This window comes from Vreelandella nanhaiensis (genome assembly GCF_003990185.1).
GTDB classification, from domain to species: Bacteria; Pseudomonadota; Gammaproteobacteria; order Pseudomonadales; family Halomonadaceae; genus Vreelandella; species Vreelandella nanhaiensis.
This window is the reverse complement of sequence record NZ_RZHF01000001.1, coordinates 1-52,934: the sequence shown is the minus strand read 5'-3', so window position 1 is coordinate 52,934 and position 52,934 is coordinate 1. Positions and strand designations below refer to the sequence as shown.

General features: G+C 53.2%; 52 protein-coding genes and 4 pseudogenes. 42 read left to right on the top strand and 14 right to left on the bottom strand.

The genetic code is table 11. From position 1 onward, the window contains the following. The 3 genes from ELY38_RS00280 to ELY38_RS19245 all read left to right on the top strand — a co-directional run. On the top strand, window positions 1-962 hold a 962-nt coding region (locus ELY38_RS00280; protein ID WP_222845094.1), incomplete at its 5' end, for a hypothetical protein. Window positions 963-1,058: 96 nt separating this feature from the next. After that, complete coding sequence (locus tag ELY38_RS00275; RefSeq protein WP_035557849.1) at window positions 1,059-1,478, top strand: hypothetical protein; 420 nt, start codon at window positions 1,059-1,061, stop codon at window positions 1,476-1,478. Window positions 1,479-1,517: 39 nt separating this feature from the next. Next, window positions 1,518-2,141, top strand: coding sequence for an RES family NAD+ phosphorylase (locus ELY38_RS19245; RefSeq protein ID WP_232774555.1), 624 nt, complete (start codon window positions 1,518-1,520; stop codon window positions 2,139-2,141). Window positions 2,142-2,586: 445 nt separating this feature from the next. Here ELY38_RS19245 and ELY38_RS00260 read toward each other — a convergent pair. Then, window positions 2,587-3,156, bottom strand: a pseudogene (locus tag ELY38_RS00260) (recombinase family protein); the annotation flags it as partial. A gap of 640 nt (window positions 3,157-3,796) precedes the next feature. Between ELY38_RS00260 and ELY38_RS00255 the strand changes: the two are divergent. From ELY38_RS00255 to ELY38_RS00245, 3 genes are read left to right on the top strand one after another with little or no spacing between them, the layout of a single operon-like run. Then, on the top strand, window positions 3,797-5,272 hold the full coding sequence (locus tag ELY38_RS00255; RefSeq protein ID WP_127059533.1) for a sensor domain-containing diguanylate cyclase: 1,476 nt from the start codon (window positions 3,797-3,799) through the stop codon (window positions 5,270-5,272). A gap of 33 nt (window positions 5,273-5,305) precedes the next feature. Then, on the top strand, window positions 5,306-5,629 hold the full coding sequence (locus ELY38_RS00250) for an EAL domain-containing protein (protein WP_101145389.1): 324 nt from the start codon (window positions 5,306-5,308) through the stop codon (window positions 5,627-5,629). Window positions 5,630-5,638: 9 nt separating this feature from the next. After that, window positions 5,639-6,166, top strand: a complete 528-nt coding sequence (locus ELY38_RS00245; RefSeq protein WP_127059532.1) for an EAL domain-containing protein — start codon at window positions 5,639-5,641, stop codon at window positions 6,164-6,166. A gap of 628 nt (window positions 6,167-6,794) precedes the next feature. Here the strand turns inward: ELY38_RS00245 and ELY38_RS00240 are convergent. The 6 genes and pseudogenes from ELY38_RS00240 to ELY38_RS00220 all read right to left on the bottom strand — a co-directional run. After that, a pseudogene (locus ELY38_RS00240) lies at window positions 6,795-7,160 on the bottom strand (YeeE/YedE family protein); the annotation flags it as partial. Between the two features lie 110 nt (window positions 7,161-7,270). Continuing rightward, entirely contained in the window at window positions 7,271-7,444 is a 174-nt protein-coding gene (locus tag ELY38_RS00235) for a hypothetical protein (RefSeq protein ID WP_176304696.1), read from the bottom strand. 69 nt (window positions 7,445-7,513) lie between these two features. Further along, on the bottom strand, window positions 7,514-7,942 hold the full coding sequence (locus ELY38_RS00230; RefSeq protein WP_035557861.1) for a protein tyrosine phosphatase family protein: 429 nt from the start codon (window positions 7,940-7,942) through the stop codon (window positions 7,514-7,516). A gap of 20 nt (window positions 7,943-7,962) precedes the next feature. Then, complete coding sequence (locus ELY38_RS00225) at window positions 7,963-8,874, bottom strand: MBL fold metallo-hydrolase (protein WP_035558003.1); 912 nt, start codon at window positions 8,872-8,874, stop codon at window positions 7,963-7,965. Between the two features lie 287 nt (window positions 8,875-9,161). Next, entirely contained in the window at window positions 9,162-9,308 is a 147-nt protein-coding gene (locus ELY38_RS18985) for a hypothetical protein (protein WP_157826461.1), read from the bottom strand. A 716-nt stretch (window positions 9,309-10,024) separates the two neighbouring features. Further along, a complete protein-coding gene (locus tag ELY38_RS00220) occupies window positions 10,025-10,297 on the bottom strand; it encodes a hypothetical protein (RefSeq protein WP_035557864.1) in 273 nt (90 codons plus the stop codon). A 765-nt stretch (window positions 10,298-11,062) separates the two neighbouring features. Here ELY38_RS00220 and ELY38_RS00215 point away from each other — a divergent pair. The 3 genes from ELY38_RS00215 (at window position 11,063) to ELY38_RS00210 (ending at window position 12,707) form a co-directional block, all read left to right on the top strand. Beyond that, window positions 11,063-11,629: a class I SAM-dependent methyltransferase gene (locus ELY38_RS00215; protein ID WP_222845093.1), complete on the top strand. Its 567-nt coding sequence runs from the start codon at window positions 11,063-11,065 to the stop codon at window positions 11,627-11,629. A gap of 457 nt (window positions 11,630-12,086) precedes the next feature. Then, window positions 12,087-12,239, top strand: coding sequence for a hypothetical protein (locus ELY38_RS18980; RefSeq protein WP_157826462.1), 153 nt, complete (start codon window positions 12,087-12,089; stop codon window positions 12,237-12,239). 192 nt (window positions 12,240-12,431) lie between these two features. Beyond that, window positions 12,432-12,707, top strand: coding sequence for a hypothetical protein (locus ELY38_RS00210; protein WP_035557873.1), 276 nt, complete (start codon window positions 12,432-12,434; stop codon window positions 12,705-12,707). A gap of 243 nt (window positions 12,708-12,950) precedes the next feature. Here the strand turns inward: ELY38_RS00210 and ELY38_RS00205 are convergent, their stop codons facing one another. Continuing rightward, complete coding sequence (locus ELY38_RS00205; protein ID WP_083024693.1) at window positions 12,951-13,793, bottom strand: hypothetical protein; 843 nt, start codon at window positions 13,791-13,793, stop codon at window positions 12,951-12,953. A gap of 141 nt (window positions 13,794-13,934) precedes the next feature. Between ELY38_RS00205 and ELY38_RS00200 the strand changes: the two genes are divergently transcribed. From ELY38_RS00200 to ELY38_RS00180, 5 genes are all read left to right on the top strand, one after another. Next, window positions 13,935-14,291, top strand: coding sequence for a hypothetical protein (locus tag ELY38_RS00200; RefSeq protein ID WP_035557876.1), 357 nt, complete (start codon window positions 13,935-13,937; stop codon window positions 14,289-14,291). Beyond that, window positions 14,284-14,694 carry a DUF6573 family protein gene (locus ELY38_RS00195; RefSeq protein WP_035557880.1) on the top strand — a complete coding sequence of 137 codons (411 nt, stop codon included), beginning with the start codon at window positions 14,284-14,286 and terminating at the stop codon, window positions 14,692-14,694. The genes ELY38_RS00200 and ELY38_RS00195 overlap by 8 nt, the downstream gene beginning before the upstream one ends. A 236-nt stretch (window positions 14,695-14,930) precedes the next feature. Continuing rightward, window positions 14,931-15,521: a DUF6927 domain-containing protein gene (locus tag ELY38_RS00190; protein ID WP_052703853.1), complete on the top strand. Its 591-nt coding sequence runs from the start codon at window positions 14,931-14,933 to the stop codon at window positions 15,519-15,521. 195 nt (window positions 15,522-15,716) lie between these two features. Beyond that, entirely contained in the window at window positions 15,717-16,295 is a 579-nt protein-coding gene (locus ELY38_RS00185) for a hypothetical protein (RefSeq protein WP_035557883.1), read from the top strand. A gap of 125 nt (window positions 16,296-16,420) precedes the next feature. Further along, window positions 16,421-17,203, top strand: coding sequence for a hypothetical protein (locus tag ELY38_RS00180; RefSeq protein ID WP_035557885.1), 783 nt, complete (start codon window positions 16,421-16,423; stop codon window positions 17,201-17,203). A gap of 605 nt (window positions 17,204-17,808) precedes the next feature. Here ELY38_RS00180 and ELY38_RS00175 read toward each other — a convergent pair. After that, window positions 17,809-18,207, bottom strand: a complete 399-nt coding sequence (locus ELY38_RS00175) for a MerR family transcriptional regulator (RefSeq protein ID WP_035557890.1) — start codon at window positions 18,205-18,207, stop codon at window positions 17,809-17,811. Window positions 18,208-18,285: 78 nt separating this feature from the next. On the opposite strand from ELY38_RS00175, the gene ELY38_RS00170 reads away from it, so the two are divergent. From ELY38_RS00170 to ELY38_RS19240, 24 genes and pseudogenes are all read left to right on the top strand, one after another. Next, window positions 18,286-18,705 (top strand): mercuric transporter MerT family protein, encoded by a 420-nt coding sequence (locus tag ELY38_RS00170; RefSeq protein WP_035557893.1) that lies wholly within the window; start codon window positions 18,286-18,288, stop codon window positions 18,703-18,705. Between the two features lie 33 nt (window positions 18,706-18,738). Then, the gene (gene merP, locus ELY38_RS00165; protein ID WP_127059531.1) at window positions 18,739-19,044 is read left to right on the top strand and encodes a mercury resistance system periplasmic binding protein MerP; all 306 of its coding nucleotides are present in this window, start codon (window positions 18,739-18,741) and stop codon (window positions 19,042-19,044) included. A gap of 63 nt (window positions 19,045-19,107) precedes the next feature. Continuing rightward, a complete protein-coding gene (gene merA, locus ELY38_RS00160; RefSeq protein ID WP_035557898.1) occupies window positions 19,108-20,742 on the top strand; it encodes a mercury(II) reductase in 1,635 nt (544 codons plus the stop codon). Between the two features lie 219 nt (window positions 20,743-20,961). After that, entirely contained in the window at window positions 20,962-21,405 is a 444-nt protein-coding gene (locus ELY38_RS00155) for a glycoside hydrolase family 15 protein (protein ID WP_052703852.1), read from the top strand. A 431-nt stretch (window positions 21,406-21,836) separates the two neighbouring features. Next, on the top strand, window positions 21,837-22,163 hold the full coding sequence (locus ELY38_RS00150; protein WP_127059530.1) for a hypothetical protein: 327 nt from the start codon (window positions 21,837-21,839) through the stop codon (window positions 22,161-22,163). Next, entirely contained in the window at window positions 22,164-22,421 is a 258-nt protein-coding gene (locus ELY38_RS00145; RefSeq protein WP_127059529.1) for a hypothetical protein, read from the top strand. A gap of 138 nt (window positions 22,422-22,559) precedes the next feature. Next, a complete protein-coding gene (locus ELY38_RS00140; protein ID WP_035557901.1) occupies window positions 22,560-23,906 on the top strand; it encodes a dihydrolipoyl dehydrogenase family protein in 1,347 nt (448 codons plus the stop codon). 190 nt (window positions 23,907-24,096) lie between these two features. Further along, a pseudogene (locus tag ELY38_RS00135) lies at window positions 24,097-25,272 on the top strand (ISL3 family transposase). Between the two features lie 172 nt (window positions 25,273-25,444). Continuing rightward, entirely contained in the window at window positions 25,445-25,906 is a 462-nt protein-coding gene (locus tag ELY38_RS00130; protein WP_035557913.1) for a hypothetical protein, read from the top strand. A gap of 153 nt (window positions 25,907-26,059) precedes the next feature. Next, window positions 26,060-26,401: a single-stranded DNA-binding protein gene (locus tag ELY38_RS00125; protein WP_035557917.1), complete on the top strand. Its 342-nt coding sequence runs from the start codon at window positions 26,060-26,062 to the stop codon at window positions 26,399-26,401. Between the two features lie 64 nt (window positions 26,402-26,465). After that, window positions 26,466-27,029 carry a hypothetical protein gene (locus ELY38_RS00120; protein WP_035557920.1) on the top strand — a complete coding sequence of 188 codons (564 nt, stop codon included), beginning with the start codon at window positions 26,466-26,468 and terminating at the stop codon, window positions 27,027-27,029. 94 nt (window positions 27,030-27,123) lie between these two features. Next, window positions 27,124-27,939 carry a DsbC family protein gene (locus ELY38_RS00115; protein ID WP_035557923.1) on the top strand — a complete coding sequence of 272 codons (816 nt, stop codon included), beginning with the start codon at window positions 27,124-27,126 and terminating at the stop codon, window positions 27,937-27,939. A 450-nt stretch (window positions 27,940-28,389) separates the two neighbouring features. Beyond that, entirely contained in the window at window positions 28,390-28,848 is a 459-nt protein-coding gene (locus ELY38_RS00110) for a hypothetical protein (RefSeq protein WP_052703851.1), read from the top strand. Continuing rightward, entirely contained in the window at window positions 28,845-29,195 is a 351-nt protein-coding gene (locus ELY38_RS00105; RefSeq protein ID WP_113270576.1) for a hypothetical protein, read from the top strand. The genes ELY38_RS00110 and ELY38_RS00105 overlap by 4 nt, the downstream gene beginning before the upstream one ends. 678 nt (window positions 29,196-29,873) lie before the next feature. Then, window positions 29,874-30,581, top strand: coding sequence for a recombination-associated protein RdgC (locus ELY38_RS00100; RefSeq protein WP_274542011.1), 708 nt, complete (start codon window positions 29,874-29,876; stop codon window positions 30,579-30,581). A 195-nt stretch (window positions 30,582-30,776) separates the two neighbouring features. Further along, on the top strand, window positions 30,777-31,553 hold the full coding sequence (locus tag ELY38_RS00095; RefSeq protein ID WP_113270641.1) for a ParA family protein: 777 nt from the start codon (window positions 30,777-30,779) through the stop codon (window positions 31,551-31,553). A gap of 1 nt (window position 31,554) precedes the next feature. Continuing rightward, window positions 31,555-32,724: a ParB/RepB/Spo0J family partition protein gene (locus tag ELY38_RS00090; RefSeq protein ID WP_113270575.1), complete on the top strand. Its 1,170-nt coding sequence runs from the start codon at window positions 31,555-31,557 to the stop codon at window positions 32,722-32,724. 5 nt (window positions 32,725-32,729) lie between these two features. Next, entirely contained in the window at window positions 32,730-33,011 is a 282-nt protein-coding gene (locus ELY38_RS00085) for a helix-turn-helix domain-containing protein (protein ID WP_008958302.1), read from the top strand. Window positions 33,012-33,509: 498 nt separating this feature from the next. After that, a complete protein-coding gene (locus ELY38_RS00080) occupies window positions 33,510-36,218 on the top strand; it encodes a DNA methyltransferase (protein WP_127059528.1) in 2,709 nt (902 codons plus the stop codon). A gap of 2 nt (window positions 36,219-36,220) precedes the next feature. Continuing rightward, window positions 36,221-38,287 (top strand): DEAD/DEAH box helicase, encoded by a 2,067-nt coding sequence (locus ELY38_RS00075; protein ID WP_176304941.1) that lies wholly within the window; start codon window positions 36,221-36,223, stop codon window positions 38,285-38,287. 12 nt (window positions 38,288-38,299) lie between these two features. Next, window positions 38,300-39,610: a GIY-YIG nuclease family protein gene (locus ELY38_RS00070; RefSeq protein ID WP_127059527.1), complete on the top strand. Its 1,311-nt coding sequence runs from the start codon at window positions 38,300-38,302 to the stop codon at window positions 39,608-39,610. 3 nt (window positions 39,611-39,613) lie between these two features. Beyond that, entirely contained in the window at window positions 39,614-40,939 is a 1,326-nt protein-coding gene (locus ELY38_RS00065) for an ISL3 family transposase (RefSeq protein ID WP_127059526.1), read from the top strand. Between the two features lie 10 nt (window positions 40,940-40,949). After that, the gene (locus ELY38_RS00060; RefSeq protein ID WP_127059525.1) at window positions 40,950-41,810 is read left to right on the top strand and encodes a hypothetical protein; all 861 of its coding nucleotides are present in this window, start codon (window positions 40,950-40,952) and stop codon (window positions 41,808-41,810) included. Between the two features lie 150 nt (window positions 41,811-41,960). Beyond that, window positions 41,961-42,981, top strand: a pseudogene (locus tag ELY38_RS19240) (YaaC family protein). Window positions 42,982-43,032: 51 nt separating this feature from the next. Here the strand turns inward: ELY38_RS19240 and ELY38_RS00050 are convergent. The 3 genes from ELY38_RS00050 to ELY38_RS00040 form a co-directional block, all read right to left on the bottom strand. Next, window positions 43,033-43,764 (bottom strand): hypothetical protein, encoded by a 732-nt coding sequence (locus tag ELY38_RS00050; protein WP_113270572.1) that lies wholly within the window; start codon window positions 43,762-43,764, stop codon window positions 43,033-43,035. 350 nt (window positions 43,765-44,114) lie between these two features. Then, window positions 44,115-45,071: a tyrosine-type recombinase/integrase gene (locus ELY38_RS00045; RefSeq protein WP_113270570.1), complete on the bottom strand. Its 957-nt coding sequence runs from the start codon at window positions 45,069-45,071 to the stop codon at window positions 44,115-44,117. After that, window positions 45,064-45,387, bottom strand: coding sequence for a hypothetical protein (locus tag ELY38_RS00040; protein WP_113270569.1), 324 nt, complete (start codon window positions 45,385-45,387; stop codon window positions 45,064-45,066). Before ELY38_RS00040 ends, ELY38_RS00045 begins: the two co-directional genes overlap by 8 nt. A 601-nt stretch (window positions 45,388-45,988) precedes the next feature. Here ELY38_RS00040 and ELY38_RS00035 point away from each other — a divergent pair. After that, window positions 45,989-46,345, top strand: a complete 357-nt coding sequence (locus ELY38_RS00035) for a histone-like nucleoid-structuring protein, MvaT/MvaU family (protein ID WP_127059523.1) — start codon at window positions 45,989-45,991, stop codon at window positions 46,343-46,345. A 33-nt stretch (window positions 46,346-46,378) separates the two neighbouring features. Then, window positions 46,379-47,410, top strand: coding sequence for a hypothetical protein (locus tag ELY38_RS00030; RefSeq protein WP_035561720.1), 1,032 nt, complete (start codon window positions 46,379-46,381; stop codon window positions 47,408-47,410). Window positions 47,411-48,599: 1,189 nt separating this feature from the next. Here ELY38_RS00030 and ELY38_RS00025 read toward each other — a convergent pair. Then, entirely contained in the window at window positions 48,600-49,154 is a 555-nt protein-coding gene (locus ELY38_RS00025) for a JAB domain-containing protein (RefSeq protein ID WP_035561717.1), read from the bottom strand. Between the two features lie 137 nt (window positions 49,155-49,291). Here ELY38_RS00025 and ELY38_RS00020 point away from each other — a divergent pair, with 137 nt between their 5' ends. Both ELY38_RS00020 and ELY38_RS00015 read left to right on the top strand, forming a co-directional pair. Further along, window positions 49,292-50,194 (top strand): ArdC family protein, encoded by a 903-nt coding sequence (locus ELY38_RS00020; protein WP_052703848.1) that lies wholly within the window; start codon window positions 49,292-49,294, stop codon window positions 50,192-50,194. A gap of 296 nt (window positions 50,195-50,490) precedes the next feature. Next, on the top strand, window positions 50,491-51,519 hold the full coding sequence (locus ELY38_RS00015) for a DNA-binding protein (RefSeq protein WP_052703847.1): 1,029 nt from the start codon (window positions 50,491-50,493) through the stop codon (window positions 51,517-51,519). A 1,047-nt stretch (window positions 51,520-52,566) separates the two neighbouring features. Here the strand turns inward: ELY38_RS00015 and ELY38_RS00005 are convergent. Further along, window positions 52,567-52,934, bottom strand: a 368-nt coding sequence (locus ELY38_RS00005) for a DUF411 domain-containing protein (RefSeq protein ID WP_127059522.1), incomplete at its 5' end; no start/stop codon positions are given.

The following is a 52,934-nucleotide window of genomic DNA, read 5'->3' as shown; positions in this document are numbered from 1 at the left end:
CACAGAAAGGCAATGGCACCCAGAACCAGCAGGCTTCCGCAATGGCTGAAACAGGCGGAGAAAAAGTTATAGATGGTGCCTGGCTGCTGGACGATTCTCATACGGCAGGTGAGAACACTACACAGGAAGGCACGGGCCAGCCAATACCTTGCGGTGGGGATGCTGCACAGAAAGGCAATGATGCCCAGAATCAGCAGGCCTCAGCCAAAGCTGAAACAGGCGACGAAAAGGCTATAGTTGGCGCTTGGCTGCTAGAGGATGTCCCCGGTGTCGGTGGGGATATTGCACATTATGAGCAGGATGGGATGAGTAATTCCATTCATACTAAGACTCCAGCAGGATTTAAAAGAGAATCAGAGGGAGCTTGGTTACTAAATGAGATTGTTGAGGCGGCCGGTGGGAACGTTGCACAGATAGCGACCAATGACCAAATTTCGCCCACAACAAGCGGGGGGGATGTTGAACTGATCGCTGAGCAAGCCGAACCCACGAATGACTTTTCAGAGATTAGTCAGCTGACGCTAGGGGCTGACGCAGATAACCATAGTGATGTTTCGGCTGAGCTGGGTGACTGGAGCCCAGAGGCCGATAACGCACCGAATGATACCCATATTCAACTTGGCCTGGGGGAGGCAATGCTGGCCACAGCTGAGCATGAGTCCCCAGTGACACAGCCGAGCCATCAGCCAGTCCCTACTGTCATGGTTGATAAAACGACGCAAGGTGCTACAGAACAGCAGAAATCGGCTGTGTCTGGGCAGAAAGATGTACGGACATCCTCACCTATCCAGCGACGCCTGAAGAAGCGAGGTGGGACCTCGGCTGGTCGCCAAAAGGCTTTAAACAACGAAGCGCCAGCGGATAAAAGCGAACAGACAGGCCAAGTGAAAGCGAGCAGAGGGTCATCCAAGCCTGCCGGTGCCAAGGCGGAAGTAAAAGGAGTGCCTAAGCTGTTCAGTTGACCAAACATCACCTTGCGGAGATGGACTTCGAAGCGCTGAAGTTATATGATGCATTTATGTAGCAACATCGCTGCATTTTTGCAGGGAAAATAGGCTATGAGCGTTGAAGCAATCATCGAGCCGTCCGATTACGTTGCTCCCGACACTTTCAATCAATTCCTCGCTGACTTGAAAGCTCGGGCACGGCAAACCAAGAGCCCAATCATCAGCCCGAGGATGTTCTGCCTTGCCCTGGGCATGGATGTACAGACGCTGGCCTCGCGGGCGCATGTCCACCGCGTTACTGTAAACCGCGCCCAGGGGGCTGAGAAGCTGCAGACTTACTTACGGGATGCGGTGCGAGTCATGGGAGCAGCGGCTGACATAAATGGTAATTTTCAGGATGCCGCGTTCTGGTTTCGTAATGAACCGATCAGCGCATTCAATTTCAGGACACCAGAGCAGTTGGTCAGCGAGGGACGAGCTGAGGATCTATTGAACTATGTTCAATCACTTCACGCAGGCGCGGCTGGATGATCCTTACCAGCCTGGCAGATCAACCAGCCTATCGTGTCCATGTCCCCCGCTGGGCCATCGCCCCCCACAAGTGGCGCAGGCGCCGCCCAGCATGGCGGTCGCCTCAATCGTATCGGGGTTCCCGCACTCTACCTTGCTCTGGAAGAGCTGACCGCGCTTGAGGAGTGCCGGCAGCTCTCGACCCTGATGCCACCCGGTCTTATTGTGAGCTACACGGTAGCGTTGGCCACAGTAGTGGACTTCAGCCATGGGTACACGGCTGACTGGGACTCTCTCTGGCAGGAAATGGGTTGTGACTGGCGTAGAATTTTGTTTAATGATCGCGTTGAACCGCCCAGCTGGTTGCTCGCTGACCTAGCCTTGGAGGCTGGTGCTAGCGGCATACTGTTCCCGTCGTTGGCCAATCCACGGGGTGTAAACCTCGTAGTCTACACCGACGCCTTCATTTCACGTCACACCGCCCCTACCTCTCTTCGAGACCTGTCATACGGGAATGAGAAGAGAAGGATGCAAAATCATGATGATGTGCTGATTGTCCGAGGCGATGCTGATCTACGTTGCTACTGGCTAGCGATGGAGGGGCAGCCCTTTGCAGATGTCGAGCCAGCGGAGTTCGGGATCGAGCGGCAGAAAGCGCAGGTAAGGTTCCTTACTTGGGACTGATCCTACTCTGCCACAGTAAGGCTATCAATTGATGGCAAACGGAGAACCTGCCCGTTAAGCATGGGTTATACGGGCTTGTAGTTCGCCCAGACTGTTGATTTCACGCTTCCCCAGGCTGTCTGCTGAGGGAGGCATTTTCAAAACCGCTTGATCCATCCGGTCAGTCATGCTTTTTGAAAGCTCGAATAATGAGAAAAGCTATGAACAGCGCTAAGTGGAATAAGTTGCTAGCTCGGTGGTGCCTTCTTAAAAATCAGTATCAATTGGGTTCAGGGGACTGCAGCCAGTCCAAGTTCTTACTGGCCTATCCTTAAATGCTCCAAGTTTAATACTATTATGCTTACACATATCGGCTGATTTTCTGCCATCTTTGATCATAAAGTCGATATAAAGCATCACTATTAGGCTAGAAGTGTCCGGAGAACACAGAGCAGTCCAGTTTTCTTTACACATGAAGCTTGCCCCTCCAGGTGTTATTTTCAGAAGACGATCGCACTGCGTGTCTGAAGTCGGTTGCACTGTGGTCTGGGGCTTCGGACTGGCTGGCCTCCAAAGCGGCGTAAAGGGCCGTCTTGCTGACCTTGATGCGTGCGGCGGCCTCGCGGATGCTCAGCCCATTGGCGAGGTGCTCCCTTGCCCGCTTCAGCTTGTCGTCGGTGACAACGGGCTTGCATTCTCCTTTGCGCCCACGGGCGGCGGCAGCGGCCAGCCCCGCCTTGGTGCGATCACGGATCAGATCACGCTCGAACTGCCCCAAGGCGCCGAACACGTGGAAGATCAGCCGCCCACCCGGCGTGGTGGTATCGATGCTTTCGGTCAGCGACCGGAATCCGACGCCACGCGCGTCCAGAGTGCTGACCACTTCGATCAGATGCGGCAGTGAGCGTCCCAGTCGATCCAGTCGCCACACAACCAGCACATCCCCGTCGCGCAGGAACCCCAGCGCGGCTGTTAGGCCGGGTCGTTCTTCCTTGGCCCCGGAGACGGTGTCATCAAAGATTCGCTCGCACTCCGCCTTGCGAAGCGCATCGGTCTACAAGGCGGTGTTCTGCTCTGCCGTCGGGACCCGCGCATAGCCAATCAGCGCCATTGACTGCCCCTTTTGTCCGCTAATCCGTCCGTTTATCTTATTGTCCCAAAATACATCAAACAAGCTGTTGTCGGACAATGTCCGGATTGGCCGCCTAATGATCGTTTCTCGGACAGGCTGCATTGTGCGCCGCCATGCTGAACCAATTCGAGGATCGTTTGACACGGCTCGTTCACAAGTCCGCTGCACACCGGGCGAACCGCCCAATGTATGGGTACAACCACCTTCTGACAACGACAGGCAATCAATGGGCTCAACACACGCGTTCGATGCGCTGATGAATATGGCGGGTTCATCGTTCCGTCACCATCGCTCGCTGCCCTGACTGCCGGCAGCCGCGGTGCCTCCAGCAGTGCTTCTCTATCCAGCGTTAAAGGGAGTGGTGGCCGATTACGGGTGAATAAAATTACTCTTGAGACGCTTTCAGTGTAACTTCCTTACAGATAAGTTATGAGCTATATCACAGTCTGTTCGCACAAGCGCGACAAGCGACGGGCGACGAAGGCTCTTTGGCGAAAGAGCACGCGGATACTCTTCTTAAGGCTTCGACATGGACAACGTGTAAGTGCACGCCGAACAAGAACGCGGGGATAGCGCCCCTCAGGACGAATTGGCCTCCATCGAGTCCAGTGAACGGCTTATGAGAGCCCTGGGGCGCGGTCTCTTAATCAGCCTGGTCACGATCTTGATCGCCGTGGCCGGGGTCTTCGGGGTGGTGATCCTGTCGTCGCAGTCGCTCGATCGCTATGCCGAAGCGAAGTCGCGGGAGCAGGTGCAGCGACTGCTCGATCTCGAGCTCGAGGAACTGGCCAACCGCAGCCGAGATTATAGCTGGTGGAACGAGGCCGTCGAGCTGGTAATCTACCAGCGAGACACCGACTGGGCCATGGAAAACGTCAGCGGTTATCTGCAGAACCAGTACGGTACCGACTGGGTAGTGAGTCTGGATCGCGAGGCGACACTGATCCACGGCGTACACAAGGGTACGGAACTGGAGGCGCTGCCCGAGGGCCTGCTGACCGCCGAGTTCAAGCAGCTCATGGCCGAGGCCATCGACACCGATTTCGCCGACCCCGAGCCCGCATCTGACATCCTGGATATCCAGGGAGCGCCTGCCCTGGTCGCCGTGTCGCCGTATGTGGCCTACGACCCGACCCCGTATGCCACCGATCAGGCGCATGGCTATCTGATCCTGGTCAACTACATCGACGAGGCCATTCTGGGCGCTTGGCGTCGTGATTTTCAGATCGAGGCCCTGCGTCTGCTGCCTGCAGCGGCAGCTCCCCCTCGGGAGACAGGCCAACTGGCGTCCCTCCCCCTGGCAACACCGAGCGGCGAGCCGCTGGGCACCCTTCAATGGCGTCCGGAGCATCCTGGCCAGAGCCTCCTCACACAGCTCCTACCCTGGGTGATTGGAGGCGTGCTACTGATCCTCGCGGGCAGCCTCTTCTTCTATCGACGGCTGCGAGCCTATGTCAGGCTGGCCCATGGTCACCTCATGGAATTGAGCACCAGTCGGGAACTGCTTTTTCGTCAGGCGAACTACGATTTTCTCACCGGATTGGCGAACCGGTCGCTGTTTATAGAGCACCTGAACCACGAGTTGGCGCGCTGCATCCGCCATAAGCTGAAGGCCGGAGTCCTCTACGTTGACCTGGACGGTTTCAAGGCCGTCAACGACACCCTGGGCCATACCGCCGGCGATGAGCTGCTGTGCTGGGTGGCCAAATCCATGGCGAAGCTCGTGCGCACCGAGGACGATGTGGCACGCTTCGGTGGTGATGAATTCTGTCTGTTGCTGACCGACGTCGCCTCTGAGGAAGATGTGTCACGGGTCGTCGACAAGATTCATGCCCTGCTGGCGGGCCCCGTTGAGGTGGGCGGCAAGCACATGCTGGTCGGGGCGAGTATCGGGATCGCGATGATTCCCGACGACACTCAGGATCTCTCCGATGTGTTCCGCTATGCCGATATCGCCATGTACCAAGCCAAGTCGAGGGGCACAAACCTGTTCTGCTTCTATGATGCAACGATGGAGTAGCGCTCGCAGTAACATGCAAGGCTGAAGGGTCTGTTGGCTCATTGCCTGACCCATGAAGAGCTGTACCTGCGCTATCAGCCTATCTATTCTCTGGTGAGCCGTGAGATCACCGGCATGGAAGCACTGCTCCGGTGGCGCCACAAGGAACTGGGGGAGGTGTTGCCGGCCGAATTCATTCCCGTGGCGGAAGAAACGGGCCGGAATATCACGGTCTCGATCAATATCTCGGCCAAGCAGCTGCGCGACCTGACGTTTCCGTTCAAACTGAAACAGCTGCTGGAAAAACACGGCGTGGAGTCTTCCAGCATCAAGCTCGAGATCACCGAGAGCCTGTTGATCTTGGAAAGTGACAACTAGCACCGTGTACTGCTCGACCTGGCGAAGCGAGGATACCGCCTGGTGCTGGATGACTTCGGCACGGGGTATTACGGCCTTGGCGACCTGGGCCGCTATCCCCTGGAAACGGTCAAGATCGACAAGTCGTTCGTGTCCGGCCCGAAAGCCTCCTCGCTGAACGCCTCGCTGGTCAAGACCATCGTCTTCATGGCCAACCACTGTGGCATGAAGACCATCGCCGAGGGGATCGACACCCCCGAGCAGGAAGCGTTCGTGCGCGATACCGGCTGCACCCACGGCCAGGGCTTCCTCTTCAGCCGTCCGACCTCGGTGGCCGACATCATTGCCCTGATGGCCCCGCCCTCGCCTTCCCCAACGGCGTCCTGGAACGAGAGCGTCTCGGTCTCGGGGCATGCCCCATCAGGCGCCAGGGAGTCATCCCTGTGTCCGGCCATGCACTATCGTGGTGCATGGTCGAGCATTGTAGTTGCCCGTTGCCCGTTGCCCCGCCCAAGGCCCACTGGCGTGTCGGGCTGGCTGGCCTTCAAAACGGCGTAGAGGGCCGTCTTGCTGACCTTGATGCGTGCGGCGGCCTCATGCCCCAATTCAAGTGTCACCAAGGCTCCGATGATGGACGTTCGGAACTGGGCCTGTGCTCAGGTCGGACAGGATGGTCACGCCTTGCTCTGCAATTGGTGATGTATCTGATGCCATGCCTCGACCCGCCCATGGTGCTTAGGAGGACTGAGCATAGTCGAGGTTGGTGAAGGCGATTGCTGAAACAATTCTTTCAGAAGACCACTGCACACCGGGCGGTCCGCTCGATGCGCTGGTGCAGCCGTCTTCTGAAAATGACACCAGGACTTCCTGGAGGGGCAATTTTGCGTAAATAAATTACGTTAAATTTTCTACGTAAAGAAAACGTACCTATTATTCGGATTTATAGAGCCATGGTCACTACTACGCGTCCGCGAATGCGGCCGGCGAGCAGATCATCGACCGCCTCGATGGCGTCGTCGAGGGCGATGGAGCTGGTGATAGCATCGAGCTGCTCGGGAACCAGCAGCTGCCCCAGACGCCGCCAGGACTCGACGCGATCCGCGTAGGCGCGCATCACGCTGTCGATCCCCGCCAGGGGCACGCCGCGCAGGATAAAGGGCGCGACGCTGGCGGACAGGTCCATGCCCTGGGCCAGACCGCTGACGCCGTGACCACTAGTACAGCCGCTGCCGACTTTTGTCCCGACGCCGACCAATAGACCTGCCAGCAGCATCAGCCCGATATCTCCCGCCGGCTGACCGATGACCTCATCCGGTGCGCCGGAGACATTACCTAGCCCACCTCCCAGTAAAATAAGGATGAGTGGGCCGCTGAACAGACCCAGTAGGAAGGCCAGGCGCCAAGCCGAATCTCCTGCGGGTTGCTCCAGCAATAGTCCGGAGAGGATTCCGCTGACGCCGGAAATACGACCCAGCGTTGCCATCAGCCATACAGCTGCCAGGCCGATCAGCACACCGCCGATCAAACCGGAAAGACTTGCCGCTATGTCCACGTTGTGTCTCCTCTATGTCAGGTATTTGAAATATGCCGGACAAGCCGTGTCGAAGCATCGTCATTGTCGGGATCGCTCAGCTCTGCAGAAGAATGAGCGTGCAAGGCATGTCAAGCATCGAACGTGTTCAGGAAGACATTACCGCTGAAATTGCGTAGGAATGCTGTCTTCAGCAGGCGGTTCATCTCTGGCCCCTTGACCTCGCAAAGGTGCAGTTGTAACCCCGCATCACTCAAACGCGGGTTGATCGACTGCAAACTATCCAGTGCCGAGGCATCGATCAAGTTGACGGCCTGGCAGCCACTGAGCGATGGGGAAATAGCGGCGCAAACTGGCCATGCCGGTCAGCGCTATTAGTTGTCATTGGCCTGGTTTTCGAGGCTCTCGCGAAGCGGCTCTAGGTCATAGCCGGCCGACTTGGCAGCACCGACGAGTTCCGAAATCGGACGATGCGAGACCTGTGAATAGGCCCAGAGATGAGCGACCCGTGTGCCGGTCCGGCAGAAACCGATCACGGGAGTCGGCGATAACTCCAGGGCATCGGCAAAGGCGGCAATGTCCTGCTGGGAATACTTGCCGGGCTTGACGGGAACTTCATGCCAGACCATACCCAGTGATTCTGCCTTAGCCTTGAGAGCATCGGGATCCGGCTGGTCATCACTTTCCCCACGCGGGCGATTGGAGATAATGGTGCGGAACCCTTGCTCGGCGAGCTGTTCAAGTTCGTCGAGGCGAGGTTGTGCTGTCACATAAAGACGATCATCGAGCGGTTTGATATCCATAGGTTACCTCCTTGGTCGCTTTAGGAGCGCGCCTCATCCCAGGCGGCCCCCGGTAGAGCATCGAGGGGAATCTTTAGGTAACGACGACCATTATCCTCTGGCTCTGGCAGGTCGCCGCCCCGGATATTGACTTGCAAGGCGTGCAGGATCAGTTTAGGCATGGGCAGCTTGGCGTCACGCTCGTTACGCAAGGCGATGAAGCTGTCCGCTGTCGGGCTGTCTCGGAGATGAATATTGGTTTCGCGCTGGACTCTCACCGTGCTTTCCCACTCTGGCTCGCGATCGCCGGGCATGTAGTCGTGACCAGTAAAGAGCCGAGTGTCGTCCGGCAGTGCCAGGATGGCCTGAATGGAATCCCACAGTTTGTGAGCATTGCCCCCGGGGAAATCGGCACGGGCCGTACCACCATCCGGCTGAAACAGCGTGTCGTGCACGAACGCCGCATCGCCGATGACGTAGGTGATCGACGCCTTGGTATGGCCGGGCGAGAACATAATCCGGCCTTCTATCTCGCCCACGTGGAAAGTATCGCCCTCTACAAAAAGGTGATCCCACTGGCGGCCGTCATCCGGAAAGTCGGGCCAGTTGTATATATCCTTCCATAGCGCTTGCACTTGTGTAACGTAAGCTCCTATAGCCGTTGGTGCTCCTGTCTTTTCCTTTAGATACTGTGCTGCCGAAAAATGGTCCGCGTGCGGATGGGTATCCAGAATCCATTCGACCTTCAGCCCTTGGCTGGCAACGTAGCCCAGCAATTCATTCGCATGGTGCGTTGCGATAGCGCCGGACTTTTCATCGAAATCTAGGACTGGGTCGATGATTGCGCAGCGCCGAGTCACAGGATCGCTAACAACGTACTGCACGCTAGAGGTCCGCATGTCGTAGAAGCCGACAACATCTGGCTTGCCTGGCGAGTGTCGAAACGTTTGCATGGCATCCTCGGTTGTTGGTAAAAACGTTACTAGGTTAGAACAAAAAAACATAATGTCTAGCATCAGCAACCAAACCGCACAAATCATTTATCGCGGCAGCCTTCAAGGAGAAACACCTACTCTGTTTCGCTGGATTGACCCATTTCAGGGCTTCGTGGACTATAATGATGCGATAGAAATCCTGATGAGGATGAAGTTTGCCGACCTGTGCTAGATCATGCAGGGCCAAGCTGACGATACTTGCAATGGCAAAAATCCCCATTGGTAAGGAGGCTTGTTATAGCTGATCATGGCCGTGTACGGCGGGCTTTGGGTGCGTGCGTAGCTACAAGGGCATGCTCGACAAATACTTTGCCATCCATGGCTTCACGGATCGCAGCCAACACGGCTGACACAATCAACCGCCAGTCTGGGTATGCGGCTCGACTAAACATGACTGATTTCCTAAGCATTCCTACGCAGGTTTCCGTCGGCCCAACGAACTGGACCGGGAGGAGATATCGAGCATGCACTGAAGCAAACGTCGCAAAGCTTAGATTGGCTGGGGTCTTCCTAGGAGAAACAGTGCTGACTTCTGCCAACTGTGACCATTAGATATCTAGCGTGATTTTTGTCCATTTACCCTTCTGCAGCGTGGAATTCGGGCTCAACGAGCTCGAGGAGTATGCGCTATAGGTGCTGTACAGGGACTGAAGTACTGACTTTGTAACAATCAGCCCACGAGGAAAGGGTAAGAAGATAGCTCGTGCAAATCGACAAAAAGCGAATCCAAGTCAGGATGAAATTCAAGGCGTGGCGTTATCGGCAGGAAAAGCTAAGCGAGGTGTGCTTAACGTAACCATTACTGTAAATGAGATAGAAAGGGAGAGAAACAATGATGGATGGAATGATGAACGGTGATGCAATGATGTGGGGGATGGGGCTGATAGGGCTTCTTGTCCTAATACTGCTTGTGCTCGGTATTGGGGCTCTCGTTAAGTATCTATTTAAAAAATAAGCGAGACCTTAAAAGCGGTGAGGATACTGAGGGCTCTCAGTGAGTACAACCATTTGCTTCCCAAGTTCACACAAGGGCAGATAGCCGGCATATACGAGTGCCATGTTATTCCAACTGAGGCGCGGGACATCCGCAGCCACTCATTGCCTGTTGCTAAAGAACAAGTACTATACGAGTGCGGCAACCCCAAGCACGAGGAGCAGGATTACAAGCAGACAGAGCAGGTCCATCCCACCACATCATCAATCCGCCGCAAGCCACCATTTCGCCCATCGTCAGTTCTTCTCCCTGTAGTGTCGGTTTCTCCTGCATTTCAATCTGCACCGGATGTCCGGCGGCTTTCCACTGCGGATAGCCCTCGGTCAGGCTTATCGCCTTAGAAAAGATTGGTATTCTGACAGCGATATACCCCGCCGTCTGGAGCATCGGTAAGCTCTTTACCGGTGCCTGGTCAGACCGGGTGGGGCGTCAGGGGCTCATCGTCTGCCAGCAGTGGTCATTGTGGTGTTTGCTGTCTCCGTAGGGTTTTCGGGATTTGCGACGGGCGCGTTCCTATTGGGATAGGTAAAGCGATGGTTTATCCTACCCTGTTCGTCGTCATCGGTGATGTCGTGCATCCAGCGTGGTGATCCTCGGTTGGCATCTATCGCCTCTGGCGTGATCTTGGCTATTTCTTAGGCGCTATTATCGCAGGGGTGGTAGCGGATACACTGGGACTGGCTGCGGCGTTGTGAGTGGTGGTGGCTTTGACGTTCGCCTCGGGCCTATTCTCGACGCTGCGCATGAAGGAGGTACTCCAGATCACCGCACGGTCTCAGCGCAGCTGGATCCCTAACCAAGCTGGGAAGTGATTTACCGACCATCTCCTTGCCCATAGGCCCGGTCACGCCCGCGCCAAAAAGGAGAAAGACATGACGAGCATCACTCCTTCTTCTTGCCCGATGGGTCTTGGGCGCAATAGTCGTAGCAGTAGACATTGCCGGAAAGTTCAACACCTAGGACGGGAAAGAGCGCGTTGTAGTGCCCCAGAGATGGAGGGCAACAAAGGGCACAAGCTGGCTTAGCGGGGGTGCTATAGGCTTACAACACAATGATATGAGTTTTATCCCTATCGAATGTGGAGGAAGTGCCATGGGTTTTTATAGCCGCCACATACTACCGCATCTGATCAACCTGACGATGGGAGCGGGGATGCTTAAGAAATATCGTCAACGTACCGTGGCCAAAGCTCGGGGGAGTGTCTTAGAACTTGGATTTGGATCTGGAGTTAACCTACCTTATTACAACCCTGAGCTTATAGAGAAGTACTATGCAGTGGAGCCGGATGGTGGCCTTTTAAAGCTTGCGCAAAAGCGTATTAACAAAGCCCCTTTCAAGGTGGAAGTGCTGCAAATGGGCGCAGAGCAGATAATACTACCTGATGACAGCATAGACACGGTCCTGAGTACTTGGACACTCTGCACGATTCCGGACATAGAAGCGGCTCTAGCCCAGGCGCGAAGGGTGCTCAAGCCCGGGGGACAATTGATTTTTGTCGAGCATGGACTCGCGCCAGAAACCCGCGTTGCCAGCTGGCAGCAACGGCTGACTCCGTATTGGAAGCGTTGCGCCGGTGGCTGCCATCTGGATCGGCAGACAGATGTGTTGCTTCTCAATGCCGGCTTTGTACTCCAGGATCTGGCTACAGGCTATCTCGGTCGTCCCAAGACCATGACGTTCATGTATGAAGGCGCGGCCAAGCCTCCCGCTGTCGGGTGAGTGAACTGGGTTCGCTGGCGGTAGATGGCGAACTCCGGGGCGCGAGATGTGAAAAAAATCAATTACATGCTACATAGCTGCTGGTGTAGCCCAGCATGCATGGCGGAGCCAGCGGCCCAGTAACGTGATCGCCAGCATGTTATGTCTCTCCACCCCTGTCTCGGTACGGTCACCCTCGGCTCTATCTCGGAGTGACATTCTGGTTTTTATCTTGAGCCCAGGTAATGAGGTCTCGGGTTCAACAGTGGTTTACGAGGCTCAACAGGCCCAGTACCCGGCAAACTATCGGCATTATGGTGCTTTTCTTAATTGGCATTGCCCTAATCGCCAGTGTGGTCTTTCGCTAGGCCACTGCTTTTGCATCTGCCGTTCTGCATGTTAAGGACGGTAGGTCTATGCTATCGCTGGATCGGCGATGTGTGCGGCCTCGGCCTGCTGTGGGGGGGTGAAACTGGTCATGGGCCCCGTAGTGCGAACGCCTTTCCCCGCCGCCTCTAATCTCTTCGCCAAGGTAACGGTGGTGGCCAAGGAGAAGGGTCTGTTGATCTACCTTCGGCGCACTCTGAACGGCCTGCTCGATGAACTGCTGACGCAGACCAGTCTCACCTGACGCTGGTCAAGAACGACGCAACGAGCCGGACATTGGCATCGGCAGGCGGAACCGCGCTAGTCGAGTCGCCCGCGTGATAGCTATCGTTCACGGAAAATTCGCTGTGCACCCTATTTACGAACCTGAGTGTCACCCTGCCCCCCTATCTCCTCTTGAGACCTGTAATCCAGCAGGAATGAGAGGAGTAGGATCATGAGCGTAAAGTTTCAACAATGGGTCGCCACGGTACGACGAAGGATGCAGGATGGCCAGCCTCTGCTGGGGCCGGACAGCCTGCAGGCACTGACAGACGATGTACGAAAACTCGGTCTTGGCGCTATGGGTGCCGGAGTTCTGGGTTTCTTCGCTCCTAGCGAGAAAATCACTCTTGGTGCATCAGTTGCCATGTTTTTCGTAGGTGCTATCATTTGGGTAACAGGTATTGCGTTTCTTGTAAGAATTGAGCGCAACAGTGCAGAAAAGGATTGAATTTATGAGCCCTTTTGGATGGTTAGTTACAGCTTTTGCAGTCTTTATGGCGGCCGTGTGTTTATTCACGTTCGTTCAAATTGAACGCAGCAAGCATCATCACCATCAGGACGGCAGCAGCAGTTAGCTGAATTCTGGCGATTGTCATTCTCGTCAGAACAAGAGACATTGATCTCACATTCAACAAGCTCTTCCTTCGCGAAGAGCTTTTTTATTTCCGGTTACCAGAGGCTGGCGGATGGTTCAGCTAACCACTTCCTTGGCGAGGGAAAAGGCCACAGCCACCAGTGCAAGGCAGCCCAACGCCAGAGGATTGGTAAGAAAACGACACACTGCATAGCGGTATGGATGGGCTTCAATGCGGTCTTTCGTGGTCTGCAGGCTTGCAGCCTTTCGCTTGAGCTTCGCTATCTGCCCTTCCTGTTCTTCCAGCTTTCGCTGCTGATCAACTAGCCAGTCACTCGCATTCACCTTTTGGATATTCAATCGCCAGGCACGCTCGGCATCGTCAGTCGTCAGGTTTTCAGCAAGCATGTATTTTGATCGAGCGGTTATCTGCGATTCGGTTTCACTAGGGATGAATTCAATACCGAACTGCTCATAGAACCGATCACGCCTAACCTTGTTATTTCCATCGTGTGCGCCTGGCTTTTCATCTTGCCACGACAGCTCGATCTTCATTACCTCTGCCAACGGCCACTGCCTGGCCCAAGTGACGATCTCTGCCATCAGGTAGGTGCCGATACGAAACCCGCGTAAACCGTTAAGAATCATTTGAATATCTGCGGGACCTCTGCATTCACCGTGAGTGAGTCTGACCCGCTCCCTATCTGTTGAGCTTGAAGGCGAATATGCAGCTGACCATTCGAGTTCATTTCCCTCAGGAGGCCGCTGGGTATCGATCCGTTTGACTCTAAGCGTGAGTCGAGCGCCCTGGCCAACAATTTGTTCTATCCGCTGGATCATCAAAATCGCGTCTGGGGTCTCGCTGTTGGGTGTCTCTCGGTGGCGAACCTGGATAACACGCAGATTCTCTCTGGGCGCTCCCTCAGTAGTGCTGTCCTGGGCTGTTGCTTTACCGACCATAGGCATCTCCTGAATTGATTGTTTCGCATGCGAAACAGGTAGGGGGCTACCAATACCATACTTTTCAACGTCAGCAAGGCCCCTATCTCTTCTTGAGACCTGCTTTGCAGGAATGTGAGAGAGAGAAGAGAGAGAATCCCAATGGAAACATTTGGCGAGCGTTTGGAAACGATCATCTACAGCCGTCGCGGCGGTAACTTCGGTGAATACTTAGGCGTTGAAGGTCTGAGCCGGAGGGTGCGAATAAGCGAGCAGGTGTTCAAAGTCCGCTCATGTGTGGATGTGGATTCTGACTGGATGTGGGAGGTTACGCACGAACCAAGCGGCTTGTCTGAGCGTTCTAATGAACGCTGGGGGCTATGCTTTGCTGCTGATCGACTGGCTCGCGTTGTTAGACGTGAGAGCGCCTGGAAGTTGCCGACTGGGCCTGAGGTTACACCCATCCCAATGGCTGCTTTTTTGGCGTCACGCCAACAGGGGGCTACAGCTCATGTTTGATGAAACTGACATGATCCATAGCTATTCCCGTGCGGATGCCATCGAAGATGGCAATTTGGTAGATGTCAGCGAACGTGCTGAGCACGCCGCCGGCAACATGATGGGTTTCAAGGTGCCTGTTGCCATGACTGCTGCAGCCTGGGAGGCTTTGGTGGCGTGGCATGACGGTAGAAGCCCTCATGAGATGCAGCAGCAAGAGGATAAGCGGTTAGGCGATGTATTGCTTGTCGCCCTTGAGGCTGCTGCGAGAGAGCGCAACGAGAGATATATCGACTTCATCGTTGATGTGATTGAGCAATCCGAAACCGGCTCTATCGTTGTGCCAAAACATGTTGTTATGACTATAGGTCCTGGGGATACCCCTAAGCCTGTGATAACGATCATGCTACCCGAGGAGGACTGACGCGATCGCGCAGTTATCACTCCTCTTTCTAAGCCCCTAGTCAGCCTTGTGCTGCCTGGGGGTTTTTCTATTTATGATGCCCATGAGCCAGGATCATGATTTTGCGGCTTCGATCCTATATGGCACTGCAATGGGAGCTAGACGCTATGTTTCGCATGCGTAACATTTTCTGTCAGTTTCACCCCTATCCCCTCCTGAGACCTGCAATACCGCAGGAATGAGAGAGGAGTAAGATTATGGGTACTTTATGCGTACCAAAGCCGTCCGACCGTAAAGCCTACCTGGACAAGGAATACACCAACCAGGATGGATCTAACGAAGTGCTGAAGTCGAGTTTCGTGGGCTCTACCTATTACGCTGCGATTAAGGTCCAGCGGAGGGGAGAGGCCACGGATCATGCGTCTATTGAGTACACGATAGCGGCGGTCGTGAAAACTAGCTGTTCGCAGGGAGAGTTTTGCTACAAGTCGATGGATGAAACCATGGGGCCAGCCTTGTCACAGTGCCCTGCATCGATTCTCAAACTGCTATCTCCGCTTGAGGAGCTGGAGCAGTTGGGGGTAGTAGTGGGAGTCGGACTGAAGTATGCCAGCGAATGGCGTGAGAGATGCCTAAAGCATGCTGAATCGAAAAAGCAGCGTGTGCGTCTGCAAAATGGCGATCGGATAAAACTACCGTACACAGTACGGTTCGTTGGAGGCCTGGAGTGCGACACATTCACCAAGGTGGACTTGCCGCGCAAACGCAATGTTTTCAGGCCAGATGGCTCGTCCAGCTTGGTAAGGCTTCAGGCCCGCCACCTGGATGATGCTGTAGTGCTCGCGTAGTATTTCAAGCCCTCTCTGCTGTTCTCAGCATGGGGCTTTTTCACGCTGGCGCCAGCCGCGCTATACCACCTGACACACAAGCCCTATCACTTCCTGAGGCTTTGGCCGTGTTCGTGTTCACCTCATGAAGCCCCTTTGCATCACCCTCCCCTCCCCCCCGATACTGAAACTCACCTTAGCCAAATGGAAGCCGTTATGACTGACTTAACGCATGAAGACCGCTTGTTTCTTCGAGAGCTACAGAAAAATATCGCTGCTAGTTTGGCCGGCTATTTTGATCAAGCGTTCGGCACTAATGTGCTGCCCGCAACCGGCGCCTCGATCACCATTGAGGGTGAGGTGAAGATGAACATGTACGATCACGCGCCAGGGCTCGCATTCTTTGAGAAGGAAACCTCACGTTCTGTGGCTGTACCTCCATACACTGAGTATTACAAACTGCGTGAGCTGGCTGAGGCTGGTTTTGCTGAGTTTTATCAGGCATCGAGTGAAGCCGAAGACGTATATGAAGGATTGTTTAGGCCTTTGATCATGCGTATCTGCAATAGTGGTGGGGTTGTTATAGACCTTTACGAACGAGGGGGCTGGCTCGTGGACACAATGCCTCCTAGCCAATGGACCGAAACGGCAGTTCAGATTGAGGAGCTGAATCGAGAGGGTAGCTTTCAGTCAGGATGGGACAATTTTTCGACAGCCCAAAGGCTGCATCGGCAGGCCTCTCGGCTACAGCAGTTGCTCACCCTTTCTCGTCACAGGACGAAATGCGCTGCCTGACACAGCCATAGCGACAGTACTATGAACCCTCTTTGTTTCGCGTGCGAAACACTTAGCTCGTCAGTTACTCCCCTACCTCATCTTGAGTCCTGCATTTACGCAGGAATGAGAGAGGAGTAAGGATCATGACGACACAGACAGACAAGACCACCTGCTGGATACCGAAGTGCCAACTTCCCGCACTGCGCGAAATGGTAGAACGGCTCGATCGCAAGGCAAAGAAACTTGGCATGGCGTCCTTCGAGATCAACGTGCTGGAAGAGGCTGTAAAGCCCTGGGCTCGTGAGAAGTTGGATCTTGAAGATCGACTGTCGCACTTTAAGCTGGAGCAGATCGTTGCCGTGAAAGTCGCAGTCAGTGGCGAACCTCCGAAGCTGGACGGGTATCGCTTGCTGGCGCGAATCGACATGGCAGCGAACCAGGCAGCACGGGGCACTCCCTTGGAGTGGGCATATAGCCGATTGCCCGAGCCATACAGATCGGGCGACGCCACGGGCGACTGCAGCCACTGCAACAAACGGCGTGAGCGGCGTTATCTCTTTCTGATGGAAGAGATGGCAATTGGCGTTGTCCTAGAGGTCGGAAAGACATGCCTCAAGGACTATCTTGGCCACCAAGGCGCTGAGTCGATGATGGCCCGTGCTCAACTATTGGTCTCTGTTATCAATATGATGGAAGAGATCGATGAGGTGGGCATATGCGGCGGTCGCCCTCCAGATGCTGTTGTCGAGCTGCGATGGCTGGTTGCCGCGGCAGTAAGGCAGATTCGGGAGCGAGGCTTCGTGTCTCGTGCTCGAGCAGAAGAAACTGGCGACCTGGCCACAGCAGAAATTGTGGGTGAGATGGCTCGTTCAGTCCCGATGGTCAGCAAGCGAATGAAGGCGTGTGTCTCTGAGGACGTGGCGTAGGCTGATGCGGTAATAGCTTGGGCACGGCAAGTGATCCCTCTGCAGACTGAGCATAACGATTTCGAGACGATGATTGTTCATCATGCTCGTTTCGACTTGGTTAAGCTTAAACGCGGAGTCGGCGTTATGACGGCGGCTGTCACTGCCTACGATCGACATGAGGAGTCAGCTGTTAACACCGAGTCAATGATGGCTCTCGGCTATGCTGGAGGTCCTGGCGATCAGTTGGAGATGGAAGTTGTGCGTAAGCGGTCCTTTTCATCAGATACGCGATGGGAGCTGATGTGGAAGCACATATTCTGCGACCCCGAAGGTCGGTACATTGTCTGGAAAACAGGTAAGGCCCTTGAGGGGAGTAAGGTTGTACTGAAGGGGCGAGTCAAGGAACACGGCGAGTACCGCGGGATTTCCCAGACTGTCGTGACACGCTGCTCAATTAGACCTACATGATTCACTAGCCCCTGAACCTTTCGGTCAGGGGCTTTTTTATGGTTCTTCGCCGATCAGCGAGAAAGAGAAGGAGGACGTCAATCACAGAGATTGCCTTAAGCCGCTCTGATGCGAAGAGGTAAAAGATGAACCACACCGCAGTAATAGGTATTCGGCTAAGAGGTCTCAGAAAGAATTTCTATGATGGGACATTTGGGAACTTCCTCTCCGCTGCATTGGGCCGACATTTCTTTTAAGGCGCGTTGCATGCGATGCAGGTCATTTATCTTGCGCTGGATATCGTCGGTATGCCTGAGTGCAAGCTCCTGTACCTGAGCGCAGGTGTAATGCCCGCCATCAACCAGTCGTAGAAGGTCCTGCACCTCTTCGAGCGTAAATCCCAGTTCGCGCGCTCGGCGGATAAACGTCAGCCGTGTGAGGTGGCGCTCTTCATAGCTACGAAAGCCGTTCTCGCTTCGGGGCGGATTCGGCATAAGCCCAATGCGCTCGTAGTACCGAACCGTCTCGATGTTGCAACCGGCTCGTCTGGCTAGCTCCCCTCGGCGTAATGGCATGGCCTACTTTCCTCTTGATCCTGTAGTAGCTACAGGGGCTACAGTAGCTATGAATACCCAAATTGCAAGAGAATCACTATGCAAGACAGTAAAGACCAGACGCTTGATCGAAGCGAGCAAACCACGACGAGCCGATCAGGGCGCAAAGGCCTACTGGCAAGCGGTAGTGTCATTGGCGCGATACTCGCCTCCGCCTGCTGCATTCTGCCGGTGGTATTTCTCTCACTGGGCATCGGCGGGGCCTGGATGAGCAATCTCACGGCGCTTGCGCCCTACCAGCCGCTCTTTCTCGCCTTCACCCTGGCAATGCTCGGTATCGGTTTTTATAAGGTTTATCGCAAGCCCAAGAGCGCCTGCCGGGCCAACGCTTGTGATGTGGATGGCTATTGCGGCACGCCGCTTGCCGAGCGAGTGATCAAGATAGCGTTGTGGGGTGCGACGGCACTCGTCGTGTTGGTGCTTGCCTGGCCGTATATCGCCCCGCTGTTCCTTGGCTAATACACCTTCAAATTTTCCTGGAGTCTTTCTTATATGAAATTTAGCACCTTGATCGGTACGCTTTTTTTGTCCGCGGCAAGTGCCGGGACGGCCTTCGCCGCTCAACAGACCGTCACCCTGGCTGTTGACAATATGACCTGTTCGACCTGTCCCTACACCGTCAAGAAAGCGCTCAATCAAGTGCTCGGTGTGGAGAACGCCACGGTTTCCTACGAGGAAAAAAGCGCCACCGTGACCTTCGAAGATGCCGAGGCGAGCGGGGCGGACTTGACCGCCGCTACGACCAATGCGGGCTATCCGTCGCGCCTGGCCTCCGAGAAAACTAAACAAGCCCAGTAACCACCTAGCCCACGTTCATCGAGGGCTGCGGGAGTTGTGCGAAAGGATTACCGAGGAATTTTTATGCAAACCACGATTACAGTTACCGGCATGACCTGCACGAGTTGCGCCGACTCGACTCAGGCGGCGCTCAATGCACTGCCCGGGGTCGAGGCTGAGGTCTCTTATGACCAGGGCCGCGCGGTAATAATGCGCCCGGGCGAGGTGGGTACCGAGCGTCTGCTTGAGACGATCCGTGCCAAGGGCTACGGCGCCGATCTGACGCAGGCCACAGAGCGAGCCAGCAGTGACCGAGGCAGCGAACAGGGTCTACATATTGCCGTGATCGGCAGTGGCGGGTCTGCCATGGCAGCGGCGTTGAAAAGTGTCGAGCGGGGTGCCCGTGTCACCCTGATCGAACAAGGTACCATAGGGGGTACCTGCGTCAACATCGGCTGCGTGCCCTCTAAGATCATGATCCGTGCCGCGCATATTGCCCATCATCGCCGCGAAAGCCCGTTCGATGACGGCATCACGGCAACGGCACCAACCATTGATCGTGGCCGTTTACTGGCCCAGCAGCAGAGCCGTGTGGAAGAGTTACGTCACGGTAAATACGAAAGCATCCTAGAAGGCAACCCGGCCATTACGGTTATCCGCGGCAGGGCCCGCTTCCGTGATGCCCAGACCCTGATTGTTGACAAGAACGATGGCAGCGAGCGCGAGGTCGCTTTCGATCGTGTCTTCATCGGGACCGGCGCGCGTCCCGCCATTCCACCGGTATCGGGGCTGGCTGGCACGCCCTATTGGACCTCGACCGACGCCCTGGCCAGCGACACCCTTCCCGAGCGTTTGGCGGTGATCGGGGCATCGGTGGTCGCGGTGGAGTTGGCCCAGGCCTTCGCGCGGCTGGGCAGCAAAGTGACGATCCTGGCGCGTAGCCGCCTGTTCTCCCGCGAGGACCCGGCCATTGGCGAGGCCCTGGAAGCCGCTTTCCAGGCCGAGGGCATTGATGTATTACGAGGCGTCCAGATCAGCCAGGTGGTGCATACCGATGATGAGTTCGTGCTCACGACGGACACGGGGGGCATCAAGGCCGACAAGCTGCTGGTCGCGACGGGCCGCACGCCTAATATCGAAACGCTGAACCTTGACGCCATCGGCGTAGAGACTGCCCGCGGAGCGATTCTGGTCGATGATTCTCTGCGTACCACCGTACCCACTATCTATGCCGCTGGGGATTGCACCGACCAGCCGCAGTTCGTCTATGTCGCCGCTGCGGGCGGCAGCCGCGCCGCCACCAATATGACGGGGGGCGAGGCGCGCCTGGACTTGAGTGCCATGCCGGCGGTGGTCTTCACCGACCCGCAGATCGCAACCGTCGGTTTGTCCGAAGCCGAGGCCGAGGCTCAAGGATTCGCTACCGACAGCCGGACCCTGACCCTGGATAACGTGCCCCGTGCGCTGGTCAACTTTGAGACCGGCGGCTTCATCAAGATCGTCGCCGAACGCGACAGCGGGCGCCTGCTCGGGGTCCAGGCCGTGGCCGGCGAAGCCGGCGAGCTCATTCAGACGGCGGTCATGGCCCTGCGTGCCGGGATGACGGTACAAGACATCGCTGATGAGCTTTTTCCTTACTTGACTATGGTCGAGGGGCTCAAGCTCTGTGCCCAGACCTTTACCAAGGACGTCAAACAACTGTCCTGCTGCGCGGGGTGACAAGCCTTGATGTGACGTTGGCGACCCTTGTTCGAGAAATGGCCGATCATGTCGCCGCCCACTGGCACGAACCCGATCAAGGGATCTAGGAAATGCGTGGGGAACCGCGTCATCACGTCTACAAATACCATGGCCTGGGTCGCACTCGACCGCACACTGCGCCTGCTGGGTCCTCAGCCCGCCTGGGAACTGGCATGAGATGGCATATTTCAGGCCATCGTGACTCAGGGGATCAAGCTCAGTGGCGGCTACCTCACGCAGGCCTTCGGTCATGACGATCTCGATGCCGCGCTTTTGTTGATCCCATTGATGGGCATTCCTATCGACAAGGCCGTACTTGAACTGACGGCTGCAGCAGTGGAAGAGCACCTATGTCATGGCGATGTCGTACACCGCTACCTGGCTTCGGATGGGCTTTCCGGCAGCGAAGATGCGTTTCTGATCTGTAGTTTCTGGCTGGTCGATATACTTCTAATGCTTGGTCGAGCCGAGGAGGCTCGCGCCCTGTTCGAGCGGTTACTGGCCAACGCCAACGCCAACGATGCGGGGCTCTATGCCGAGGAGAGCGATCCGACGACGGGCCTGTTCCTTGGCAACTTCCCGCAGGCTTTTACCCATCTTGCGCTGATCAACCGTGCCCTGCATATACAGCTCTACGAATAAGGTAGCGTGACGGCACCCATGCGGATTGCGTCCGGCGTACTGCTTCAAGCCTGTCCTCGGTCGCAACCAATGCGCCTTGGCGGCGCTGCCTCGGTCAAGGAGGCCGGGGTTCGTGACACAGTTCTGGAACTGCACCCGACCTCCTGGCCAGGCAAGTGAGGCGAGCCAGACAAAGTCTGCCCCTGCCCACAAGGCTACCGAGTCGACCTTGGGCAGGCTGGCTTCTTCAGTTACCAGACATAAACAACAACCACCTTGTCCCTGTAATAACTACAGGTCTACGTTGAAGTCAGCAAGGTCAGGATTTTCAGATTCGCCAACGAGTGAGGAGGGCCTATCCCTGCCAGCTCGCTCCCATGAATACCTGCAGGATGGCCGTTGATTTATCGGAGCAAGAGGCTCTCCAATGTCAATGAAAGGAGGCAACGACGATGTCTGAAGTGGAAATAGGCCGCCCCGAAGGCCGCACGTCCTACAGTGACTACGCCGAACGCTACTATGCTCAAGCGGGGGCGGGAAGAAACAGCCTCTCCGCAAGCGAGTACGTGGCCGTCGTCGAGGGCTTTCGGCGTGAAGTCGTTTGCATGGGGCAGTGCAACTTGTACCTCGCCGCGACGAAAGACTCGCAAATCAAGGAAGCGATCAAGACCTACCTTGAGGATGTATGCAACCCCAACATCCATGAGATGAAGAAGATTCTGGAAGTTGGCGGTTACGCCCTGCCGGCGCCGCTTGAAGAAACCATGAGCCCTGACTAGGTGCCCGATCAGGATACCTGTGTCGCCAATGACCGGATGATCGTGAATGCCCAGTGGTTCGCGGCGCGTGCGTTCATGACGCTCTGGCACAACTACGCCAGCATGAGCCAGCGCACGGATATTCGGGACGCCTTCATTCGAAACTATCACCGGGCCAACCGCTGGCATGTCACATTCCATGAAATCGCGGTAGAGAAAAAGCTAATGGCCCCCTTGCCCACCGTGGAGCCGAAAGACATGCCACTGATCCCCGAATAAGTGGCACGGTTCAGAGGGGAATAACGCATTTCCAGGGTATCGCTGTTCGGGCCACGGTAGAACGAAGCCTGGACAGCGATGACTTCAACGCGGCGACTAGCGGCTACCAAGTCGCCGCTACGCAAAGGAGTAAACAAGATGGCAGCATCCTACGATCTCGTCGCTATCGGTACCGGCACCGCCGCTAAAATAGTCGTCATGCGTGCCCAAGCCGCCAACTGGCGTGTTGCGATCATCGACTCCCGCCCCTTTGGGGGCACCTGTGCCCTGCGCGGCTGCGACCCCAAGAAGATGATGATCCAGGGGGCCAAGGCGCTGGACCATGCTCACCGCATGCAAGGCAAGGGCGTGGAGGGAGAGGTCCGTATCGACTGGGCCGAGCTGCTACGCTTCAAGCGAGAGTTTACCGATCCTGTGCCTGAAAAACACCAGGCCATGTTCAGCGACAAGGGCATCGATACCTACCATGGACAGGCGCGTTTTACCGGCCCCAACCGCCTAGAGGTTGAGGACCAGGTACTTGAAGCACAGCATATCCTGATTGCCACGGGAGCCGAGCCAGCCACCCTGGGTATTCCAGGCGAAGAACACCTCATAGACAACGAACAATTTCTGGAACTGGCTACTTTGCCGCCGCGGATTGCCCTGGTCGGCGGGGGCTATATTGCCGCAGAGTTTTCTCACCTGGCTGCCCGGGCTGGAGCTCAAGTCACCGTCCTACAGCACGGCGAGCGGATGCTCAAGCCCTTCGATCCGGACCTGGTCGATTGGCTCATGGAATCCTTCCGTGATCAGGGCATTGATGTGCGAACCCAGACCAACGTGGACGCCATCGAAAAGACGGCCTCCGGCTATCGTGTTCGCACCTCCTCGAATGGCGAGACCGGCACGGTTGATGTAGACCTAGTCGTGCACGCGGCCGGAAGAAAGCCAGCCCTCAAGGCCCTCAACCTGGAAGCGGCCGGTATCGAGACCGAGAAGGGGCGGTTATCGCTAAATGAGCATCTGCAAAGTACCTCGAACCCCGCCGTTTATGCCGCAGGCGATGCCGCCCAGGTGGGGCCGCCCCTGACCCCCGTGTCGAGTCACGATGCCAAGGTGGTGGCCGCCAACCTGATCGATGGCAAACGTAGCACACCGAATTATAAAGGGGTGCCGAGTGTCGCTTTCACCATTCCGCCTATCGCCTCCGCCGGTCTCGACGAAGCGCAGGCCCGTGAGCAAGGGCTGAAATTCCGCGTCTCGAGTCAACACACACACAACTGGTTTACCGCCCGTCAGGCCGCCGAGCCGGTCTATGGCTTCAAGATATTTATCGAAGAAGAGACAGATAAGGTACTGGGCGCTCATCTCGTCGGCCCCAACGTGGATGAAGTCATCAACGTATTCGCGCTGGCCATTCGTCATGGGCTCACCACCACGGACCTCAATACGACAATGTTTGCCTACCCAACGGGGGCCTCAGACATAGGCTCGATGCTCTAGGAGAGCCTGATAGCGGCAACTTGAGATGGCTAGACCTCATGCCTAAGCATTGAGATCTTTATTTGGCAACTGAGGATAAGAGTTCCAAACCATTTTCAGGTTTCACTGCAGGATAGCACCCGTAAACGAGAATGACGGCGGTAGAAAGGTTTAAGCCAAAAAAATGTCCCAACCAGACCACCGCCGTGCCATGGATGCTAGTTTGCTTACCTTGTTCTGGGAAGACTTCGAGTTGGTTTGCTATGAATCACTCGGCGCCAATGGCCTGCTGATCAAGCTCAAACTCACCGCCTCACACCCGCCCTGCTGCAGTCGCTGTGGCCAATCCACCTGGCTCATTCATGATGTCAGTTATCGCCGTGTGCGTGAGCGCGACCTGTTCCAGTATCGCGTATGGCTAGACATCCCTGTGCGCCGAGTACGTCGTCCGGCCTGCGGCCCCCGATGAGAGCGTATTGCCTGGCTAGCCGGACGTCAGCCACTGACCTGCGCCATGGTGAGCTGGGTCGAAACCCTGGTTCGACTTTCACCTATCAAGCATGTGGCCGAGCTGGTGGGGCTTCAATGGTATACGGTCAAGACTATGGATCATCGGCGCCTGAGTCATGAGACAGCCCAGGCAGACCTGACCCGGGTGCGGCGTCAGTTTGTCCTGCACAAGGGGAACCATTATGCCATGGTGGCTGTTTGCGCCGACACACAGCAAGTCCTGTGGGTCGGCGAGGGGCGTTCATGCGCATGCGCTGCCTTCGAATGGCTGGACAGGGATACCTGTCAGCAAAAAGAAGCGGTCGCCATGGGCATGAATACGGCAATGGACATGGAAGCCAAGCAACACTGCCCAAAAGCCAGGGTCGTTTACGACCTGTTTCACGTGGTCGCCAAGTTCGGTCGCGAGGTGATCGACCGGGTGCGGGTCTATCAGGCAAACCGGCTACGCGAGAACCATGCTGGCCGGCGTGTGATCAAGCGCAGTCGCTGGTTGCTCCTGCGCAACCGCACCAACCTGGACCCTGAGCAGGCCGTCAAGTTGGATGTATTGCTAGCCGCCAAAGAGCCGCTGACCACGGTCTACCTGCTTAAGAGCTAACTCAAAGAGCTATGGTACGCACCTAGTGAAGCCGAGGCCCGCCGACGCTGTAAAGCGTAGTTTGGAATGGCCATCGACAGTGGGCTCAAGTCGCTGGTTGCTTTCGCCAAGCACCTAGAAGGTATCGTTGCCAGTGCCCTTTATCGACTCAACACCAGCGCCCTGGAAGGAATGAACAATCACATCAAAGTCATCAAGCGAATGGCTTACGGCTACCGGGACACGGCGTATTTCTTTCTGAAGATCAAAGTCGCATATCCCGGCAAAATGCGATGAACTTTTTTATTCTGTCGCTTGCCCTTTCTTAACCCCGTAAAAAACTACCTCTACAGCCTAGGGATGTTCTGCATGCGAAACATTTTACAGGCGCTCTAGCTGTCCACTTATGGCAGTCCCCGCCCTATCTCCTTTTGAGACCTGCATCGCAGGAATGAGAGGAGAGAGCGACATGAATATTGAGCTGATTATTAATCAAGAAGATGCCATAGCTTTTGGTCGTGAGTTCGGCGGGCTGCAATTAGATGACCTCCGTGCTGATAAGGTGGCGTTTGCCATCGACTCAGCGCAAGGCTCTCTTTTCATTCTGCCTCGTGAGGCCGGTCGCCGCTGGCGCCAGCCAACGCCACGTCAAATGGCTGACTTGGGAACGGATGTGAATGTGGCCTTCGAGGTCTTCTCGCTTGGTGAGCTTGAGGGGTTCGCTTTCTCTGTCGAGGATGGACCTGTCATCCAGGTGCGTCGCCCTGATCGCAAATTGCATCGGGAAAGCACTTTACAGGCCATAGAGAGCGCCGAAGATACATTCATTGTGAGCTTCACCAAGAGAGCTTTTGGTAACTTCCTCCTTAACTTGGCGCACTGGAGTTATCTCCAGCCCAAGGCAAGAATCGTTCGTCACCTCCCGAGGTGACCACTTCAAAGCCTCCTCGACTCATCTGAGTCAGGGGGCTTTTTCATGCGTTAGGAAAATAAACCGCCCAGGTTCGCTCCTTAGTGTCAGTAGCGCCCCTATCCCCCAACGAGACCCATTACGTTGGGAATGTGAGAGAGAGGAGATTTGAACATGTGGGGACAGACTCTACAGATTGGTCACATTGGCGAACCAGAAGTTCGGACCAACGGCAATGGCAAAACTTACGTTCGGTTCGGTATCAACATGGCCAAGAAAGTGGGTGATGATCCGATGTGGCTTAACTGCATCCTTGGTGGTCGCTTCGCCGAGGTTATGAAGGATCGCTTGAAGCGCGGTCAGTTGGTCTTTGTCGAGGGCGAATTGTCCTTCCGTAAGGCTGATAACGGCACTGTGTATACCAACCTTATGGTGGACACTTGCCGCATCCTCCGTGATCCGCGTAGCGCTGGTGCTGCAGGTGATGGAGACGAAGGAGTGGAATTTCCCTTTTGATGTTCTATTCACAGCCCCTGGTTTATTCCTGGGGCTTTTTCATGCGTAGACGATAGGCAGGCACATGAGCGAGACAGACCAAAAAACCAGATCCCGATTTCAGCACCCCTTGGCTAGGGTATTGCCTTTGGCAGGTGGTGTGCTGGGTGCGATGGCGTTCGCTATAACCGTCATTCCCTTAGACCTCCCATGGGCCTCGTCAAACGCTGAATCACCAGCCGTGGTGACATTCGATACGGCCAAATACGTTAATGCTCGCCGTGCAGCAGCCAGTGAGCTGCTAGGGGACGGTGAGGCAAGAGATTCAGCCGTATCCACATTGGCTCGCGTCGACAATGGCGTTCGCCCAGCGATCGTTGATGCAGCAGATGGCGCTTTGGTCATCGTCCGTCAAGCAGCCGTCTTGGACGGCACTATTCCTGACATCACTGACACCGTACTGGCTGGTTTAGGCCTGCCAACAGATGCCCCCACGATCGAGACAAGTCTTGATCGTCATGGAGACACCACTTACAGCGCATCGAACCTTTATGAGGAGGCTCGAGAGCTGGTCAGTCGTGCTAACCAGCAAGCGCGTGAGCGTGCCGATTCGCAGCGCGAGGCGGGAATTGAAGAGCTGCTGCCATAAACAGCAGATGATTAGAACCTGATGTGGCCATGCCCTGCATGGCGAAGACTACGCCAGCACCACTGGCGCTTAACTTTGCTCAAGGAGCTTATTGATGAAACACCTTACCCTGATCGCCTCCGCTGTTGCAGTCGCCTCCGCACTTTTCGCGGGAACTACCGTCGCCAATGACGACAATGCCGGCTCCAGCTTAGAGCTTCCCAAGGCCGTGTCCGATTTGGGCATCCCTGGAGCCAAGGTCGACAAAACATTCGATACCGGCCTAGATGGCATCAATGGCTGGGTTATTAGTGTCGAGAACGACACTAATGTGATCTATACCACTGAGGATGGTACGCATGCCTTTATCGGGATGATTCTGGGCGAGGGTGGCGAAAACTTGACGCAGGCTCACATGGAGCAGCACATGGAGAATAGCCCGCTGGCCAGCATGCCGAAGCGAGCTGCCTCTCAGGACAACGGATTTACAGATGAGGATGAGGCCGCAGCGCTTGCGCAAGTTGAGGAAAATGCCTTCTACGTTGAAGAGGGGAGCGGCGACAAGGTTCTGTATGTCGTCTTTGATACTCAATGTGGTTACTGCCAGAAAATGTATCAAGAGTCCCGGGCGGTTCTGGATGAAGTCACCATCCGTTGGATTCCGGTAGGCTTCATGGGCGAGGGCTCGCTCCACCAGGCTGCACAAATAGTCGACGCCGAGAACCCTACCGAAGTGCTGGCCACATTTGAGGGAGGCGGCAGTGTGTCTGGCTCCCCGAGCGCCGAAGCTATGAACATCGTGAGTGAGAACAGCAACCTGATCCAGCAGCTGGGTATCCGGTCTACACCGAATACGCTCTACAAGGATGAGAACGGTGAAGCTCATATCATGCGTGGTGCTCTTCGTGCGGCTGAAATCCGTAGCCTGTAACCTTATTGCACCTTGAAGAAATGCGCCCTGGCTCCCTCTCCGGCAGTCCGGGCGCCCAGCTAGAGGGCACCCCATGTCTCTACAAGACCAACGCACTGTTAGTATTATGCGGCGAGCAATCGAAGGAATGTTTCCGCAGTTCGCCGTGAACCGTCTATTTCCACGTCAGCCACTCAAGGTAGGCCGTGGTACACGGGAGAAGACCCTTTACCCCTTTCGCTGGCTGCACCGTCCTCTGACGCTTGAGCAGGCGCGCTGGGTCGCAAGTAGGTCAGTTGATTATTGGTTCCGGTGGCTCATCGCGTTTGGTGCGTCTCTTTATCTCTCTGTCAAATTGGGACCGCCTTACGGAGCATTCCTCCACTTAGGTTTTACGCTACTTGCTGCATGGACATTAATAGGTGTGGCCGTGGCTGTCGGGCGGAATAGAAAGACTCCGAGGATAGATGCATGAAGCAAGGCAACAAAAGTTGGCTCGCCTCTTTGGGGCGCGTAATATCCGGCCTGCGTAAGCAGTCGATGGATGCTGACCAAGTTGATCCAAGTGACCCAGCTATCACGAAGATGACAATTAGCCTGGCACTGGATCTCCTAAACGAAGAGCAATCGCACGAGCGTTTCAAGCCTAAAGATCGTGTCTCATGGAAATGGGGCATGAAGAACAAGAGCGTGCCGCTGGCCAGGCAAACTGCTGTAGCGTTACAAGTCCGTCAAGAGCCATTCAACGATAGCACCCTGGCACCTTCATCCACGTACTACGAAGAGCCTTTAGATGTGCTTGTAGGTGTGTATACCCACGAGGGTATTTTTCGAGAGCTATGGGTCGATGGGCGGCGCCTATGCTTGCTGACAGACCATCGCATAAACAGCCCGAACGGTGGCACTCAGTGGGGACAAGGTGAAGGATGATTGATACCAAGGTCATTTCAGATGCCCCTCTGAAGTTCGATGAATTGCTGACCACCGTGGCCAAGGAACAGCTTGGCCTGGATGGGAGCTACACAGTGTATGCGGTCGAGACGGATCAGATTGATGAGATCAATCTCAAGATGATTGAAGGCCTGGATGACATCCATCTACATTGTTTCACTGTAAGGCTTCCCCCTGGCTTGGCGAGAGTTAGCCTCGCCCCGCGGGATGGAAATCACTGGCGGATGGAAGAGGCGGTTCATGGGGTCGTGGATTATGGCCATACAGCTCGGGAGACTATAAGCGCCAGCTATAGTGGCAATGGGCAACGGTTGTACATCCCTTAGTCAAGTGGCAAACACTAAATGTTTCATTCTGCTTGAATTTAATATAATTCGTCGTCTGGCATAGATATAATATGGATAGCAATGATAACCGACTGGACCAGCTGAATGAGCTTCCCCTTACCAAAGAAGATCAGCGCTTCATACTCCGCTGCCTCCGTGAGGGCGGAGTGGTCGACTACCAACCCGTCCTCGCGGCATACCAGCTGTGTTGGAACAATGCGGCTGAGTCAGCGACTATCCGCAAAGAGATAACGTTGGGAGGAGGGCAGCCAACACCTTTCTCCGAGAGGCCTTGGGTGTTGAAGCGCTTGACTATCCGAGGTAAATGACTGGCCAGTTTACTATAGCGCCTAGGGGAGGGGGGGGAGTTATACCGTTATCTATTATTTCACCATTTAAATACCATGCTCCCTTGCCTAAAATAATAAGATCGTAGGGCCTAATCGTGTTCGACAACGCACTGTCATATAGGGCACATAGCTCATTCTTTGGGGCTGACAAAATGACCAGCCTCATCGAAAAAAACTTTCCAGGGCCTGCGCGCCCACAGAGGCTCGAAGGGTAGGGTGGTCGGCTGTTTGCGGTGAAGTATTGGCATACACACTCCAGTCTCAATATCTCATTCTTCGCTTTCGGCAGTAGCAGCGTTTGCTCCCAGTAGCCGCGGTCAAATAGCTGGTGGAGGAGAGGGCGGCTGAAATGGAGAAGGCCTCAGGAAGTCACCTGCGCCGTGCGGAGAAACAATTGCTCAAAGAGCAGGTATACGAAGAGCTACTGCCCACCTCCCTGAAGCGAACCGGGCATTTTCTGATGGCTATCGACATCAGGCGTAAATGGATACTCATTGACGCTGCCAGTCGTAAGAAAGCAGAAGAAGCACTCGATCTGTTGCGCCTTACACTGGGATCGCTCAAAGTCACGCCAATGGCAACTAGCGATCGTCCAACAGCTTTGATGACCCGTTGGTTGGCTGCCTCGACTGAGCGTGCTGAAGGCTGGGCTCTTGGAGAGTTCTGCCAGCTCGAATCGCCTTCTGGCAATGATGGTGTGATTAAGGTTTCGGAGGTCGATCTCGATAGTGACGAGATACAGCAGCACCTTGATGGAGGCCGCATCTGTTCAGCCCTTTCGATTGCTCGGACAGGTCAACTGGCGATGCAGCTTCAGGATGATCTAGGCCTAAAGAAGATCAAATTCGATGATGCACTGCTTGAGCATGCTGATTCGGGTGATGATGAAGCATCAAGGTTTGATGCGGATGCCCATATTCACATCCCAGCTCTTGCGGCCGTTGTCGAGGAGCTGATAACCCTACTAGGGGGTGAATCAGTCCCTACGCTAGAGGATACCCCTGAGGATGCTGTTCAGGCATCTAAAGCAGCCTGAACCCTACTCATATCCTGTCTTTGGCTTGGCTCTGTCCAGGCCTTTTTTATGCGCTAGATAGATCGGTTTATACTATTTGCCGTATCAGTTTATGTGGATTATCATGTTTCGCATGCGTAACTTGGCAAGGATCGCCGCCGTTTGCACAAGGACATTCTCAACCTGTCTTTTTCCAGGTCGGCTACCGGGAACTCCATGACCAAAATAATCAGTTTCTCCAATCAGAAAGGCGGGGTCGGAAAATCGACCATTTGCCTTCAAACAGTCTTCTACCTCGTGGAGGCGGGCTATCGCGTACTAGCAGTTGATTTCGACCCACAGGGCAACACATCTAGCCGGTTGAGCCAGAGCGATGAGGCAACCTATACAGGCACACCATCAGTCCGGTTGTTCGATGAGAACATGCATGAAATCCAGCCGATGAAGTGCGTGCGCGGAATGGATCTGATTTGGACAACCAAGAACGATCCAGAGCTATCTGAGATTGAGTCCCTACCGCTCAACTGTGTGGTCAACCCGATCACAAACCTGAAGGCTAGCGGCATACTGGATAATTACGATTACGTGCTTGTCGACTGCCCCCCTAGTTTGGGCCGTAAGCTAGTAGCTGCACTCACTATGTCCACTCATGTCATTTGTCCGGTGCAAGTAAGTGGTTTCGCACTGGATGGCGTAGAGGGTCTGCTGAACACGATCATAAGCGTTCAGGAGGAGCTGAATCCCGAGTTGGAAAACACCGGGATGGTGATCAATAACCTCAAACGCGGTTTCGAGGAGGACATGATCACGCGAGATGAGCTTCGCAAGGCGGTGCCGGATCTGGTCTACAAATCTGAGATTGGCGTTAGAGGGCAACTCGACGTGGCCAACCTCAATGGCGTACCCGTTTGGAGCATAAAAAAGACATCGGCACGAGAGGCTGGCAAAGAGATCCGTGCAGTTATCGAAGAACTCATGGAAAAGGTGGGCTGACATGGCATTAGGACAACTAGACAACCTGCAAAGCCTCTCACGCCGCTCTAAAGGCGCCAAGGAAGTATTGGTGCTGGATACAGCTGAAGTGGTGCCGAAAAATGGCCAAGTCCGAGAGAAATTCGGCGGTATTGAGGAGCTAGCCGACTCAATTAAGTCGCATGGCCAGGAACAGCCGATCATCGTATCTCCTAAGGATGCTAACGGTAAGTATCGAATTCAGAAAGGTGAGCGCCGTTGGCGTGCATGTAAACTGGCCGGTGTGCCGGTTGAGGCGATCGTCAACAAAAAGGACCAGGAGGAGCTGGACGAAACAGCCGGCGAGCTGATTGAAAACATTCAGCGGGAAAACCTGACTCCGATGGAAATCGCCAAGGGGATTCAGAAATTCATTGACGCTAAGTGGAAGGCCGTCGATGTGGCTAAGCGTCTAGGTAAATCGCGTGGTTATATCTCGCAGCACCTATCGCTGCTCAAGCTCCCCGAATGCGTACAGAAGCTATACGAGGAAGATGTCACGGCTGACCCCGAATCGCTGAATTCGCTCAGGCAGATTTATCAAATTGCGCCAGAGAAGGCTGAACGCATTTGCGAAAAGGCCTTAGTAGACGGAATCAGCCGAAAAGCCTGCCGTGAGCTGCTGAAACAGGCAAAGGGTGGCACTCTGGCTGAAGACCCTGAAACAGTTCCCATGGAGGCTCAGGTTCCAGCGCCAGCTCTAGGGACGAATGATGACCAGCCACCACTGAGCGGATTCGACTCATCCCCCTCCGCTGGAAACTCTGGCATGGGGAACACTGTTGATGATGTCCAGCCCGCAATGCCGCCCCAGTTTAACGAGAAAGATGACTCCTCTCTTGGTAAGGGGGATGTTGCACAGGAAAAGCCACCGAGACCTAAATCGGCCACTAATACTGAGCAACCCCAGCCTAAAAAGGCTGCTGGCGCCGAACTTGATACACCAGCGCCAGTAATGGCAAAGGAGCCCACCCGGGCTCGGGTCGTGGTAGGCGTTACCGTGAAGGGCGCACAACGTAGTGGCATGCTACAGACTGATCGTATCGATCATGAGCCTGGCTATTGCTGGGTTCGACTAGATAATGATGAAAAAGACACACTGAGGGTAAGAGTCTCTGACGTTCAGCTACTTGGTGTCGAGGGTGAGGACTGACCTCTATGCCGAGCCTATCGCGTGACACACAGCGAAAATACGACATTATCCGTGCTATTGACCACATGGATCGCCCAAGCCTTCAGGACATCTCTGAAGCTACGGGCATCCCGGCTGGCACGGTTAAACGGCAGCTGACTTCGATCCGGGAAGAGTTTAAGGTAAAAATCCTCTTTATTCGTGACCCTAGCTCACCTGAAGGTGCAATGGGCTATTACGCACTTGAAGGCTGGGGAATCTTGGACCCAAACTCCTTTCGAGTGCATTTTGGAGACAGCACTTCCTAGCCAGCTGACACCCGGGGAGCAAATAGCTCCCCGAATTATGTCAAACCAGCCCCACCTTTCTGAGCCAGTCAACACGGAGTCATCAGCAGTGCCTGAACCCGACCATCCCCCACTGAATCTCATCAAGCAACCTGTTTCAATTGGTCATGAAGACGTAGTTAAAGAGCTTGCTACTTTTAAGGTCGAGCTGGATAGATACGCACGTAAGACAATTGGGCAACCGTTGCTTAATGACATAGTGGACAATGATCGAGGAACCTGCGCACTACACCCAGATTCATTAATAGCTGTGCTGATACCTTTTTTAAACGGGTATCCGGAATCCAGTGTGTAATTCCACTCCAGCCTACAGTGTGTCACCGAACCCGTAAACCGGAATTGCGTGTGTGATGCCTCTGTCGTATCATTGAGTTTCTAAACCGGAACTAAGTGTGTATTCTGTCGTCAGAATTCGCACATAGTCGAAGGCTCGACGAACGACTGGCCAGGAGTGGAAACATGGCGATTAGTCAGGCACGCATTATCGAATCCATGGAGCAGGCCTGCTCCAACCTCAATCCGGATGAGTTCATCTTCTCCTTCCTAGATGCTTACGGATTTCCGAAGAGCACCATAACCCGCCTTCGCAAAGGTGACGATAGCCGAAACGTTGCCAGCGGTGATGATATTGGGCTGAAGAAGAAGCTCTATTTCCGATCTGTTCCAGAGGGGACGGATTTGAATACTGAAGCCGACTCGCTCAAGGCAAGCGAGGTCGTGCCACGGAACGATATCCGCTTTGTCATCGTCACTGACTTTAAGAGCCTGGTTGCCTTAGATCTCAAGGCAGAAGAGCGCCTTGAAACTACGATGGATGAGCTGGATAAGCAATATGCCTTCTTCCTCCCGCTGGCCGGATACGAGAAGGCAGTAATGTACTCAGAGCATCCAGCTGACGTTAAAGCCTCTGAGAAGATGGGTCGGCTGTTTGATTTGATCCGCGAGCGCAATGACCTCTCGAAGCCTGAGGACATTCACGCTCTCAACGTTTTCCTTACCCGCCTCTTGTTCTGCTTTTACGCCGAAGACACCGGCATCTTCGCTCAGGGTCAGATGACATCTGCCATTCAGTCAACGACACAGGAAGATGGCTCTGACGTAGATCAGTTTTTCTCAGATCTCTTCACTGTCTTGAATCTGGATGATAAAGCTCCTGAGCGAGCATCTATGGCTGCTCACTTCCAGGAGTTCCCTTACGTCAATGGCGGCCTCTTTGAGGCGGATGAGCCCATTCCAGAATTTGGAAGAAAAGCTCGACGACTTTTGATTGATTGCGGGAGCATGGACTGGTCTGAGATCAATCCAGACATTTTTGGCTCAATGTTCCAGGCGGTCATTGACGAAGAACAACGGGGAAGCCTGGGGCAGCATTACACCTCTGTCTCCAACATCATGAAAGTGATCCAGCCTCTCTTCCTCGACAAACTTTATACAGAGCTTGAGAAGAGTCGGAAGAACGAACGAAAACTGAAGGAGCTACTTCTGCGCCTCCAGAATTTGCGCATTTTTGATCCGGCCTGCGGCTCAGGAAATTTCCTGATCATTGCTTACAAAGAGTTGCGAAAGCTGGAAATGGAAATCATCGACGCTCTGAACACGGTGTCGGATCAGACTGAAATGTATTACTCAGGAATTAAGCTGTCCCAGTTTCACGGCATCGAAATTGATGATTTTGCGCATGAAATTGCCATACTTTCTCTATGGCTGGCAGAACATCAGATGAACGTTGCGTTCAAAGCTAAGTTTGGTTATTCCGAGGCGGCCCTTCCATTGAAAGATTCAGGGAACATAGCTTGCGGTAATGCATTGAAGATTGATTGGGCGTCTATCTGTCCAGCCGGCGGAGAGGTCTACTTGTGTGGAAACCCTCCTTTTATAGGTGACAGATTTAGAACCAAAGAGCAATCAAAGGATCTTTCGAACACATTAAAGCCGGTAAAAAGCCCAGGTAAAGTTGATTTCGTTGCCGGATGGTTTTTCAAAGCGTCTAGGTATATGAGCTTAAATCCAAGCGATAGCGAAGCAGCATTTGTCGCAACTAATTCAATATTCCAAGGCGTTCAAGCCAACCTTGTTTGGGGGCAGTTGTTAAAGGAAGGTGTTAAGTTAAATTTTGCACACTCAACATTTAAGTGGTCAAACAATGCAAAAAAGAATGCGGGGGTGCATGTAGCTATACTAGGATTTTCTCATAAATCCAGAGAGTCTAAGCATATTTATTCAGGAGAATTTAAGAGATCTGCGAAAAATATATCGCCATACCTAATTGATGGCCCCAATATGGTAGTAAAAGGTAGGTCATCCAGCTTAAATCATGACAAAGAAATGGTGATGGGTAACTACACGAATGACGGTGGTTACTTGATCTTCTCGGAAGGCGAGAAAGATTCTCTACTGGAGAAAGAGCCCGGCATCGAGAAATGGATTCGCGAAATTGTAGGTGCAGCCGAATTCTTAAACGGGAAGAGAAGATATTGCTTATGGCTAGTTGATGCTACTGAAGATGATATTAATAGCTCGGAAGAGCTCTCCAGGCGGGTTGAATCCGTTCGCGTGAAAAGGCTTTCAAGCAGTGACAAGGGAAGCCAAAAGCAGGCTGAGAGACCTCACCTGTTTCGAGAACAGCACAATCCCGGAAATTATGTTTTTATGCCGCAAGTGTCTTCTGAGAGGAGGGATTATATACCGATCGACATATTGGGTTCTAATAAAATACCTATAGCACCAAACTTCTTTGTCGATAATGGGGGGCTTTACGAGTTCGGAATCCTAACATCCGAAATGCACAACGACTGGATGCGTGCTGTTGCTGGACGCTTGGAGAGCCGTTACCGGTATTCACCAACTTTAGTTTACAACACATTCCCATGGCCGAATATAATCAGTGATCAGAGGAATAATGTTGAAAGTTTAGCAGAAACAATTCTTATTCTTCGCGAAGACTACCCTGACAAATCCTTGTCGCAACTTTATGACCCGAAAGCAATGCCAGAGCCATTGCGGGAAGCCCATAAAGCTCTGGATCGCGCCGTTGAAAACCTTTACCGCGACAAGCCATTCAAAGACGCTACCGAGCGTTTGGAGTACCTCTTCGCCCGTTACGAAAAATTGATTGCTGAAGAAAAAGCAAAGAAGCCTGCCAAGAAAACAGCCAAAGGGAGTAATTGATCATGGCCGATCTGATGACGGTCCAGTACAAACAAACTGGCAAGAGTTCGAATCTGAATGAATTGGGCATGCGTGAAATGCAGGCCCGGGCGTATGACGCTCGCGATGCGCAATACCTGCTTCTCAAGGCTCCTCCGGCGTCCGGTAAATCGCGGGCGCTCATGTTCCTTGGACTGGACAAGCTGCAACACCAGGGACTGAACAAAGTCATCGTGGCCGTGCCCGAAATGTCCATCGGTGGCTCGTTCAAGGATACTGACCTCACGAGCGCTGGTTTCTTTGCCGACTGGAAGGTGCAGCCCAGCTACAACCTTTGCGTACCTGGCGGGGAGGACCGCAAGGTCAAAGCGTTCATCCGCTTCATGTCTGATCCGGACGCAGATATTTTGATCTGTACCCATGCAACACTGCGGTATGCTTACAAGGAATTGGCTCCATCGGACTTCAACGACACCCTGCTGGCAATTGACGAATTCCACCACACCTCTGCGGACGGCGAAAACCGGCTTGGCGAGCTTATTGATGGTGTCATGGCGGGCTCGAATGCCCATATTGTGGCTATGACGGGATCGTACTTCCGGGGTGACGCCGTTCCGATTCTCCTGCCAGAGGACGAAGAGAAGTTTACGCAGGTCACCTACTCCTACTATGAACAGCTCAATGGCTACAGATATCTGAAGTCACTTGGCATCGGCTATCACTTCTACACCGGTCGGTACCTGGATGCTGTGCATGAGGTGCTGGACACCTCGAAGAAGACGATTGTCCATATTCCAAACGTCAACGCGGTCGAGTCCACGAAGGACAAGTATTCTGAGGTCGATTACATTCTCGACGCTATCGGCGATGTCGTCGAGAAGGATATGAAGACCGGTATTATTACCGTGAAGGACCAGTCCGGCCGGCTTTTGAAGGTTGCCGATCTGGTTGATGACAACCCTCTCCGGATAGAGGTTCAGAATTACCTCAGGAATGTGTCGAAAGCCGACGACATGGATATCATCATTGCCCTGGGTATGGCGAAGGAAGGCTTTGACTGGCCTTGGTGCGAGCATGTTCTGACCATTGGCTATCGTTCCTCGCTCACGGAAATCATCCAGATCATCGGCCGCGCTACTCGCGACTCAGAAGGCAAAACACACGCCCAATTTACCAACCTGATTGCCCAGCCAGATGCAGAGGATGACGACGTCAAAACGTCGGTCAACAACATGCTCAAGGCCATCACCGTTTCGCTATTGATGGAACAGGTCTTGGCACCCGCAGTGAACTTCAAGCCGAGGTCTCGGATACGGCCGGGCGAAGAAGTCGACCCTGGCACTGTGGTCATCGAAGATACCACATCGCCTGTCTCCGACAAGGTCATGAAGGCCCTGGAGAACATGGACAACATCAAAGCCGCCATCCTTCAAAAGCCTGAAGTCATTGCACCAGCTGTGACGGGCGATGATGATCCAGAGGTCATGGAGCAGGTGGAAATTCCGAAGGTCGTGGAAACGCTTTATCCAGATATGGATGACAGTGAGATAAGCACTGTCTCAGAAGCCGTACACGCCTCCATGGCCATCCAGTCCACCGGAGGGCTGTTCGATGAGTCTGACCTGCCTGAAGGCGCTCAGATCATGACTCCTGAAGGGGTTCAAGAAGATGCCCAGGATTATCAGGGGGGCACAGATAAGCCGTCGAAGCCCGTCGCTGGTGCAGGCAATGATGAGCCAAAACCTAATCGCAAGTTTGTTCTTATCGGGAACAAGTTCGTCAATATCGAAAACCTGAATGTCGATCTGATTCGACAGGTGAACCCCTTCCAGGGTGCCTATGAGATCCTCTCAAAATCCGTGACGCCATCGGTGCTCAAGACCATCCAGGATACCGTGGTTGGCATGCGATCTCAGATGTCTGAAGAAGAGGCCGTTATCCTCTGGCCGCGAATCAATGAGTTCCGAAAGGAGAAAGGCCGAGAGCCATCTGTGACGGCGAGTGAGCCGTATGAGCGCCGTTTGGCGGAGGCGCTGGCCTATATCAAGAGAAAGGCTCAGGAGCGTAAGGCGCAGGCTCAGACGTCGTAAGGGGGATTTGGGATGCCACCGATCAATCACAACAGGCGGAAAGCCTCGGCTCGGCCTTCATTGGACGATATATTCGCTGGCCCGGATGAGTTCGGGCTTCTTGATGTCGGGGCCAAGAAATCAAGCTCGGGTGCGCCTCTTGAGGTGTCTCGATTTGAAGAGATCAGCGCGTTCGTCGATCAGCAGGGGAAAGCTCCGCAGGCTGACAGTCCTGACCTTCAAGAAAAGCTTCTCTCCCGTAGACTAAAGAGCTACGCCGAGAAGGAAGATCTGTTGTCAGCTCTGAAGCCATACGACCGTCATAACCTGCTACCCGAGCCCGTACTGGTTTCGAATCAGGAGGCGACCGCACATGATGAGGGAATGCCCTCCCGCGCCCCGACCGAACCGAGCAGGCCAGCGTCGAAGACGGACGTGAATCAGGCGGAAAACGTCACATCACTTGATGACATTTTTGCGAGCGAGGCATTCTCAGAGTTTGATCAAGGAGAAGACTCCCTCTTTGACCCGGTTCATGTCTCATTCGAGAAAAGCCGAGAGGAGCCAGATGAGATCGCTCAACGGCGTGTCTGCCAGGACTTCTATGCGTTTGAGCCAATATTCAGGGATCTGCACGAGAAGCTGAAAACTGGCGACGTTAAAGCAGCTCGCTTCCAGCAGGCCTCACAAGTTCAGCCGGGTGATGCCTTCATACTTGAAGGTGTCATGTGCCTTATCGATGAAGTTGGCGAGTACCGAGAGGATGGAGATGGTCGATATGACCCGAGGCTGCGGCTGATTTTCGAGAATGGAACAGAGTCCAATCATCTCCTCCGGTCTCTGGCAAAACGACTTTACCAGGACCCCACTGGACGGAGGATCATCCGTGATGCTGAGTCCGTAGTCGACGCCTTCAACAATGTGAATCACAAGGATAAGCGGGCTGGCCAAATCTATTTCGTCACGACGTTGAGCGATAAGCCCGCACTTCGTGAAATCCCGAATCTACTGAAAATTGGTTATACCGAGCTGACCGTGGATGAGCGGACAAAAAATGCGGAACGGGACACAGCATTCCTCGAAGCGCCGGTCAAAAAGCTCGCGTCTATAGAATGCTATAACTTGAATCCGAACAAGTTTGAGACCCTCATCCATGGGTTCCTTCACGCCCAGCGAATAAAGATGACGCTCACCGGGAGAGACGGAAAAGAATATCACCCGAGAGAGTGGTTCTCTGTTCCGTTGAATACTGCCCGCGAAGTGGTGAAGCGAATCATTGATGGAAGTATCGTTCAGTACCGCATGGACAATACCACCGGGCGATTGGTGAAAAAGAAGGTATGAACGATGCGCCAGTTTGACCTGCTAAACATGGATACCCTCCAATCCAGCAACTTGATTGATGAGGGCGATCACTACGTCATCGAGGTTGATGGTCAGGGTATACCTGGACGATGCCCCCACTGCCAGGCCGAGGGGCCATACAGGCATGGCACCCAGCAACAGCACTACATCGATACTCCGATGCACGGTAAGCCCGTACTGCTTCGAGTAGACCGGGCTCGCTTCCGATGCAAAAGTTGTGGGAAGACCTTTTTCTCAAACCTGCCAGACATCGACCCGAAACGAAAAGCCTCCACCAGATTCATCAAATACGTTGAGCAGGAGTCGATGAAGAAAACCTTCGCAATGATTTCACGCGAGGCGGGCATTGATGAAAAGACGATCAAGAATATCTTTGAAGACTACGTTCACCGGCTTGGAAAAGAGATCAAGTTTGAAACGCCGGAGTTTCTGGGGATTGATGAGCTGAAGATTATTGGCGAATACCGGTGCATGATCACCAACGTGAACGAGCTTGCTGTCTATGACCTGCTGCCCAACCGCAGGAAAACCGACCTCATGACTTACTTCAAGGCTATGCCTGATAAGCACAAGGTAAAGGTCGTGACGATGGATATGTGGCGCACCTACAAGGATGTCGTGAACGCGCAGCTACCAGGTCGCGATATTGTGGTGGATCGCTGGCATGTCATCCGCATGGCCAACGAGGCTCTGGAGGCCGTGCGAAAGCAGATTCGTAAAGGCCTTAACACTCGCCAGAGGCTGAAGCTGAAAGACGACCGCTTTATCCTTTTGGAGAGGGAGCGCAGCCTTTCGCCTGAGCAACGCGAAAAAATGCAGTCCTGGTTCGATCTTCATCCAGAACTGGCTATGGCTTATGAGGCGAAGGAGAACTTCCATAACATCTACTCGTGCCGCAACAAGGCTGAGGCTCAGGAGTTTGCGAGGGCATGGATGAGATCACTTCCGCCTGCAATCGAGCCAGCCTTTGAGGCATCCCGCACAGCGTTATTGAACTGGTGGGGGGAGGTTTTTAACTTCTATGATCACCAGGTCACAAACGCCTATACTGAGTCTGTGAATCGGCTGGCAAAGGATATTAACCGGATGGGACGCGGATACAGCTTTGAGGTCATGCGTGCTCGACTGATCTATGAGAAGCAAGCGCGTAAACCAACAACCAAGTTGAGAGGGCGAAAGCCAAAAAGCAATTCTCAGCCAGAGACTATGGCGAGGTCTGTTGGTCTGGAGAAAGTGTCCAGAACGATTGAGTACGGTCCACACATCCCTACGCTTTGCGACTTGCTGGAAAGCGGCCACTTTTCCTGAGGTTTCTACATTGATACCGGAATTGAGGGAGAGAGAAAATCATCTGTTCCCACACTCAATTCCGGATACCCTTTTAAACTGGGAAGACCAGAATGGACAGGCTTATCGAGCCTTTGTAGATCCAAAACATGTTATTGGGGCAAGCATCAAAGGGCATCCTGAGAACGTGCCACCAGAGGAGGTGGTGAATAGGATCGAGCGCTACGCGACCTACTTTGGCTCAAGGGATAACGCCTTATATGTCTGGTACAAGCCACTTGGGATATTCATTGCTCATGAGGGAAAACACAGGGTCGCTTTTATGCGATCGCATGATCAACCGGCTATAGCAGCGTGGGTTCAGGAAGCTGATTATCCAGCTCCATCTCGAATTACGATAATTGAGCCCAGCGATGAACGTGACGAATGGTTAGCAATGCTCGATGGTCGCTACATTCAGGTACTGCGGCGTCCGAACATTGCAAGGAAAATACTTGATGCTTACGGCGTAAAGACAACGAGCTGGCAGAATATAGATCATCTACCAGATGAAAAGATGGTGCGATTGGCGATTTACGAGCGCCGGCTTCATCGACCAGCCAGAACACGGAAGGAAATCGATAGGACTCTTGATCTGCAGGCTCATCTCGCTCGAATGGCCAAGGACAGTCAGGAGCAGTATTTTCATTGTCATGATCTCGGCCCATATCGTCTTGACTGGAATCGCAATATTGTAGTGATGTGCCTCATGCTATTTACAGGTTTATTGCTAGTAAAGTTTGATCATGACTGGTCGATCAGAACAGGGATTGGCTTGGTGGGTGTAACATCTGGCATGATGCTTAGCCAGAAACTGACGAGGTTCACAGGCCCGCGAAAGCTAAAATCATAAATGAATGAGAACGAAACTACCTTAAAAGGCTCGCTAAGGCTGATGACGACCAAACATACTACAGATTTTAGCCTAATATCCCGCAGTACAGCCTCTTAAGGAGCGAAAGTGCTTGGAGAAAATATTAAAATTGGCAATCGTCGGGTATGGATGCACAAAGCTATCAACCACCCTGACTTCGCATCTGAGAGCGTACTCACAAGAGATCCATGGAGCTTCGTAGAGCTTTGGCTTAAGCGACAGAATAAGAGTGAGGCACTATCCTTCTGGTCACAGGCACGAAGGTTCCATGAAGCCGCTAAGTATATGGATGTTGAAGCGTCGCCACTGTCCCTTTATTACTCTTTTTTGAACGCAACCAAAGCTCTTCTGGTGGTTCGAGGCGCCACACATGCAGAGAATCATGGTGTAACCGGAGATAGGCCAGCAAAAGCCAAGGCTAGCTTGGCTAATGAGGCCATAACTTTTAAGTCTGGCGGTATCTTGCCAGCTTTGTGTACGTATCTCGGCGAAAGCACCGTCACGCACACCGCCGAAAAGTACAACCTCAAAGACTTACTCTGGAATGTACCTTTTGTGCATAGAGCATTCTTGCATACCTTCAGGTCGGCCCCAGAGCTCTTCATACCGTTAGAAAGTGCTTGCTACGTAAAACATCCAGACCCCAAGGCTCGTGAATGCTGGTTCCAGGCTGAAGTGTCGCCCAGATATGCAGATGGTCGGATGCTCAGAAATATCCCTCACTCTTTTGAATGGTTCACTGAAGACGGTAGAACATATATTCGCCGAAAAAAGCGCTTCAATTGGTGGCGAGGTAAAGCCCCACAGGCTGAAAAACTCTTGGCCGCAAAAGCGGCTAGGCACATATCACAGCAAGACTCGTCGGATCATAGTTCCTATCTCTGGGAATCGCGACTTGTGGTACATCAAACGAAATCTGAGCAGCAACCCACCATCTGAGCGCCACGGTCTTACCATTATATTTGCTGCGATGCATCGGCTGAGCGAATTAGCCCGTTACGATCCTAATGGCCTAGAGAGACATCTCTACGGCACATCGAACTGGTTAATTACGGAATTCATGACAAATTCAGCAGATCAATTCATTGATCAGATGGCGTCGGAAATTACAGGGTTTCAGTTTTGGCGACCAGCCATACGAACCCCGTGAGAACTGTCAATGTACGATATGAATAGCCGACAAGCCGATTGACTGAGCTGGCTACTGTGATCCCTCTAAGGCTGACGTCAATCCAGCCCAGGTACTATACAGCTCGTTTTCATAACATTCCTGCTCAAGGCTACGCGCCAGCACGTCACTGGCGACAAGATCCAATTGGGTCTGAAGGCTTGCAACTGGAATAACTATCTCCGTGGTTTCCCATAGCTTCTTCTGTGTGCTGCGAGAATCAACTCGGTAGCGGGACCAGTGCGGTGAAGCCTCCACAGAGCTGATGGTTTCAACTAGCTGTGCCAAGCACTCTGGAGGAATTTTCTCATCGGCTAGCTTGGCTGCCTTTTTCAGACTATTCAGAATTTTCCGCAGGTCATGCTCATTATTTAGAGAACGGCGATGCCGATTTGTAATCATAATAGCCTGCCCAGGTTTGATCTGGTTCCGACATTCAATAATCTCAAAACACCACTGCAGTAGCCTTTTAAGAATCAACTCCGCAGCGTGACGCTGAAGATAAAAAGCTGGTAATCCTATCTCATCGAAGCTACCACGTGCCTGCCCTTGCTCAACGAGCAAAGAGGCTGCAGTCAGATAGGCCCCCACATAAGATGGCTGGCGCCAAAACCCACCCATGCGAGCGATGCCATTCTCAAAATCACTTTCCGCTTGGCTGGGGTTCTTCCCACCAACGAAAACATCTCGAGGGTCGGTCGCAGGGTGACGGGAGTAGAGAGGTCCGATGCTCCATAAACCGTTTACTTCTCGCTGACCAGTCATTTGCTGACCCCTTCCTGATGAATTAGGCTGTATTTGCCGCGCATGGCTACCCATCGATCTGGGGTTGCTACAGGATGGCCACCATGGACTGGGTTCCTGCATTGCCACCCCTTCGTGGTCAGCTCGGCACACTGCGCCATGTACCCGGCTGCTTGCCAGGCGAGGCAGTCTCCCCGGGTAATACCATAGACACTGGCAAAAGCTGCAGCCGGATCGCTCCAGAACACCTCGAGCTGACCTGGCGTTAGCGTCACGGTTATCTTTCCAGCTAGGCCATCGTGGCTGGTGTTGAACGTTATGTCACTGTTAGATGACACCCATAGCTTGGGGTGAAGCACTGCTCTGTTGTTTCATATTCTTTTCATCGCCTCCTCCAGGCGCCTTTCCGCACTTCGGTCATAGCGTTGTGTGGTGACTAGGTTGGTATGGCCTAGAGCGTATTGCACCGTGAGAACGTCGACACCTCGATCTAGCATATTCGTAGCGAAGGTGCGGCGAAAATCGTGAGGCGCGCACTCCTTAATGCCCGCCTGAACGGCCCTTTCTTTTATGATGAAGTACACAGCTTGGTCAGTAATACGAAGATCAGTAATCACACCATGTCGGCGCACTCTAGGGAAAAGAGGCCCGACATCCCGCCCCAACCGGGATTGCCATGCCATGACTTTCAGGAACGTTTCATTGGGCAGAAAGACGAGGCGTTCCTTGTTACCTTTGCCCAGAATCCTGATCGACTGCCGGCCGCGGTCAATCATCTCGATGTCTATGGATACACTCTCCGATCGACGCAGCCCCGTGTTGACCAGTAAGTGGAGTAACACGGCATCTCTCTCCCCTTTGGGGGTCTCGTCTGTTTCGCATGCGGAACAAAGGGCTTGGATAGCTACATCATCAAGGTGTACGCCCTTCGGCAACCTTGAGCCCCTGACAGACTTGAGATCGCTGATCTGATGGTGGCTCTCACTATCCATGCGACCCGCAACCCAAGCCTCACGCGCCACACCTTTCATAGCAGACAATGCAGTATTAATAGTGGATGGAGCCTTGCCCAGTTCACTCATCATCTCGATGATTGAGCGCACATGTTCGCGCCGGATCATATGCCACGGACAACTCTTAATGTCATGACCGCCGCTAAGGTAGGCAACTTGCTGGAGGTGAGATCGCATCGTGACCCGGCTACGGCGGGAGCCAAGCCCCATAAGGTAAGAGAGCGCGGGGTTTCCCTTGGCCTCTGTCAAAGAATTCGATGCTTCAGCAAGGCCCCCAGTGACGTTATAAGGAATCATCGCTAGTGAATCAGCCATTTCCGGGGCCCCCCTCTAAGCTGGCAATGTGTTGCTGCAAATAATCAGCCTGGTCTGCAGAGCACATAACAATATCGAGCAAATCCCCGCTTTCATGCATCACCTCGTAAAAATCTGATGCGCTTGGTGCGGACTCGACATAGACTCGCTTGCGACGCAGCCCGCCCGGGATCGTTAAGCTCAAGTGCTCAAGAACTGCATCGGCGTCCTCTAGGACACTAACAATATCGCCCGTATCACGGACAATGACCATGAAATCGTTGGTAGTGATGACCGCATATCCTGCGCGGGGTGGCATAATCAAGTGATCAAACATCCAATTGCTCCCTTTTGGTTGTGATTTTCCCCCTGATCAGGGTTAGTGCCTGGCTTCAGACTGGGCAGCGTCCTGGCACCAATATGTGAAGACCACCTAAATCAGCTGCAATGCTATTGACGACCATCTGAGCATATGAAGTAACTACCGCAATTTTGTAGATTGCCTTCCAAGTCATTCAGCACAGCCTTATTCATGTGACTCTGATACAGCCTACTCGGGTTCGCTGCCCTTCTCTACTTTCTTAAATAACTATTTTAATAAGTAGAGAACCTAAGCGCCAGCACTACGGCCTTTTTAACTGTGTACACAGGATCACTCAAAAACGGAAAATATCACCCTAAGTTATTGTTCTATATTCTATTTCTCAAGGTAAAAGCCATTTCCTGAAAGCCTGTACGCAAAATCTAGGCTTTTGGCAGGGCCATCACCCGTAGATTTTGCGAAATAAGGGTATTTTTTAATGGAAAAACACATCCTTGGAGAGATATTTTTGCGCTAGCTTTTAGACCACTGCCAACGGTCTCATATCGTTGACATACAGCCGAGTTAGCTACAAAATGTGCTTTGCACACTTTCACATTGCCTTGTCTGGAAACACATGCCTATATTGCGTGAATACCAACAGCTGCAGGAGCAATCGAAGTCTCTTCGAGAACAACTTATATCGTTTGAGAATCGAGAAGATTTCAAGCGTGAAAGTGCTTTTTTTAACCGCTTAAAAATGTTAATGGCTGATTATAATGAATCGGCCCTGGACGTTATTAAATTGGTTAATACTGAAAAAAGCGTCAGCGAGTCTCCGGCTATACGTAAGAAGCGAATGATAAAGGTATATCGCAATCCTTATGAAAGGGAGATTGTCGAAACAAGAGGTGGCAATCATAAAACCCTGAGGGCTTGGAAGGATCAGTACGGTGCCGAGGTCGTTGATTCTTGGCTTGTCGAAGAGAAATAGCAGGTTATTACTGTAGGCTGACAGAGGTTAGATATGGCCAGCGATAGCAATAAAGACAAGGACATACAAGCAGTTGCGGTTAATAAGCCGCCTCAGCTTGACCTATTCAGCCTGAGCGATAGCCGGGACAGAAATTATAGTAATAGCATCGACATTTACGATGCATTGCCTAAATATTCTCTGGAGAAGCGTCGTCGATTCACAGACCTTAACAGCGCGGTAAGAGAGCGCGAGTGCCGTATAGGCGACCGCGTTATAAAGGTTAAAGTTAAGCCAGCTATTATCGAGAATAGTAAAGGCAAACATGAGCTAGTTTATCCTGGTGAGCGTGAAGAGATTATAGAAGACGCTTTAAGAAAACTGGCTGTTAATGGCGGAAGCGTCATGATCGATGGTAAAGTTGGTGTTCTTTTTACTTTCTACGAGTTGCGTGCTGAGTTACGCCGGAACAAACATGAGTTCAAACTCAGCGAGATAAAGGAGGCGATACTTGTATGCCGTGGCGCACAGCTTGAAACGGTCACCAATGATAATGAAACTGTTATTTCCTCAAGCTTTTTTCCTATGGTCGGCCTAACCACGCGAAAAGATATTCAGATGCGTGAAGGCGATACTAAATGCTATGTACAGTTTAACCCTTTAGTAACTGAGAGCATTCTTAAACAAACTTTCCGTTTATATGACTATAGCACTTCGATGTCGATTAAGAGCCCTCTTGCCCGGTACATGCATAAGCGAATGAGTCACTACTGGAGCCAGGCATCAGCCAACGATCCCTATACGCCTCGTCTTATTCCTTACCTGTCAGGTAGCCCTCGCGGGCTTTCTGATCGCATGGGCAGTAATGTTCGGGCTATGAAAATTGCCCTAGACGTACTCGTTGAGCATGAGGTTATAGCTAGTTATAAAGCGAAGAGAATAACGGAAGGGAAAAAACTTGTTGATATTTACTACACAATCTTTCCTACAGATAAATTTGTCAAAACTGTTAAAAGAGCAAATTACAAAAGTAACTCAATACGGTTAAAGAAAGACTTACATACTATTAGCGAAACATCACTTTAAAATAATATTATCTTATTTCCTTTTGTGAAGTCTGGATCATTGAATGCATTTAGATGGCCTTTACTGCTTAGGGGGATAATGTACACATGGGCAACTCGTCGCCCTTCAAACCCCAGCCAGCCAGGATCGTAATTAACGGGCTGTGCTGCAGGAACCATTGAGGCGCGCATTGCAGTCCAAGCGTGTGCCATCATTGGGGGGAATGTTGCACAGATAGCCGATTCCAGACCCTCTCGATCACCTTGCTCAATAGGGGGAATGTTGCACAGATAGATGCTTCCAGACCTCCTTAATCACCGCGCCAATGACCGTAGCCAACGTCCAGTCACCCTTGTAAGCAGACTGCTATCACAGTAGGCATTCAAGAGTGTAGCTCACAGAACGTAGGTGGGAACGTTGCACCATCAGCCCCCGCGACAGGTCTTTAAAGCACGGCCAGCGTGCTCAAAAGTGTCATTCCTCCCTGGCAGGGGATTGTCGATCAGTAACAATTTGACAACAAAGAAGGTAAGGCACTATATTAAGCAGCTTCAAATGATAACGGTATAAAAGTGCTCTGATAGCTATCAACGTATCCACATTTACTGTGGGTAAGCCTGTGGAAAAGTAGCGTTTTATAGGTGGGAATGTTGCATCGTTTCGGTGGGGATACTGCACAGGTTATTTTCTGACCAGCAATTTAGCCCTCTATAGTAGGTGGGTATATTGCACAGGAGATGCAGAGCGAATCGAATCGATCCTGTCAACCTATCATGCCTTAAATCTTGCAGGTGGGAATGTTGCACAGATGGTGCCTAAATGAGCCAAAATGTGGACAAAAAGACGTTTTCTGTGGACATCAGGAGGATAACTTTGAGCCCCAGGTGGGGATGTTGCACAGCAAGCGGTGGGAATGTTGCATAGCAAGCGGTGGGGACGTTGCATCGGTTTTTGAAAGATAATGCATACTTTTCAGTGGTTTGATGCTTCTTTACTCGCTCGTAACCCTGTTTTAACCCAGCCTTAACCCTTTAACCTTTTTATATTAACCAGCCTTTCCTAACACCCCCCAAGCCACCGAGTTTCTTTGTGGGCCGTTAGAAGAGCAGTATCAACATCACAGCAGGTTTAACAATTAAAGGATAGCCCATAAAAAAGCCTCACCAGCTGGAATGCTGGTGAGGCCATGAAAACGGCATAACCGTTGAAGTTATATCAGCCCCCTCTCTGCAAAGCTGACATGCTCGGTGCCAGCCACAATAATGTGGTCTATCACCTTTACGTCGATCACATCCAAAGCCTCTTGTAGCTTCTTCGTAATCTGACGATCAGCATCACTCTCTTGAGGACTACCGCTAGGATGGTTGTGACACAACAATACGGCGGAAGCATTCGTTTCAATCGCACTTCTAACCACTTCCCTAGGATAGACAGCCGCCTTATCCACGGTGCCTCTAAAAAGCTCCTCATGCTTGATGACTTGATGTTGCGAGTTCAGCCACGTCACTGAGAACACTTCGTAAGGCAGTTCCGCATACTTGAGCGTCAGATAATCAACCGCTATCCAAGGAGCCGTTATCTTTGCACCCTCACTCTCAAGCTGACCATAGAACCGTGCTTCGATGATGTTCAGTGCCTCTGAGATAACAGCATCTTCACTCTCTTTACGCTGCTCTGCGGTCTCTACGGTTCCCTTTCCAGGGAAACTATAAACTTTGGCCGCCTCACTAACTGCGAACATATCCAACTGGTTGGTGTGCTTCATCATTCTCTCCTCTCTCATTCCCGCTGCCGGGTCTCGATTAGAGTTAGGGGAAGCACTGACCCCCCACCGGCTGTCACCTAGCGCCCTATCCCTTCTTGAGACCTGCACTACTGCAGGAATGAGAGAGGAGATAGATCATGAGCAAACGTGCAATCGATGGTATCCGCGAAGCACTCATACAAGGTTTGATGGAAGGCACAGCCCCCTGGCAGAAGCCTTGGAAACCAGGCGACAAAGATGTGAGCCAGCCCTATAACGCCTCTTCAGGGCGTTCTTACACTGGCTGGTCAAATATCATCAGTCTCTGGATTGCTTCAGATAAAAACGGCTACACCAGCCCTGCCTGGGTGACTTTCAAGCAAGCGAAGGATCTCTGCACTCACCCCCGCAAGGGCGAAAAGGCCACTCCCGTGGAATTTTGGAAATTCCACAAAAAGCGCGAGAAGAAGGAGAACGGCACAACGGAGGAGAAAATCATCCCCGTGAACCGTATCTTTTATGTGTTTAACGAGGAGCAGCTGGCGGACCCATTGACAGAGGCTGCAAAGCCACCTGTCTTAGAAGCTCAACCTGAGCCCGTGCAGTTCGTTGCACGGCTGATTGAAGCATCGGGCATCCCTTTAAGCTGGGGCGGTGACAAGGCCTACTACAGGCCCTCTACGGATGGCATACGCCTGCCCCGTCCTGAACAGTTCCATGAGGTTAGTGAAATTGCGGCCACCGGCCTGCATGAGCTGATCCATGCTACTGGTGCTCCCTCGCGCCTCAACCGGGACAAGAGCGATCGCGCTCGAGAGGAAGTAGTGGCAGAAGCTGGCGCCTGGCTTGCAGCCATGCGCTTTGGTCTCCCTGCTACCCCCGAAAACTCGGCGTCCTACCTCACTGGATGGGCTTCACGGCTCAAAGGTGACCAGGCCAAAGAGATCGACCGTGCTCTGGCTGATGCGCAGAAGGCGGTCAACTTCATCGAGCAAATGGCACAACAGTGCGGTTTGATCGACGGAGAAGAAGACTCAACTGCAGCAACCGCGGCAGCTTGATTTTTTTCTTTACCATTCAACAGCCTCCCCCTCGGGAGGCTTTTTTTTGTGTTTAGTCACTGCGGTGGGGATGTTGCACCGATCCCGCAACAGCTATGGCTTTCAACATTGGCACGATCTTTCCCAATAGATTTCCTGCACTGGTTGCATTCTTAGGTGGGAATGTTGCACAGCAGATCATCTAGTAGGCTGCGCTAGCATTATTTTTAGGGTCAGCGAAGCTGTTGACTATATTGTATGTATGTATCTTATGTATAATACATACATACAATACATACACTAGGAGATAGCCCGGCATGACTATTAAGCCGGAAATACGGCAACGCATCATTGATGCTGCCGAGAAGCTGGTATCCGAAGGCATCGACAGGCCCACCAATGAACAGGTGCGCGAATGCCTGGGTGGTGGCTCCCTGTCGCATATTTCCCCGGTCATGCGTGAGTGGCGCGATAGCCTAAAAGACAATGCCATCGCTGTGCGAGAAATGCCGAATGAGATCCGCACTGTCTTGGAGCGGGTTGGAGCTGAACTATGGCGCTCCGCTAGCCAGCACGCTGATGAAGAAGTCGAGAAGATACGCGCAGAGTCCGAACAGCGCGAGAAAGCTGCCAACGAAGAGCGAGATGAGGCGCTACGCGAGATTGAGCGACTAGAGGCCAGCATCGCAACCTTGCGTGAACACGGCCATCAGGATGGGCAGCGCATTGAGCAGCAGACGGAGGAGATCCATACGCTTGTGACGGAGAATGCCACCGCAAGGCAGCGGGCAGCGGATGCTATGGGACGAGTTACCGATTTACAAGACCAGCTCTCCCGCCAGAATCAGCAATTGGAAACCATGCGTGTTGAAGCGCAACGGCAACAAACGTTGGTCGACCACTTGCGAGACGAGAAAGCCGATAGCAGCGCCCGGTTGGCCACAATTGAAAGCGAGCTTAAAGCCGCTACACGGGAACTGGAAACCTCTAGTAAACGTGAATTGCAGCTCCAGAAAACGCTCGAGGCCGTCAACGAAGACCTCTCTTCTCTTCAGCAGGAACATGCCAGCCTACGTGCGGAGAATGCCTCTGTTATGAGGCGCAGCGGTGAGCTGCAGGACGAGAACGCAACGCTTCGTACCGATCTCGACAAGATCAAGACATCTTCCAGCGACGCCCGTAGCGAGCTGAAGACAGCGACTAAGCGGATTGAGGAGTTGGCAAATATTCAGGAAGAGCACTCAGAAACCCGGACACAGCTGGCAATCGCTTTATCCCGCGAAGAGGATCTGCGCAAGCAGTTAGCTGACCATCAGAAACGGCTAAAATCAAACAAAAAAGACTAGGGACCAAAGGCAGAGTGATGAGGTACAGGTCAGCCAGGTTACTGACCGGGCTCATGCTGATAATGGCACCAACCGTGGCCACTGCTGATATTATCATAGGCACCTGGTACGTGCGCCAGCTTGGCTGATTACCGATTGCCAAAGTGATACACCCTGGTAGAAGCGCAGAATGGATTCTTCTCCAGCACGAGCAAGTTCAAACCCAAATTACACCGGCTTTCCAATCCTTATATCTAGGGAGGGAAAGATTACTGAGGAAGCCCTGGACATTTGTATAGCGCATCTGATCAAGCGTGGCAGGGTTCAATCCAGGAAGTCGTGGATAACATGCCGGAAAGCGTTGTATCAGTTCTTTGGCTGGTGTGAGGTGAATGCTATTGACTGGCGTGATGTGGGCAATGACCGAGAAACTACGGTATTCGCGGAGTTCCGGGGCTGGAACCTAAGCCCCGAGGGCGGTGCCTTGCCGCAGCAACGGTGAATGCCCGGCTACGACTTCTTTGCGCATTCTATCGGTATGGCACCAAGTGTGGTTGGGTGATGACTGTTCCGTATGCCATGAAAACGGTAATGGTTAGGCAACCTACAGGCCTCCTCGCTCACGTCGGTGCGAGTGGAGGAAGACGTACGACCGCAGATGTCACGCTGAAGACGCCACGAACCGTAATTTGGGTGCTAAGCAAGCATCAATCGATTGATCTCCTGAGTGCCATCACCAATCCCACGCATACGCTGTACTCAATGATGCAATCCAAGGCTCAGACCTATGCCTTGCTCTACGTGCGCGACCGACTGGGCCATGCCTCGGTCGCAACTACTGAGAAATACTTGCACTGTCTCTAATTTTAATTAGTTTGATAGACGCAAATAATAGGCTGCTTTTGGCCGAGGCTATGTGAAAACTCTCGAGCCGTAAACAATATGGTTGACGTAAGCGAAATCGGTAGAATTTTTATAAATGAAAAGCTTTAGAGTCAGCGAAAGAGCACCGCAACCAACAGGCCAGCTTTGATCACTCAATTAAAGGGTCATAAACTGCTCATCTTCCTAGTCTGTAAACGCGTAGACATCGTAAGGACCGTCTTGTGGCCCTGGCATACCTGGCGTACCAATCGGCATACCTGCTAAACCAATTCCATCTATTTTAGGCTGTTGCTCAAACAGCGCCTTTACGGCTTCCATCGGAAGGTGACCTTCAACCCAATACTCGCCTATTTCGATGGTATGGCACGATCCCAGACCATAGGGAACGCCCGCCTGCTGCTTGATATCACCCAGCTCGACGTCATCAATAATGGTGACGTCTACGCCAAGTTTCTCAAGATGGCGCGCATATTCATCACAGCAGCCGCACTGGGGGTTTTTATACAGTGTTGCCTCTGGCGGTAACGCCGCTTGAGCGGAGACCGTCCCAA

What these genes read in the sequence shown, in the direction of transcription:
- ELY38_RS00275 (WP_035557849.1), top strand. Translation starts at nt 1,059, where the DNA reads ATGAGCGTTGAAGCAATCATCGAGCCGTCCGATTACGTTGCTCCCGAC.
- ELY38_RS19245 (WP_232774555.1), top strand. Translation starts at nt 1,518, where the DNA reads ATGTCCCCCGCTGGGCCATCGCCCCCCACAAGTGGCGCAGGCGCCGCC.
- ELY38_RS00230 (WP_035557861.1), bottom strand. Translation starts at nt 7,942, where the DNA reads ATGGATATCAAACCGCTCGATGATCGTCTTTATGTGACAGCACAACCT.
- ELY38_RS00225 (WP_035558003.1), bottom strand. Translation starts at nt 8,874, where the DNA reads ATGCAAACGTTTCGACACTCGCCAGGCAAGCCAGATGTTGTCGGCTTC.
- ELY38_RS18985 (WP_157826461.1), bottom strand. Translation starts at nt 9,308, where the DNA reads ATGTTTAGTCGAGCCGCATACCCAGACTGGCGGTTGATTGTGTCAGCC.
- ELY38_RS00220 (WP_035557864.1), bottom strand. Translation starts at nt 10,297, where the DNA reads ATGCTCCAGACGGCGGGGTATATCGCTGTCAGAATACCAATCTTTTCT.
- ELY38_RS00215 (WP_222845093.1), top strand. Translation starts at nt 11,063, where the DNA reads ATGCTTAAGAAATATCGTCAACGTACCGTGGCCAAAGCTCGGGGGAGT.
- ELY38_RS18980 (WP_157826462.1), top strand. Translation starts at nt 12,087, where the DNA reads ATGGGCCCCGTAGTGCGAACGCCTTTCCCCGCCGCCTCTAATCTCTTC.
- ELY38_RS00210 (WP_035557873.1), top strand. Translation starts at nt 12,432, where the DNA reads ATGAGCGTAAAGTTTCAACAATGGGTCGCCACGGTACGACGAAGGATG.
- ELY38_RS00205 (WP_083024693.1), bottom strand. Translation starts at nt 13,793, where the DNA reads ATGGTCGGTAAAGCAACAGCCCAGGACAGCACTACTGAGGGAGCGCCC.
- ELY38_RS00200 (WP_035557876.1), top strand. Translation starts at nt 13,935, where the DNA reads ATGGAAACATTTGGCGAGCGTTTGGAAACGATCATCTACAGCCGTCGC.
- ELY38_RS00195 (WP_035557880.1), top strand. Translation starts at nt 14,284, where the DNA reads ATGTTTGATGAAACTGACATGATCCATAGCTATTCCCGTGCGGATGCC.
- ELY38_RS00190 (WP_052703853.1), top strand. Translation starts at nt 14,931, where the DNA reads ATGGGTACTTTATGCGTACCAAAGCCGTCCGACCGTAAAGCCTACCTG.
- ELY38_RS00185 (WP_035557883.1), top strand. Translation starts at nt 15,717, where the DNA reads ATGACTGACTTAACGCATGAAGACCGCTTGTTTCTTCGAGAGCTACAG.
- ELY38_RS00180 (WP_035557885.1), top strand. Translation starts at nt 16,421, where the DNA reads ATGACGACACAGACAGACAAGACCACCTGCTGGATACCGAAGTGCCAA.
- ELY38_RS00175 (WP_035557890.1), bottom strand. Translation starts at nt 18,207, where the DNA reads ATGCCATTACGCCGAGGGGAGCTAGCCAGACGAGCCGGTTGCAACATC.
- ELY38_RS00170 (WP_035557893.1), top strand. Translation starts at nt 18,286, where the DNA reads ATGCAAGACAGTAAAGACCAGACGCTTGATCGAAGCGAGCAAACCACG.
- merP (WP_127059531.1), top strand. Translation starts at nt 18,739, where the DNA reads ATGAAATTTAGCACCTTGATCGGTACGCTTTTTTTGTCCGCGGCAAGT.
- merA (WP_035557898.1), top strand. Translation starts at nt 19,108, where the DNA reads ATGCAAACCACGATTACAGTTACCGGCATGACCTGCACGAGTTGCGCC.
- ELY38_RS00150 (WP_127059530.1), top strand. Translation starts at nt 21,837, where the DNA reads ATGTCTGAAGTGGAAATAGGCCGCCCCGAAGGCCGCACGTCCTACAGT.
- ELY38_RS00140 (WP_035557901.1), top strand. Translation starts at nt 22,560, where the DNA reads ATGGCAGCATCCTACGATCTCGTCGCTATCGGTACCGGCACCGCCGCT.
- ELY38_RS00130 (WP_035557913.1), top strand. Translation starts at nt 25,445, where the DNA reads ATGAATATTGAGCTGATTATTAATCAAGAAGATGCCATAGCTTTTGGT.
- ELY38_RS00125 (WP_035557917.1), top strand. Translation starts at nt 26,060, where the DNA reads ATGTGGGGACAGACTCTACAGATTGGTCACATTGGCGAACCAGAAGTT.
- ELY38_RS00120 (WP_035557920.1), top strand. Translation starts at nt 26,466, where the DNA reads ATGAGCGAGACAGACCAAAAAACCAGATCCCGATTTCAGCACCCCTTG.
- ELY38_RS00115 (WP_035557923.1), top strand. Translation starts at nt 27,124, where the DNA reads ATGAAACACCTTACCCTGATCGCCTCCGCTGTTGCAGTCGCCTCCGCA.
- ELY38_RS00110 (WP_052703851.1), top strand. Translation starts at nt 28,390, where the DNA reads ATGAAGCAAGGCAACAAAAGTTGGCTCGCCTCTTTGGGGCGCGTAATA.
- ELY38_RS00105 (WP_113270576.1), top strand. Translation starts at nt 28,845, where the DNA reads ATGATTGATACCAAGGTCATTTCAGATGCCCCTCTGAAGTTCGATGAA.
- ELY38_RS00095 (WP_113270641.1), top strand. Translation starts at nt 30,777, where the DNA reads ATGACCAAAATAATCAGTTTCTCCAATCAGAAAGGCGGGGTCGGAAAA.
- ELY38_RS00090 (WP_113270575.1), top strand. Translation starts at nt 31,555, where the DNA reads ATGGCATTAGGACAACTAGACAACCTGCAAAGCCTCTCACGCCGCTCT.
- ELY38_RS00085 (WP_008958302.1), top strand. Translation starts at nt 32,730, where the DNA reads ATGCCGAGCCTATCGCGTGACACACAGCGAAAATACGACATTATCCGT.
- ELY38_RS00080 (WP_127059528.1), top strand. Translation starts at nt 33,510, where the DNA reads ATGGCGATTAGTCAGGCACGCATTATCGAATCCATGGAGCAGGCCTGC.
- ELY38_RS00075 (WP_176304941.1), top strand. Translation starts at nt 36,221, where the DNA reads ATGGCCGATCTGATGACGGTCCAGTACAAACAAACTGGCAAGAGTTCG.
- ELY38_RS00070 (WP_127059527.1), top strand. Translation starts at nt 38,300, where the DNA reads ATGCCACCGATCAATCACAACAGGCGGAAAGCCTCGGCTCGGCCTTCA.
- ELY38_RS00065 (WP_127059526.1), top strand. Translation starts at nt 39,614, where the DNA reads ATGCGCCAGTTTGACCTGCTAAACATGGATACCCTCCAATCCAGCAAC.
- ELY38_RS00050 (WP_113270572.1), bottom strand. Translation starts at nt 43,764, where the DNA reads ATGACTGGTCAGCGAGAAGTAAACGGTTTATGGAGCATCGGACCTCTC.
- ELY38_RS00045 (WP_113270570.1), bottom strand. Translation starts at nt 45,071, where the DNA reads ATGGCTGATTCACTAGCGATGATTCCTTATAACGTCACTGGGGGCCTT.
- ELY38_RS00040 (WP_113270569.1), bottom strand. Translation starts at nt 45,387, where the DNA reads ATGTTTGATCACTTGATTATGCCACCCCGCGCAGGATATGCGGTCATC.
- ELY38_RS00035 (WP_127059523.1), top strand. Translation starts at nt 45,989, where the DNA reads ATGCCTATATTGCGTGAATACCAACAGCTGCAGGAGCAATCGAAGTCT.
- ELY38_RS00030 (WP_035561720.1), top strand. Translation starts at nt 46,379, where the DNA reads ATGGCCAGCGATAGCAATAAAGACAAGGACATACAAGCAGTTGCGGTT.
- ELY38_RS00025 (WP_035561717.1), bottom strand. Translation starts at nt 49,154, where the DNA reads ATGAAGCACACCAACCAGTTGGATATGTTCGCAGTTAGTGAGGCGGCC.
- ELY38_RS00020 (WP_052703848.1), top strand. Translation starts at nt 49,292, where the DNA reads ATGAGCAAACGTGCAATCGATGGTATCCGCGAAGCACTCATACAAGGT.
- ELY38_RS00015 (WP_052703847.1), top strand. Translation starts at nt 50,491, where the DNA reads ATGACTATTAAGCCGGAAATACGGCAACGCATCATTGATGCTGCCGAG.